Genomic DNA, 55,410 nt, shown 5'->3' with positions numbered 1-55,410 from the left:
ACTTCAGCCTCCTCCTCGATCAGAGGCTCCCCATGCCGAGCGAAATAGCCGGGCTTCTGCTCGTACACCACGGCATTCGCTGCTCCCGCCGCAATCCGTTGGGGGAATCCATCGAACAGCCCACCGGCCCGGCTCATGTCAGTGGTTGCAAGCAACAGGCAGACCAGGCACAACGCCAGCAAACCACGCGGAGCACTTGGCGCGGCTGAAGGGGTCCGCATGACGGGGCCATCGATACACGCACAGGCTCACGCACAGGCAGGCCCAGGCGTTGAGATCTGAACCTACGACGTTCTGGGCCAGCCACTCTGACCTCCAAAGCAGGAATCGACGCTGACCAGGAGCAGCCCAGCCAGCAAGGCGTCACCTGAAGAAGCATGAAGTTTTCCTGGGCTCGTTACGTCAGATCAAGACCTTTCAAGCCGGCGTGAATCTCACGAGCGAATCGATGGAGAATGGCCGCCATCGCCACCCTGCGATCGACCTCCAACATGCGTTCAAGCTGATAGACCTCAGGAGATTTTTCCATGGTTCAGGTTCGATACGGTGGCAGGAATGGTGGGTCCCATGAACTGGCCATCAGCGACAATCACCTCGTCGTCCGCACCCTGAGTCGCCAGGCGGTGATGCCGGCTCGGCCGTTCGAGGTGTCGCACGTCAGTGCCGAGACCCACCGGATTCTTGACCAGTTCGAGACCCTCAGCCGCTTCCGCGAGGCGGGGGTGGAGCTGTTGAGCACCAGAACCCCCCAGGCCGATGGGGCCCTGCGCGACTCCGCCCGCAGTCTGCTCAAGGCGGAACCAGCGGTGGACTTCGCCGGCCGCGTTCTGGTGGATGGCACCGGCCGGCCCGTGGTCTACACGGAGAATCTGTTCGTCAAGTTTGAGGATGACGCGGAGGCCGAAACCTGTGAGGCGCTGTTGCAGCGCCACGGCCTCAGCCTCAAACGCACCCTCAGCTATGCCCGCAACGCCTATTTCGTGGCCGCTCCCGACAACAGCGGGCTCGGCGTTTTCGAGATCGCCGAAACCCTGCTGGGGGAAGCGAGCGTGGCGCTCTGCCACCCCGAGCTGGTGAGCCCCAGCCGGCAGCGCCGGCAGGCCTTCCCGTCCGAGTGGCATCTCAAGGCCACCGCTGTCAACGGCCGGCTCGTCGACGCCCACGCCGAGGTGGAGGCGGCCTGGTCCCTCAGCGACGGCACCGGGGCGATCATCGCGGTGGTGGATGACGGCTTCGACATCGACCATGAGGAATTCCGCTCCTCCGGCAAGGTGGTTGCCCCGCGGGATGTGACCCGCCAGAGCGGCGATCCCCGGCCCGGCCGCGGCGACGATCACGGCACGGCCTGTGCGGGGGTGGCCTGCGCCAACGGCCAGTTCGGTGCCACGGGCGTGGCCCCCGGCGCCCGGCTGATCCCGATCCGGCTGGCCTCCGGCCTGGGCTCCCAGGCGGAAGCCGAGGCCTTCGTGTGGGCGGCCCGCAACGGCGCCGATGTGATCTCCTGCAGCTGGGGTCCACCGGATGGGGCCTGGTGGGACCCGAACGATCCCGCCCACCGCCAGGTGGTGCCGCTGCCGGATTCCACCCGACTGGCGATCGACTTCGCCACCACCCAGGGCCGCAGCGGCAAGGGCTGCGTGGTGCTGTTCGCGGCGGGCAACGGCAACGAGAGCGTCGACAACGATGGCTATGCCAGCTACGCCCGGGTGATCGCCGTGGCGGCCTGCAACGACCTCTCCAAACGCAGCGCCTACAGCGACTACGGCAAGGCCGTGTGGTGCAGCTTTCCCAGCAGCGACGGCCGGCCCTCCCTCACCCCCGGCATCTGGACCACCGACCGCTCCGGCGGGCTGGGCTACAACCAGGGCAGCCCCCAGAAGGGCGACCCAGCGGGCCATTACACCAACTCCTTCGGCGGCACCTCCAGCGCTTGCCCCGGCGTGGCCGGGGTGGTGGCCCTAGTGCTGGCGCGAAATCCGGCCCTGCGCTGGGACGAGGTGCGGGAGATCCTGCGGCGGGCCTGCGTGCGGATCGACACTGCCGGCGGCAACTACGACGCCAGCGGGCGCAGCCCCTTCTACGGCTACGGGCGGGTCAGCGCCCGCAAGGCGGTGGAGCTGGCCCGCCCACCCCAGCCGGCGGCGGCCCTGGTGTTCCAGGCCGTGCAGGACGTGCCCATCAACGACTTCCAGACCGCCACCCTGACCCTGCCGGTGGCCGCCCCGGGCCCGCTGCAGTCGATCCGGGTGGCGGTGGATCTCGACCACACCTTCATCGGCGATCTGGTGGTGCGGCTGCTGCCGCCCGCCGCCATGGGGGCCGCTCCGCTGCTGCTCCACGATCGCGCCGGCGGCGGCACCGACAATCTCAAGGTCACCTACGACGCCGTGAACGCGCCAGGCCTGGCGAACTTGAAGGGCAGCGATCCCAGCGGCACCTGGACCCTGGAGGTGTCCGACACGGCCCGGGCCGATCGGGGCACCCTGCGCAGCCTGCGGCTGGAGGTGACGTTCTGAGGGCAGCAGCCTGGGTGAAACAACAGCCAGAGAAAAGGAGGCAGGAGGCTAAGGGTCAAGAAGCAGGTCCCGAGGGAGGCAACAGACGCGGAAACCGACGCGGCTGCTGGCGCCGTCGGGGTGGGCATCGCCGCGGCTGGCCGAGCGGCAGAATGCGGAGAGGAAGTCCCACGAACCGCCGCGCAGCACGCGTTCAGGTTCTTCGGCGGTCTGCTTCATCCAGGCAGAGCCATCCGTGGGGGCTTTTTCATCACCCTCCGCATAGCTATCGTGCCAATGATCCAGGCACCATTCCCACACGTTACCGTGCATGTCGTGCAGGCCCCAGGGATTCGCCGGATAACTGGCCACCCACTTGGGTTCGCTTCTTGTTGATCCCGTGGGGCCTTCGGCATAGGTCGTTGAGGCGTCGTAACTGGCAAGCTTCGGGCTGATCGTTGCCCCGAAATGAAAAGGAGTGGTGGAGCCAGCGCGGCAGGCGTATTCCCAATGAGCTTCGCTGGGCAGGGTGTACTTCCGCATCGTTCGCCTTCCCAGGCGACTGCAGAACTCCATGGAGTCGTGCCAGCTCACGTTCTGCACGGGCCAATCATCCCCTTTGAAGTGGGAAGGATCCGGCTTCAGGTCCCGCTCCCAGGGAGGTTCTCCCTCCAGCGACTGCCAACCCGCCACCGCCCGCCACTGGGCCTGTGTGATCGGCGTACGCCCCAGAAAGAAGCCCTGCAACTGCAACAGATGCGGAGGCCCTTCCGATTCCTCGCGATCAGGTTCCCCCGGCGGAGATCCCATCCAGAAACGCCCGGGCGGGATCCAGACCATCTCGAGCTCAAGAGCCTCCCCCAGCGGCTCGCGGAACAACTGGCACTGGCCGCGACGTCGGATCAGGAACCTCTGGCGCGGTGGGCTGCTGCTGGCCATGGGGAGCCACAAGGTGCGCTCCAGCATCGCGCTGGAACAAGCCCAGCGCACTTAACGTCAAAACACCCCTGCCGGGGACGTCGATGACCCTCACCCTGCCCACCGACCTGCGACTCACCCCCGAGCAGTTCGCGGCCGTATGCGCCGCCAATCCGGAAACGGTGCTGGAGCTCGATGCCGATGGCAGCCTGATCACGATGACTCCCACCGGCGGCGACACCAGCGCCCGCAATGGCAGCCTCACCTCCCTGTTGTGGCTGGCCGTACGCCGCAGCGGACTCCCCCTGAAGGTGTTCGACAGCTCCGGCGGCTTCCTGCTGCCCGATGGTTCGGTGCGCAGCCCCGATGCCAGCCTGGTGCGGCTCGATCGCTGGCAAGCCTTGAGCGAGGAGCAGCGACGCGGCTTTCCGCCCCTGTGCCCCGATCTTGTGGTGGAACTGGCCAGCCCCAGCGACCGGGCGGCCGACCTGCGCCGCCGCATGGCGGCCTACCAGGCCAATGGCGCCAGCCTGGGCTGGCTTCTCTTTCCCGACGAGCAGGCCGTGGAGGAGTGGGGACCGGCCGGCAACGGCCGCAGGATCGAGGCGGCGGAGCGGCTCGACGCCGGCACCGTGTACCCCGGGCTGGAACTCGCGCTGGCAGAGATCTGGGCGGGATGAGGGAAGGGTGGGCGAGCCTGCGGCTTGAACCGCGGCTCCGCCCACCGGGCACTGTGCGGATCAGCCAAGGCGTGAGCCGGGGCGATCACCGGAGCGGGTCTGGACCCCTCGTGTGCTCCCGGCCGATTGCCATCGGCCGGCTCTGGCGGTGAAGGGTGCTGGGGGAGGCAACAGACGCGGAAGCCGACGTTGTTGTTGGCGTTGTAGGGGTGGTTGTTGTTGCGGTAGGCCGAGCGGCAGTTCCTGGGGTTGTTGTTCCACGAACCGCCGCGCAGCAGCTGGTCGACCTGCCCGGATTCAGGGTAGGCCCGCCGCGAAGGGCAGATCACGGAACAATCGCCGCCGCAGCCTCCAGGTGGTGCCATGGGCCAGGTGGGCGTTCCAGCTGATCACCCGGATCCGGGCCACCTCGGGGCTGCAGTGTCCCGCCGCGACGTCCCGGGCGAGGGCCTTGAGCCGGCGTCGGCCCTTGAGCAGGTTGTGGTTGCGCACCCGCACCCGCTGCGGCAGCACGTGAAAGCCCACGAAGCTGGCGCCGTGTCGTGTGCAGCGGAGCTGGCTCTTGATCGGATGGAGCCGCAGGCGCAGCTCCGCCAGCTCCGCGCCGATCACCTCGCGGGCCTGGCGGAGCGGTTCGGGGGCATCAGCGAAGAGGGCGAAATCATCCACGTAGCGCAGATAGGCAGCGATGCCGGGCAAAGCGGCGATGGTGTGATCGAAGCGAGCGAGGTGGAGGTTGGCGAGGAACTGGCTGGTGAGGTTGCCGATCGGCAGGCCGCGTGGGCGCTCCAGCGGGGTGAGCAGGGTGTCGCCGGGGAAGCCGTCGATGGCAGGGCCGAGGTTGGCGCCGTTGGCGAGGAGGCGATCAAGCAGCCAGAGAGTGCCGGGGCAGGCGATGCGCTCCGCCAGTTGGGCGCGCAGGATCGTGAGATCGACGCTGGGGAAATAGAGCCGCAGATCGGCCTGAAACACCCACTTGTGGCGCCGGCATTCCCGCACGAAGCGACGCAGGGCTCGGTGGCTGCCGTAGCCCCTGCGGTTGGCATAGCTGGTGGGAAGGAAGGCACGCTCCAGCGGCGGCCCGATCGCGGCGCAGAGGGCATGGTGCACCACGCGATCGCGGTAGGGGGCGGCGGAGATCAGGCGCCGCTTGGGCTCGAAGATCTCGAACTGGCGATAGGAGCCTGGGCTGTAGGTGAAGCTCCGCAGTTCCTGCTGCAGCGTGAAGAGATTCTCCTCCAGACGGGCGTTGAAGCTGAGCACCGCAGGGCGGTAGCGTTTGCCTTTCTGGGCCCTCCGAGAAGCGCCATGGAGGCTGGCGAAGCTGGTGATGGCGGAATAAAGATCGGCGAGAGGAGCTGGCCTCACAGCGCCTGCCGCTGCTGCGACAACCAGCCGCTGTGCTGGCGGCCGATGGCGGCGATCAGCCGGCTGGCGTGCTCGTAGCGGGGAAGGTCGATCAGGTGGAAATCATGCAGCAGCCGGGTCTGCAGCTGGAGCAGATTGATGCGGGCGCCGAGGGGTTCGAGAATCGGCAGCTTGGCGCGGGCATAGCGGGCCGCCACCAGCGCTTCCATCAGATCGTAGAGCGTTGAAACGAGGCGATCACCAAGGCCAAACTTGTGCTGGCGCGGCAGACGCTGCAGCAGCGGTACATACCAACGGATCAGATCGAGACAGGCCTCGAGGATGGGGAGTTCGGCAGAGTTTGGGGTGGGTGCAGACAAGGAGAGAATCCTCAAAAAATCGCAGGCGCCTGCGGCGCCCACCTAAAACAGCCAGCAGCCAGGGTGAAGCAACAGCCAGGGAAAAGGGACCAAGGGTCTAAGGGTCAAGAAGCAGGTCCTGGGGGAGGCAACAGACGCGGAAGCCGACGTTGCCGTCGGCGAAGCAGGGGTGGAGGTCGTCGCGGTAGGCCGAGCGGCAGATCCTGGGGAGGTCGTTCCACGAACCGCCGCGCAGCAGCCTGTTTTCACCTTCTTCGGCGGTTTGCTTGATCCAGGCAGAGCCATCCGTGGGGGCCTTCTCATCCCCCTCCACATAACTTCCGTGCCAATGATCCAGGCACCATTCCCACACGTTGCCGTGCATGTCCTGCAGGCCCCAGGCATTGGAGGGGAAGCTGCCCACATCACTCGTGTGTTGGCGGTACTCACCCGTCGGCCCCCCCGCGTAGCTGGTGGAGGCGTCGTAGTTGGCCACCTTGGGGCTGATCGTGGCACCGAAGTGGAACGGCGTGGTGCTGCCCGCCCGGCAGGCGTATTCCCACTGGGCTTCGCTGGGCAGGGTGTAGCTCTTGCCCGTGCGCTTGCTCAGACGGCGGCAGAACTCCTTCGCGTCGTGCCAGCTCACGTTCACCACTGGCCGTTCGTCGCCGCGAAAACGGGGATCGACATCCGTTCCAAGGGGATCCTGCTTCAGCGCCAGCTCCCAGGGCGGTTCCCCCTCTCCCGGTTGCCAGTTCGCCACCGCCCGCCACTGGGCCTGGGTGATCGGGGTGCGGGCCAGGAAGAACTCCGCCAGGGTCACTGGGTGCTGGGGGCCTTCATCGTCGAAGCGCCCGGGTTCCTCGGTGGAGGAGCCCATCAGGAAGCTGCCGGCGGGGATGCGCAGCATCGTGAGGGCCGGGGGGGCCACCGAGGTGGTGGGCGGCCCGGGGTCGAGGGGTTCGTGGTAGCCCCAGGTGGAGTCCTTCAAAGAGGCCACCGTCCAGGAGGACACCTCCAGCACCGAGCGTGATACGGCCTCAAGGGTTTCTTCTGCAGTGATGACCGGCAGGGAGGCAGGGGTTGGTGGTGCCTGCTTCAGGTGCTGCTCCCAGGCCTCGCAATCGGCCGGGGTGGCGATCTCCCGTTCCGCCTGGGTACAGGCGACGGTGGGTTCCATGCCAATCCACACCAGCCCTTCGGCCCGGCGACGGCGACCCAGGCCCACCTCGACGCTGGTGCCTGGATTCCTATACATCATAAGGCTGCCGGGTATCGCCTCCCAGTGGCGCTCCCGAAGCTGCAGATCGAGGGTGTCGTGCCTCCCGTCGCCATGGAAATGGGCGCCGTTGTTATAAGCGAAACTGCAGAGGGCCGCCTTCTGCTTGTCGTTCATCTCCGACCAGAAGGGAATGGTCGCCTTCAGGTCTTTCCAGAATCGCTCACGGAAGTTGAAGTAGTAGAGAGCGTCCGCCTGCTCCTGGCTGATCACATCCCCCAGACGGATGGGGGAGCCGTCCTCGTAGAAGGTGCTGCCCCAGCCGATCGTGATCGGCTCCGCCCTCGTTGCAGGGTCCGGATAGGCCTGGAGCCGGCAGCCTTCGTAGTTCTGGATGAGGGCGGCCGCCTCAGAGGGAAGCTGGTCGGCATCAGTTTCCCTGTCTGGTGCGGCAGGGCCCTCGGAGGAAGAAGTGGCATCCAGCTCGATCGAGGCCGTAGTAAAGGCGATCGAGAAAAGCTCGATCTCTTCGAATTGCGCCCATTCAAACCGCCGCACTTCAGGCTCGGGGATCCGCAGCAGTTGGACGGTTTCGAAAGTCATTGATTCAAAAGGGAACTGGTCCTGCGGCCAGATATTGATAGGGCGTTTGGTCGCACCTCGGCGCAGTTGCTCGGCGAAGCTCCGATAATCACCCCCGAGCCCTTCGACAATCTCGGCGGCAACCCGAGCGAAGCTTTCCATCCCCTCCAACCCTTCGGGAGAGGGCTGGTTGGGATCGGTCAGAAAAGCGCGGAAACTGCCCTTGGGCATGAACCGATTCCAGCGCTCCTCCACCATCCGCGAGACGGCATTGAACACCGTGACCGCATCAATGCTTTCCACTCCGGCCACCAGCTCACGGCGAACTTCCGGGGCCATGGTGAATTGCCATTGCTCCGGCAATGGTGCTTTCGCAGCCGTCCCGGCCTGCTCCGGCACCAACTGCACCACACCACTGAGCAGCACTTCGGCCGTCGCCAGGGGTGTGCGGTCGCCTGCCAGCAAGGCCTGCCTCACCAGCCGCATCACCGGCAGGGTGAACACCGGGGATGCGGCCATCAGACCCAGCAGTCGTTGGGCCTTTGGGGAGGCGAGTTCCTTGAATCGGTGCAGGTGCTCCAATTCGGCGGATTCCGTTGCGGCTGCCTCTGCTACCAACTCTTCAGCATCAGTGGAAGACACCGACCCCTCCTGTGCGGCGGGCTCCTGGCTAAGGACATCCACCAAAGGCAGGCGGAATCCGGCACAGATCCCACGAGGCATGCCCATCACCAAGGCACTCCACTGGGTAAGGCCGGAGGGATCACAGCTCACCACCGGCACGACCGGAGGCACAGCAGCGTGACGACCTGGGTAGGGCTCAAAGGGCTCCGACCAGCTCGGGGGTTCTTCCGTCCAGTTTTGACGTTCTGCCCTGTAGCGCTGGTTGGGCCCTGCCTCCACGCGATTGGCCAGCACAAGCGGATCCCCAAGACCCAGAGCCGTGCGCTCCCACATCCAGCCGGGCAAAACCTGCAGCACCGCCAGCGGCTGATCCCTGCTCCATCCGGCCAGCAGAGCCGCCATCCGCCCGGACCACCAATGGTCGCCACAGCAATCACTGAGCAACAGCAGGAGCCGGCGCCCTTCTGGATCGCTTTGGCATAGCCGTCCCACTTGAGGCATGGTCCCGTTGGATTCCGGCAAGGCAACCAACTTCATGTCGCGGAACACAGCGCAGCTGCTCAGCGTCCGGGTGAGATCGGCCACCAAACGGTCCCACAAACGCATCGAAGCGCCGCTGTCCACCACCAGCACCAGTTCGAAACGGGGCTCCGGGAGCGGCTGAAACACCGGCCGCAGCCACCCTCCCTCCCCCTGAGGACCGAACGAACGAACAAAGGCTTCCACCGTGGCGGCTTCATCCAGCTGGCGGCGGTGCGCAGATCCCACCCGCCCCTGCAACGGGGCCAGCGATCGAAGCAGGCCAAGGGAGTCGCCGATGAGGGGGGGATCCTCCAGCCACACAGCCAGAACCTCGGCCCGGTCCTCCTCACGGGGCAGTGCCCGTTCCGGCAGAAGTGCCGCCGTGGAGGGAGCCGGCTCGCTTGGGGATGCTCCGTTGGTGGATCCCTCCTGAACTGAACCGGAATCCGCTGGCTCATCTCCCTTGGTGTCAACGGTCTCCTTGCCGGTTTCGTTGACCTTGGAGACCTTCGTTTCCTGCTCTTGCTTTGTTGAATCGGAGGTGAGTTGTTCCGCGGTGTGCGATCGCTCAGCCCCTGGAGGCATCTGCCGAACCAGCCAAAGCAGCTCGGCCAGCTCCCTGGCATCGAGCCGCTCCGGCACCGACGCCGCCAGACATGGCAACAGCTCGCTCAGCAGGCTGAGTTCAGAAGGTGACCCACCCTGCGCCGCAACCGGTGAGGGTTCCACTTACCCTGCCTCGCTGAGCCGCCGTTTGAGGATTTCCTTCAGCTGCTTCTCCAGTGCCTCGCCAAGCTGCCGGGAGTCCGTCTGCGTCAGCAGATACAACGCATTGAGCAGCTGATCAGTGGCCCGGTCGGGATTGTTGCCGCCAACAAGAAACTCGCCGATCCATTGCTCAAGTTGTTCGTCCTGCTTGAGATCACCCCAGAAGGCCGGATCGGCATCACGGAAGTGAGCTTTCACCAGGGCCAGCAGGCTGCTCTGCGTCGGCCTCGGCATGTCGATGCGAAGGCAACGGCGGTGAAAGGCCGGTGGGAAATCACGCTCCCGGTTGCTTGTCATCACCACAATCGGAAATTCAAAGCACTGCACGGTGCCGTTGTGAATCGGCACTCTGCGATCGTCACAGGTGCCAACCTCCACGACGGGTTGGGGATCACGCCGAAGCTCCTCGATGGCGAATTCACCTTCTTCAAAGAGATGTAGCAACTCATTAGGGAGTTGTAGATCAGCTTTGTCGATCTCATCGATGAGCAGAACTCTCGGCCAACGCGAGGGGAGAAACGCAGTTCCCACTGGGCCGAGGGTGATGTAGTGGCCAATCGATATCGGCTCATCGGCCTGGGTGCGTGGCCGCGATCCGGCCTTGGCAATCTGGGTTGCATTCAATCTGCCCAAAGCATCATATCCGTACAGGCCATCTTCACGTAGGCGGCTGCGGGGGGTGATCGGCCATTTCAACACCGGCCCGAGGCCCAGCTGCCAGGCGATGGCATAAGCAAGGCTGGTTTTTCCTGTTCCTGGGTCACCGGAGATCAGGAGCGGCCGCCGAAGATGGATGGCCGCATTCACGGCCAGCCGGATCTTTTCTCCCGCACTAACGCCTCCCTCGGGAATGGTCTCCTCCGGCAGCCGGAAAACGGCACCTCGAATCTGATCTCTGTTGATCATGGCCTGAGCTCCGGTGCTGGCACCATCGGTATCAGGGGTTGCTGTGTCATCCACATTCCTTGATTTCAGAATCTCTTGCCATTCCGTCTCATCCTGATCAACCGGAAGGATTCTCTCCAGTTGTTTGCTCGAGAGAAACCGACGCCAAGGAGGTGGAGGTGGCCAAAGCGGGCGGCGTGTTGGCGCTGTCAGAAAATCGGGATCGTCAAAAGATCCTGTCTCCTGGAAAAGCTGGAACGGAGCCAGAGTGACTTCAGGAGGTGTGGTGGATTGGTTCATTGGGAATCAGGCAGAGGGTCCGATGCGGAGCTGCAATCGGTCCATTGGGCGGCTTTGAACGTCCGGGATCTTGCGGGGCCAGCGATCCGGACAATCGACCAAAAGCATCGCATCGTCGACCCAGCTCTCACCTCGGCCAAACAAACTGCGTCGCCGAGTGGCCAAAGACAGGGAACTCCATTCTCGAGCATCGATCGGATAGCGGGTGATGGGCGGATTCTCCTGACCAGAGACCGCATCAGAAACGGAGTCTCCCAGCTTCGGAGGAGCTAATCCCTCAAGATCCAAGAGCTTAAGGGAGTTTCGGAACCTGTCCTTGAGGCCAGCACTGCAGGCATGCCAGAGTAGGAGAAGCGGCAATGGCGCCTCCAGGATCGCCGTGATCAGGCTGCCTGCCTCTATCGAATCGGCAGGAAGATCTGCAAGACACAGCAGACAGCTATCGGCATCCATGTCTTTCAATCTGGCTTTGAACTGTAGACGAGCCTGGTGCTGATCCGTTGATCCATTCGGCAGTGGCCAGCGCAAGCAGGCACGCAGTCCCTGAGAATGGCGGGAAGAATTGTGCCATCGATTCCGCAACTTATTGTGAAAAATCCTTGGACCCAGTGCCCGCGTGAGCGTTCGCACTACATATGGCTGATCAGCAATCGAAGCAACTCCGCGGCGAAACGCGCCAATGGAATCATTGCCGCTGAGAGAATGGGCCAGCATCTCCGCCGAGAGAAAAATCTCAATCACAACATCCTCAATCTGATCAGCCTGATCAGGCAAGAGGGAATCCTGAGCCTGCTGGCTCCACTCTTCCAAGTACTGAGGCAAACTCCCGATCTCCACTCCAGAAGCCGGATCGAACTCCACATTCACTGGCTCAAAAAGGCCTTCAGCATTCGCCGCCATGGCTTCCGGAATCAGGTCGAACATCACACCCCTTTCCTTTACCTGTATCATCAGGAAGAGATCCTTGCCGGCCAAGGTCCCCTGGGCGATGCTATTGGTGGCTTTCTTTGGTGAAAGATAAAAAGTCTGAGGATCGCGGGATAGACTCAACCCGAGGTGCCGGTTGATAGCCGCTAGGACCTCTCCAATCAAATTGTCTCGCTTGTGGACCAAACCGGGAGTTCCCCCAAGACTCTTCACCTGTTTTTTGAACTCAATGAGGCGCTCCTTAACCTCTGAATCCTGCAACGCTGGATCATTGAGCCCCACTGTCGGATAACAAAGGAAAAAAGCAAAGATTGGCTTTTTCTGTTGTGCAGCCCACCAGAATTCATGGTGGGTGATTGAACGCATTTCTCCGTCCATCCCCTCAACAACCTCCCCATAGCGCGAGCCGACCAGAAGAATGTAAGCGTCGCATCGATCAATATCGTCCAAACACATCTGAAGGGGGCGATCCGGGCTAGCCAATAGGCTCTGAACATCAATCTGCCCAAATTTACCAAGATACTCAGCCAACAGCTCGCGCTCACGGCTGAGATCAAGGAACGTACTGGAGAGATAAAAGCTAGTGGCTTGCATCGAAATCAGCTTGTCATGGCCACGTGAAAACAATGCCACACATCCTTCAAAGCGGGTCTAGCCCTTGCGAGCAGAAGCATCCTTTCAACGATCTTATTGATGCCACAAGAAGTGGTCGAGTGGAGACCATCAAGCTTGATGGCTCCAATAAATTGGAGGGAAGCACGCCCTGAAGCTTGGGGGAAGGAGGACAAAGTGTTCATACAGGAGGCGTCGAGCCAGATCCGTGGCCGGAGGCCAGCACCGCGATCATGAGCAAGAAGTACAGCAGCCCGAAAAGCCGAGGCACCCAGTTTTCGATGTGAGTGAGGGGAAGATACTTTCTTGGATTCTTTCCTTCGCCCAAGGCGATCCATTCGGCATGGTAGGGGGCGACAGGCAGTAGTTTCTCCAGCGCTAGAATCACCTCGTACTTGCCTGTATTTAGCTGACGATAGCTATTCACGATCCGCCACCACACATAGCAGAGAATCAGCAAAGCCACGATGGGCAAAGCCCCTGTCCATCCAACACCCAGGAGCTTTTCCTTAACAAGGGTAGCGAACACAGTCAGCAGCCCAGTATTGATGCCAAGAAAAAAGGTGTTGGCCTGCATCCGCCGAGCACTGACCCGATCAGCCATCTCCACCGCCAACTTGTACTGCTCGAACAGATGCTGCGCATACATTTCACCGTACTCTTCCGGGCTGCGCTGCAACAGGGCCAGGCGGGGGATAGGGGGCTCCTCTGCTGGGACCAGGCCACCGGTAGTACGTTCCTGCATCGCCGGGTCGCCGCACGCCAAAGACCACATCCCAGAAACTAGCCAATCCCCTCCGCTATGGCTGCTGCTGCATGAATACTCAGTGGTAGTCCTCTGGACCGTGCCAGGCGTCCTGCTCGTGACTGAGCAGCATCTCTCCGCCGGGGTTGAGGAAGAAGGGCACTTCGCTCTGGCAGCGACTGGCCTCGAGCCTCACAAGCCCGCGGCCATAATCCGTGCCCTCGAAGCCGACATCGGTGGGCCTGCCCAGGAGTTCCGCCGCAAAGATCAGGTGATGCACCTGGCCGGGCTGGCAATCCAGTGGAGGGGTGAGGTGTCCGTCGAGGCCCAAGGGGCGCTCCTCGCCGTCGATCGACAGCCGCTGGCTATGGACCCCGTAGGCGGTGGGGGTGAGCCCATGGAAATAGCGCACCTCCAGACGCTCCAGACGTTGCATCTGCTCTGAGGCCAAGGAGAAGTCCAGCCGCAGTCCGAAAAGGCCGCTCCCGCCCCGTTTGAGCTGGGCCTTGCCCGTGATCACGTTGCGGCCCCTGCCATTGAGTGGTTGCAACGTGAGGGGAATCTGTGGCTCCTCAGGCTCCTCCATGGGCTGCGCACGCTGCGGCGGCAGGCAACACACGCGAAAGCCATTCTGGTTCCAGGCGTTTCCAGGATGACCACCGTTGCTGCGGAAGGCGAAAGAGCACTGGCCAGCTGGACTTGCCCAGCTGCCGCCACGCATCACATGGCGGGTTCCGTGGGGCGAATCGATGCCGAATGGATCCAGCCAGGGTTCTCCCTCCACAAGCGCTGAGCTCAGCTCCTCCCGCCAGTGATCGGAGCACCATTCCCATACCAGGCCATGCACGTCGTGCAGGCCCCAGGCATTGGCTGGGTAGCGGGCCACCGCCCCAGGTCCGTCGCTGGGCGATCCGCCATGGGCGGCGAGGTCCTTCGGCAACTCCTCCCCGTAGCAGAACGAGGTGACGCTTCCTGCCCGGGAGGCGTATTCCCAGCGCGCCTCACTTGGCAAGCCGTAGCGGCGTCCCGTTTTTGATGCTAGCCGAAGGCAGAACTCCCTGGCATCGAACCAGCTGACGCTCGCCATCGGCCAATTCAAGAAGTCATCACCTTTGCTGCCGGAAGCTACTTCACGGCCAGTTCGCAAGGAAGCGGGCTCGGGGTCCAGCTCATGTTCCTGCTTGGGCCATGCCGCTACCACCCGCCACTGGGCCTGCGTGACCGGGGTCTGCCCGATCAGGAACTCACCAATACTCAGCTGCTGGCCTCCAGGCCCCCCCAGCAGAAAACTCCCCGCCGGGATCCGCATCAGGGTCAGCGCCAGCCCACTCACCTGTTCCACATAGGCCTGGTGGCGGCTTCGCCAACGCAACACCCGCCAGGGCTGGGCAGCGGCTGGCGCTTTGGAGCCGGTTCCTGGATCAGCCATGGGGTGAGACGCCGGACCAGACGATGGTGTGATCCAAGTCTGGGGCGTTGCGAATCCCCGTGCTCAATGGGAAGGGCCTGACAGTGCCCGGCAGTCAGGGCCGTTCCATCCTGCCCGGTCCTCCCCGCCTGGGACCGTTCGGTTGTCGAGGGCCACGACCAGGTGATGCTTCCGCAGCAGCTGGCTGAGTATCCCGTAGCTCACGGGGATGAGGCCATCGAAGTGACGCCACTCCACCTGTGCGAGCCCCTGCATGGCCTCGGACCAGACCGCATCAAATGATGCTTGAAAGAATGCAGCGAAGGCCTGATATCCCTGCTCTCCCATGCGCACCACCGTCACCCTCGATGACGACCTCCTTCGCCAGGCACAGGAACTCTCCGGAGTGAGCGAGCGCAGCCAGTTGCTGCGGCATGCCTTGGTGGCCCTGGTGGAACGGGAGAGCGCCCGACGGCTCGTGGCCCTCGGAGCCAGCGAGTCCCAGCTGCAGGCCATCCCCCGCCGCCACCCGCCGGCGCCGTGATCCTTGTCGACACCTCCGTCTGGGTGGATCACCGGATCGAAGCGCAGGCCCTGATGGGGCGTGGTCTCGGCTACCTGGACGCCCACCTGCTGGCCTCGACCCTGATCGGCCGGGCCCGGCTCTGGACGCGGGACCGGCGGTCGCGGCAGGTGGCCACCGACCTGGCGGTGGCATGCCGCTGGACCTGAGCTCAGAACTTCCCCGTCAGCGCCCGTGTGGTGCGCACCAGCCCGGCGGTGGTCTGGGGCAGGTAGGGGCCCTTGAGCATCTGGCCGCCGATGCGCAGGCTGAGGCCGGCCAGCACCAGGTCGATGGCGGCCACGGCCGCCGCGGCCTGCAGCCAGCTCAAGGCGAAAGCGTCCCGGAGCCACAGCAGCAGCACCAGCTCGGCCGCCACCAGCGCCAGGGTCATCAGGGTGAGGCCCATGCCCAGCATCACCCCACCGCCCACCAGGCGCCGCTTTTCCTTATCCGCCTCCTGCAGGGCGATGCGCACATGCAGGTCCATCACCGAGCTGATCAGCGCCGTGACGCGGGCGAAGTTCTGGCCGCTCATGCCGACCGCCGACCCGAGGACAGCAGCAGCCCCACCACCAGCCCCACGCCGGCGGCGATGCCGAGGGCCATCAGGGGCCGCTCCCGCACCGGCTTCTCGATCCGGGGCCGCAGGGTGCTGTTGAGGTCATCGAGCAGGTGCTCGAGCTGATCCTCCAGGGGGCGCAGCGCGTCCACCACGTGCCCCGCCTGTTCACCGGTGACGTTGACCAGATCCAGCAGTTGCTGCTTGACGCCGGTGGCGGTGACGCCGCTCTGGCGGCTGATCACCTCCACCACGTGATCGAAGCTGCCCCGGGTGGCCTCGAGGGTGTGGCGGGCCACCTCGGGCCATTCCTTCTGGATGCTGGGCAGCAGGCTCTCGAAGCGGTCCCGGAACTGCTTCTGCAGGCGCTGGGCCTCACCTGACCCTGTGGGTTCCGGAGCCGCGATCTGAGCGGGGTCCGGGGCGGGATGGGTGGTATCGGTTTCCATGGGGGAATGTGGTGGCGAGGCCGACGTGGCTTCACCGTAGAGAGGGTGACTTGAGTTCGTCAGCAGCTCGGCTAAAGTGCCATTGCCTGATGCCTGAGCCCGTTGGTTCACATCAATCAGGTTGAGCTCACCCACTTCAAATCCTTCGGCGGGTCGATGGCCATCCCGCTGCAGGAGGGCTTCACGGTGGTCACGGGGCCGAACGGTTCGGGGAAGAGCAACATCCTCGATGCCGTGCTCTTCTGCCTGGGCCTGGCCACCAGCCGGGGCATGCGGGCCGAGCGGCTCCCCGACCTGATCAACAGCGCCATGCTGCGGGAGGGCAAGGCGGCCGAAACCAGCGTCACCGTGCGCTTCGACCTCGGCGACTGGCAGCCGGACAGCGCCGAAGACGGTCTGGACGTCCCTGAACAGGGCCCGTGGCTGCAGCGGGGCCAGAGGGAGTGGAGCGTTACCCGGCGGCTGCGGGTGGCCCCCGGCGGCACCTACAGCAGCAGTTTCAGCGCCGATGGGGTGCCCTGCAATCTGCAGCAACTGCAGACGCAGCTGCGGCGGCTGCGGGTCGATCCTGAGGGCAGCAACGTCGTCATGCAGGGCGACGTCACCCGCATCGTGTCGATGAGTGCCCGCGACAGGCGCGGCATCATCGACGAGCTGGCCGGCGTGGCCCTGTTCGACTCCCGCATCGAGCAGAGCCGGGGCAAGCTCGATGAAGTGGTCGAACGGCAGGAGCGCTGCCGCATCGTCGAGCAGGAACTGCTGGCGGCACGGCAGAAGCTCGAACGCGACTGCGCCAAGGCGCGCACTTACCAGGAGCTGCGCGAACGGCTGCACCAGGGACGCCTGCAGGAGCAGGTGCTGGCCTGGGAGGAGGCACGCGCCCACGGCCTGGCCCTGGCCGGCCGCCTCGAAAGCCTCGACCGCCAGCAGGAGCAGGAGCGGGAGGCGATCGTCGCCGTCGAAGCCGAGGTGGTCGCCGCCGCCGCCGCCCTCGAGAAGCTGCAGGCCGAAGTGAAGACCCTGGGCGAAGACCAGCTGCTGGCGGTGCAGGCCGAACTGGCCGGTCTCGAGACCAGCGGCCGCGAACTGGCCCGCCAGGCGGAACGGCATGGGCACCAGGCCGAGGACCTGCAGCGCCGTCGCCAGGAGCTGCAGCAGAACCAGGCCGCGTTGCGCCAGCAGCGCCAGGCCCTCGACGGCCAGGCTGACGACGGCGCCAGCGACCGTGCCGAAGCCCTTTGCCGCGAGGCCGAGGCGGCGGTGGAGCTGTCCCGCCGGCGGCTCGGGGAAGTGGCCGGGCGCTCCGGCAGCTGGCTGGAGGAGCAGCAGGGCCGCAGCCGCCGGCGCCAGGAGCTGCAGGAGCAGCTGGCGCCCCTGCTGGCCGAACGGCAGCAGCTGGAGGAACGGCTGCGGCAGGCCGGCGAGCGGCTGCAGGAACTCGGCGGCGAGGAGCAGCAGGAGGACGCGGCCCAGGCGGAGGGCTCCGCCGCCCTGGCGGCCCTGGCGGAGCAGGAACGCACCCTGCTGGCCGGCCTGGGGGATCGCCAGCGGCAGGCCCAGGAGCTGGCCGAGGCCCTGGCGCTGCAACAGCGCACCCGGGCGCGGCTGGAGCAGGAACAGACCGGCCTGGAACGGGAGATCGCCCGCCTCGACAGCCGCCGCGAAACCCTGCAGGAGAGCCGCGGCACCGGCGCCCTGCGCCTGTTGCTGGAAGCGGGGCTGGAGGGGATCCACGGCTCGGTCGCCCAGCTGGGCGAGGTGGAGGAGCGGCTGCGGGTGGCCCTGGAGGTGGCGGCGGGCGGGCGGCTGGCCCAGGTGGTGGTGGAGGACGACCGCATCGCCGCCCGGGCGATCGAGCTGCTCAAGAGCCGCCGCGCCGGACGGCTCACCTTCCTGCCCCTCAACCGCATCCGGGGCGGCAGTGGTGGCGCCAGCGGTGGCTCGGGGGGGGCCGCCCTGCAACGGGGCAACCCGGGCGCTTCGGCCGGGGCCGGCGGGCTGGTGGGGCGGGCGGTGGAGCTGATCCGCCACGAGCCCGTCTATGCCGATGTCTTCCGCTACGTCTTTGGCGACACCCTGGTGTTCGCCACCCTCTCCGACGCCCGCCGGGAGCTGGGCCGCTGCCGCGCCGTGACCCTGGAAGGCGAACTGCTGGAGAAGAGCGGCGCCATGACCGGCGGCAGCCTGCAGCAGCGCTCCGGCCAGCTGGGCTTCGGCCGCAGCAGCGAGGGCGACGAGGCCGAGCCCCTGCGGCAACGGCTGCTGGAGCTGGGGGAGAGCCTGCTGGCCTGCCGCCGCCGCGAAGCCGAGCTGGGCCGGAGCCTGGAGGAGGCCCGCCCGGTCCTGTTGGAACTGCAGCAGCGCCAGGCCGCCCTGCAGGCTGAACGCAACGCCGCCGAGCGCACCCTGGTCCCGCAACAACAGCGCCGCGACCAGGTGAGCAGCCGGCTGCAGCAGCTGCAGGAGACGATTCAGGCCGATGGCCGCCGGATGCAGACCCTCGATCAGACCTTGCCCCCCCTGCGCCAGGCCCTGGCGGAGCTGGAGGAGGCCGAGCGTCTCGCCAGGGGCAACGACGACAGTGCCCGCTGGCAGGGGCTGCAGAGCGAGCTGGAGCGGGCCGACCTGGCCCTGGTGGAGGCCCGGCGCCAGCGGGATGGCCTGGAGGCGGAGCGGCGGGAGCGGGCCCTGGGCGCCGAGCGGCTGGGCAGCCAGCTGGAGGCCCTGGCCGGGGAGGAACGGCGGTTGGTGGAGGCGGTGCAGGCCCTGGTGGGGGAACGCCAGCTCTGGAAGGAGCGGCAACAGGCAGAGCAGGAGCGCCGCAGCGGGCTGGAGCGGCAGCAGAGCGAGCTGCAGACCCGCTTCGGCGAACGGCGCCGCGCCCGGGATGGGGCCGAAGCCCACCTGGCCGGCCAGCGCCAGGCCCTGCAACAGCGCCAGTGGGAGCTGCAGCGGCGCCAGGAGGAGCGGCTGGCCCTGGCAGAGGAGCAGCGCAGCCACGGCCTGCGGCTGGCCCAGATGGAACGGGAGCTGCCCGAGCCCCGGCCCGCGCTGAGCGAGGAGGTGCGCGATGGCGGCCTGGAGGCGCTGCAGCAGAGCCTGCGCCAGCTGCAGCAGCGCATGGAGGCCCTCGAGCCGGTCAACATGCTCGCCCTCGAGGAGCTGGAGCAGCTGGAGCAGCGGCTGGCCGACCTGGACGACCGGCTGGAGGTGCTCAGCAAGGAGCGGGAGGAACTGCTCCTGCGGATCGAAACGGTGGCCACCCTGCGCCAGGAGGCCTTCATGGAGGCCTTCCGGGCCGTGGACGGCCATTTCCAGACGATCTTCGCCGGCCTCTCCGACGGCGAGGGGCACCTGCAGCTGGAGAACCCCGAGCAGCCCCTCGAGGGCGGCCTGACCCTGGTGGCCCACCCCAAGGGCAAGGCGGTGCGGCGGCTGGCCTCGATGTCGGGTGGTGAGAAATCCCTGACCGCCCTGAGCTTCCTGTTCGCCCTGCAGCGCTTCCGCCCGTCCCCCTTCTATGCGCTCGACGAGGTGGACAGCTTCCTCGATGGGGTGAACGTGGAGCGCCTGGCGGCCCTGATCGCCGCCCAGGCCGACCAGGCCCAGTTCATGGTGGTGAGTCACCGCCGGCCGATGATCGCCGCGGCCACCCGCACCATCGGCGTCACCCAGGCCCGCGGCTCCCATACCCAGGTGGTCGGTTTGCCGCCGGCGGCCTGAGCCGACCGCGTGGGCCACAATGGGCCGACCAGGCTGTTCCAGGCCGTGAAGTCGCTCCCGTTCCCCCTGCCGTCCAGCCCCGATCTCCGGATTTGACCTCCCCGATTCCCCCCTCCACCGAGCCCACCGCCAGCAGCGACCGCCTCTGGTTGCGATCCGAACTGATGGGTACCCAGGTGATCACCCGGGACACCGGCCGGCGGCTGGGCGTCGTCGGTGAGGTGGTGGTCGACATCGACCGGCGCGAGGTGGTGGCCCTGGGCCTGCGCGACAACCCCCTCACCCGTTTCCTGCCAGGCCTGCCCCGCTGGATGCCCCTGGACCGCATCCGCCAGGTGGGGGACGTGATTCTGGTGGATTCGGTCGATTCCCTGGCCGAAAGCTTCAATCCCGAGCGTTACAGCAAGGTCATCAACTGCCAGGTGATCACCGAATCGGGCGAGCAGCTCGGCCGGGTGCTCGGTTTCAGCTTCGACATCGAAACCGGTGAGCTCACCACCCTGGTGATCGGGGCCCTCGGCGTCCCCCTGCTGGGGGAAGGGGTGCTGAGCACCTGGGAGATGCCGGTGGGGGAGGTCGTCAGCAGCGGCCCGGACCGGATCATCGTCTACGAGGGGGCCGAGGAGAAGCTCAAGCAGCTGGGCACCGGCCTGCTGGAGAAGCTCGGCATCGGCGGCGCCAGCTGGGAGCAGGAGGAGCGGGATCGCTTCCGCTCCGGGGCCGTTCCCGCCGAGAACCAGCTGCCCGCCGGCCAACCCACCGCCCAGGAGCAGCGGCGCATCCAGCCGGCCGCCAGCCGCAGCTTCCAGCCCAGCGAGGAGCTGGAGTACGTGGAGTTGGAGGAACGGCGCGAGCGGGAGCCCCTGCGCCAGCGCCGCTACCTCGATGACGACCTGCCCGAGCCGCGCCAGCGCCCCGAACCCCGTCCCGCACCGGTTGACCCCTACGGCCAGGAGAGTGGGCGCAACCCGGCCCGGTATGACAACCGTTACGACGAGGAGCGCTACGACCGGGAGCGCTATCGGGAGGAGCCCCCGGTCGAACGGCAACCGCTGCGGGCGGAACGTCCCCAGGCTCCGGCCCCCCGGCCGAAGGAGCCGGTGGATGTGGAGCCGGAAATCCTCGACGATCCCTGGTGAGCCCCTGAGCTCACCGGTGGGCGGCCTCAGCCCTCCGTGAAGCTCAGCGACGCCGAATTGACGCAGTAGCGCTGGCCGCTGGGGGCAGGGCCGTCGTTGAAGACATGGCCGAGGTGGGCGTCACAGCTGGCGCAGCGGATCTCGGTGCGCTCCATGCCGTGGGTGCGGTCGGTGTGGGTGGTGATCGCCCCGGCGTCCACGCCCGACCAGAAGCTGGGCCAGCCGGTGCCGGAATCGAACTTGGTGGCGGAGCTGAACAGCTCGCTGCCGCAGCAGACGCAGTGGTACATCCCGGTGGCCTTGTTGTTCCAGTAGGCACCGGTGAAGGCCCGTTCCGTGCCCCCCTCGCGGGCCACCCGGTATTGCTCGGGCGTCAGCCGGGCCCGCAGGTCAGCCTCGTCGACGCTCTGGAGGGGGGTGGATTCGCTCTGCGGCATGGCCTGGAACCCCGCTTGGGGGCGATGGTGGAGCAAATCCTATCCAGATCGCAGCGGCCGTCCGGACGGCTCCGGTGGCGGCAGCAGACCCCGCACCATCGCCGCCACAGCCGCGACGGCCCCCGGTGCCCCCCGCAGGCTGCGCAGGTCGGCGGCCATGGCCGCCAGCCGGTCTGGATGCTCCAGCCAGTCGGCCGCCTCGGCGGCGATCTGGGCCGGTTCGATCGGCCCGACCCGCTCCGGCACCACGGCACGGCCGGCGGAGATGTTGGGCCAGGCCAGGAATCCCCGGTGGCGCATGCGCCAGGCGGTGAGGGCCACCCCCACCAGCCGCCGCAGCAGGGGCAGCCGGGCCACCAGCCCCAGCCAGCCGTCCCAGGCCTGCATCACCGCCAGATGCTGGGTGGGCACCAGCACGATCATCGGCACCGCCAGGGCCCCCAGCTCAGCGGTGTTGGCCCCCACCGTGGTGAGCGCCAGGGCGCACTGGCTTAGGGCGGCATGGGCGGGATGCTGCTCCAGCAGCAGGATGCGGGTGCCGGCCGCCGTCACCAGCTCATCCCCCTGGCGATGGGGCTCGCCGGCCCCCTGGCGCCGGTTGAGCGGATTGGACGGCCCGCCATAGGCCAGCAGCTCCCGCACCGAGGTGGTGGGAGCCACCGGCAGCAGGAAGCGGCAACCGGGCCGCAGGGCCGCCAACCGGTCGGCGGTCTCGAGCAGGAAGGGCACCCCCACCAGCAACTTGGCCCGCTTCGAGCCCGGCAGCAGGGCCACCCAGTCCCCCGCCGGCAGGGGGGCGTCCTGGCGGGCCAGGGCCGAAAGATCGGCCATCAGGTCCCCCACCACCGTGGCCCGCTGGCGCCAGCGGGGCGCCAGGCGGCCGGCGGCGGCGGGCCCCATCACGGCGATGCGGTCGTTCCAGCGGGGCCAGCGGGCCACCCACTCGGCATAGGTGAGGTGGCGGTAGCCCAGCCGGGCCGAAAGCAGCACGGTCCAGAACTGATCACCACCGAGAAACACCACCACCCCCCGCTTGGGCCAGGGGCCGTGGCGACGGGGCCGCAGCAGCAGCCACCAGAAGCGGGTGGCCGGCAGCACCCGCTCGAACAGACCCCAGCCCTCGGCCACCCGCTGCTCGGCGCCGGTGGCGTTGGGGCAGGGCACGAGCACCAGCCGCAGGCTGCAGCTGGCGGTGGGATCGCGGGGCCGAAGGGGCTCCAGGCCATGGAGCTGCTCGGCCAGGGGCCGCACCCAGGTGCTCAGTTCCCCCGGGCCGTTGCTGACCAGCACGATCGCTGTGCCTGCGGCTGGAGCGGAGACCGGCGACGGCTGGGTCAAGAGAACCGCAGGTTCCGGGGGACGGGAGCGGGAAAAGAAAAATGCGGATGGCGAGACTTGAACTCGCAAGGCCGAAGCCACACGCCCCTCAAACGTGCGTGTCTACCAATTCCACCACATCCGCGTGGCTGGCGCAGGCCGAAGCACCGCACCGGTTGAGCAATATACCCATGGGCTCCCCCCAGCCCCGAGGGCCCGTGTCGCCGGGGGCCGCCGGTGAGCACTGATACAGTCCGCCCCGGCATGGCCGCACCCCCGCCAGCCCTTATCGCCCGGACCTGCACGGATGCCCATCGGCAAACTGCTGATCGCCAACCGAGGCGAAATCGCCCTCCGCATCCTGCGCAGCTGCCGGGAGCTCGGCATCGCCACGGTGGCCGTCTACAGCACCGTGGATAAAAACGCCCTGCACGTGCAGCTGGCGGATGAGGCGGTCTGCGTGGGGGAAGCCCCCAGCAGCCGCAGCTACCTCAACGTTCCCAACATCCTGGCGGCCGCCACCTCCCGCGGCGCCGACGCCATCCATCCCGGCTACGGCTTCCTGGCGGAAAACGCCGACTTCGCCGAGAAGTGCCTCGACCACGGGCTGATCTTCGTGGGGCCCTCGCCGGCCGCGATCCTGGCCATGGGCGACAAGTCGACGGCCAAGATCACCATGCAACGGGTGGGTGTGCCCACCATCCCCGGCAGTGAAGGGCTGCTGGAGGATCCCAGCGAAGCGGCCGCCCTCGCCGAGACGATGGGCTACCCCGTGATGATCAAGGCCACCGCCGGCGGTGGCGGCCGGGGCATGCGCCTGGTGCCTGCGGCCGATCAGCTGGAAAGCCTGTTCAGAGCCGCCCAGGGGGAGGCGGAGGCCGCCTTCGGCAACCCGGGGCTCTACATGGAGAAGTTCATCGACCGGCCCCGGCACGTGGAGGTGCAGGTGTTGGCCGACCGCCACGGCAACGTGGTGCACCTGGGCGAACGGGACTGCTCAATCCAGCGCCGCCACCAGAAGCTCCTGGAGGAGGCCCCCAGCCCGGGCCTGGATCCGGAGCTGCGACGCCGCATGGGCGAGGCGGCGGTGGCGGCGGCCCGCAGCATCGATTACGAGGGCGCCGGCACGGTGGAGTTCCTGGTGGACAGGAGCGGCGCGTTCTACTTCATGGAAATGAACACCCGCATCCAGGTGGAGCATCCCGTCACCGAGATGGTGACGGGCATCGATCTGATCGCCGAGCAGCTGCGCATCGCCGGCGGCGAGCCGATCTCCGTGCGCCAGGACCAGATCCAGGTGCGCGGCCATGCCATCGAGTGCCGCATCAACGCCGAGGACCCCAGCCACAACTTCCGGCCGGCTCCCGGCAAGATCACCGGCTGGCTTCCCCCGGGAGGCCCTGGGGTGCGCATCGACAGCCACGTCTACACGGGCTACGAAATTCCCCCCTTCTACGACTCCCTGATCGGCAAGCTGATCGTCTGGGGGGTCGACCGCGACCACGCCATCCGCCGCATGCGACGGGCCCTGTCGGAATGCGCCGTCACGGGCATTCCCACCACGATCGAGTTCCACCTGGCCCTGCTGGATCGCCAGGAGTTCCAGCGCGGTGAGGTGTGGACCAAATTCGTCGAGGAGGAGATGCTCAACCGGTGAGCTGGCTGCGCAGCAGGGCCAGGGTGAGCAGACCCTGCTGACCCACCAGCAGTTCCCGCAGCAGGCTGATCAAGCCCACCCAGACCACCGGCGTCACATCCACCCCGCCGATGGGCTGGATCAGGCGACGGGTGAGGGCCAGCAGGGGCTCGGTGGGCGCCCCCACCAGCCGCATCACCCCCTTGGTGAGGTCCACACCCGGGTACCAGGTGAGGACGATCCGGAACAGGAACAGCAGGGTCCAGCCCGCCAGGGCCAACCCCAGGGCCAGGTGCAGCAGGGGCAGGGGCGCCAGTGCGGGAAGGGCCAGGGCCGTCACAAAGCTCTAAGCGTCTGAACCCCGATCGTAGGAAGCCGCCGCCACTGCTTAGGATCCCCCGAGCTGTCCAGAGCGAACCCCTGCCATGACCCCTTCCCTCGCCAACTTCCTCAGCAGCCTCGGCTGGGGCGCTGTGATTGTGGTGATCCCCATCGCCATCGCCCTGGTGCTGATCAGCCAGAACGACCAGCTCGACCGGCGTCTCTGAGCTGCCACTTCTCAGCTGTCACTGACGGCGCAGGTACGGTCCTTAGAGTAGGGGCCATCGCCCGGGTGAACCGCCGTGGTCAACGCCAGCCTCAACTGGGCCAGCATCGTCGGCATCGTCCTGGCGGTCGGCGGAGCCTTCCTCTACTTCATGAGGAGCTTCAAGCCGGCCCTGGCCCGGGACTACGACGTCTTTTTCGCCGCCATCGGGTTGCTCTGTGGCGGCATTCTTTTCTTTCAGGGCTGGCGCCTCGACCCGATCCTGCAGTTCGGTCAGTTTCTGCTCGCTGGCACCACCGTTTTCTTCGCCTATGAGAGCGTTCGCCTGCGTGGGGTGACCACGGAGCAGGCGCGTCGCTCCTCCTACTTCGACGACGAGGAGCCCGCCGCCCCGTTCCGGCCGCGGGGTGGCCTCGGCGGTGGTCGCAGCTACGACGACGAGCCGGACCGCTTCGATGAGCCGGAGCCCCTGCGGCGCCGCATCCCCTCCCGCGACGAAGCCGAGGACGACTTCTACCGGCCGCGCCGTCCCAGCCGCGCCGCCATCCCGGAGCGCGCCGCCAGCCGCCGGGAGGAGCCCGACGCCTGGGACAACCCCCGCGCCGAGCGTGCCTCCAGCCGTCCGGAACGCGATCCCATCGACGACCGCCAGGACCGAACCGCAGGCCGCTATGCCGCCGGTGGCTCCGGTCGCTCCCAGGCTGCCGATTTCGGCGCCCGCAGGCGCGATCGGGACAGCGCCCCGGAACCCCGCCGCGGCTCCCGCCCGGTGGCCGCCGCCGACACCGCTTCCCGCTCCGGACGCCGGGGCTCCACGCCTCCTGGGCCTGCCAGCCCAGCCGCCCGGGAGCCTGGCCGCCCGGGGGCACCCCAGGGCACGCCCATGGGCACATCGATTCGCGGCGCGGTTCCCGACGACGTCAGTGATGCCGACTTCTCCCCCATGGCCGGCGGCCGGCCCCGTCCAACCAGCCAAAGCGCCCGGCCACCGGCGGGAGACCCCCCAGCCGGCCCTCCCGCCGGCAGCCGGGACAACAACTCCCGCTTCGACGACTGAGCCGCTGAACCCCCGGCCCCTTCAGCGACCGCGGCGCGGCCCCACCCTGCTGGTTCTGGGGCTAGTGGCCCTGATGCTCTCCGGCTGCGGCAGCTGGAGCTGGGGCCGGCGCAGCGCCGGTCCGGTGGGCTGGGGCGGAGCCGACCGCCAGGATCCAGCCCTGAGTGGCAACGGCCGGGTGCTGGCCAGTGTGGTGCGCCGCGACGGCCGCGACACGGTGCTGCTGCAGGAGCAGCCCTCCGGCACGGTGCTGCCCCTGCGCCACCTGCAGCGGCTGCAACCACACAGGTCGCCCTCCCTGAGCTGGAACGGCCGCTATCTGGCCCTGCTGGTGCAGCAGGGCCCGGAGCGCCGGGTGCTGATCGAGGATCGGGCCAGTGGACGGTTGCACCGTCTGCCCCTGCCCGGCGGCCTGGTGCCGGAAAGCCTGAGCCTGGCCGCCGATGGCCGGCGCATCGCCATCGCCACCGAGGGGGACGGCCGCTCCCGGGTGCAGCTGTACGACCTCACCGCCCTGCTGGAGCCCGACCTCCCCGCCGGCCTGCCGGTGCGCGGGGCTCCGGCGGCCACCCCATGACACACGGCCACGGCAGGCTGGGTCGGATGGTGGCGCTGGCGGGCGCGCTGCCGCTGCTGCTGACGGGCTGCCTGGCGCCCCTGCCCCAGCCCCTGGTGGGCCTCAACCAGCGCCTCGAGGCGGCCGGCCCCGCCCGGGCCCCCTCCCTCTCCGGCGACTGGCTGGCCCTGATCGTCAGCAGGGGCGGCCGCGACCGGGTGGAGCTGGTGGACCTGCAGCGCCAGCAGCCGGTGCCCCTGCCGGGCCTGGAGCGCCCCGACGCCCAGCCCCTGAGCGTGGCGGTGGATGGCCGTGGCGAGCGGCTGGCCCTGGTGCGCCAGCTGGAGGGCCGCACCGAGCTGGTGCTCTACCGCCGCAACCTGATGGCCCTGCAGCCGGTGCCGCTGCAGCCCCCCGGCGTGCCGCGCCGGGTATCCCTGCGGGCCGACGGCCGGGAGCTGGCGGTGGAGGTGAGCCGCCAGGGCCAGTGGCAGGTGGACCTGATCGCGGTGCCCTGATCAGGGCACCAGGCCCGCCCAGTGCAGGAAGGTGTCGTGGCTGAGGGCCTCGACCAGCAGCACGGCGACGAAGCCGAGCATGGCGAAACGGCCGTTGACCCGCTCGGCGTAGCCGCTCCAGCCGAAGGCCGGCACCTCGGAGGTGGTGGCGCTGGTGGCCGGGGGTGTGGCGGCCGCCGGTGGGGCGTCGGCTGAGGGGGTGGCGGAAGGGTCGCTCATCGGATCAGTCCTGGCGGCCAAAGGTATAGCCGGCGGCCGGAAGCAGGCGCCAGCCGCCGTTGCCATCGAGCTCCAGCACCGTGTCGTGGTAGGCGGTGAGGGTGGGGCGGTGGCCGACGCTGACGAAGGCCATCTCCCGCTCCACCAGCAGTTCGTAGAGGGCCTTCTCCGTGGCCACGTCGAGGGCACTGGTGGCCTCATCGAGCACCACGAACCGGGGCGAGTTGAGCAGCAGGCGGGCGAAGGCCAGGCGCTGCTGCTCGCCGAGGGAGAGCAGGCGGGGCCAGTCCTGCTTGATGTCGAGGTCGGGGTAGCGGTGCACCAGCTCGGGCAGACGCACCTCTTCGAGCACATGGCGCAACTGCTCGTCGCTGAAGCGGTCGGTGGGCTGGGGGTAGCAGAGCTGCTCCCGCAGGCTGCCCAGCAGCATGTAGGGCTTCTGGGGGATGAACATCAGCTCCCCCACCGGCGGCCGCTGCACGTTGCCGGCGGCCGGCGGCCAGAGGCCGCTCACCAGCCGCAGGAAGGAGGTCTTGCCGCAGCCCGACGGGCCCACCACCAGCAGTCGCTGGTTGGCGGTCACCTCCAGGCTGAGGTCGCGCACCAGCAGGCGGTTGGTGCGGGGCGGCACCAGGTTCACGTTGCTGACCAGGATCGATTCGGGGCGCACGGCGCCGGCCCCGGCACCCATGGCGCCCCCGGCGGAGGCCTGCTCGGCGGCCACGAATTCGGCCATCTCGGCGCTGATCGATTCCACCTTGCCCTGGAAGCCCTCGAGGCGGCTGATGGAGGCGGAGAAGGCCGCCAGCCGGTCGATGTTGTTGACGATGTAGCTGACCGAGAACAGCACCTGGGAGAAGGCAATGCTGGCCTGGCCAAAAACACCGAAGTCGACCTGCTTGGCGAAGTAGATCGGCGCGATCACCAACCAGGGCAGGAAGCGGGAAAAGTAGTCGTAGGAGCGCTGGATGACGCTGATCAACGCTTCCCAGATGATCAGCCGGTTGTAGTTGACGATCACCCCGTCAAGGCGCCGTTCGCCCTCCTTCTGCTCCTGACGCTCGCCCCGATAGAACGCGATCGATTCGGCGTTGTCACGGATGTGAACCAGGCCGTAGCGGAAATCGGCCTCCAGTTTCAGCTGCTGATAGTTCAGATTCACCAGCTTGCGGCTGGCGAACACGATCAGGGCCGTGCCGCCCACCGAATAGCCGAGCAGCCACAGGGCCAGGGTCTGGTTGATGCTCCACAGAACGATGATGAAGCTGAAGAAGGTGAGCAGGGCGGAGATGATCTCCACCGTCACGCTCAGGCTGGTGGCGGTGAAACTGGCCGCATCCTGGGAGATCCGCTGGTCCGGGTTATCAATCTCCTCAACGGATTCATCGTTGGGGTTGAGAACGTAGTAGGCCCGGTTGGTGAGATAGCGGCCCAGCATGCGGCCACTGAGCCACTCCCGCCACAGCAGACCCAGCTTGGGAATCAGGTAGCTCTGGATGGCGCGGATCGGCAGGGCCAGCACCAGGCAGAAGGCGTAGATCGCCACGATCTTCCAGAACTCTTCCGCCTTGTACGCCACCAGGGCGTTCTCGATGTTCCGGGCGATGAAGCTGATGCCGACGTTGATGCCGTTGATCACCAGGATCAGCAGGGCAATGATGCCGAGCAGCAGCCAGGGCAGCCAGCGCCCCTGGCGCAGCTTGGCCCGCAGGCTGATGAAGGCGCCCAGGCCGGCGGCGAACAGCACCATGATCACGAGGCCGATCGGCCCTTTCCAGACCGCCGCCACCTGCTCGGGAACCCCGGGCAGGAAGCGGTTGCGCAGCTCGGGGATCCAGGCACCGGCCGCCGCCACCACGCCGGTGAGCAGCAGCAGGGTGAAGCCCACCACCACCGCCAGCAGGGCCACCACCAGGAGCAGGAACTGGCCGCTGCCACCGCCACCTTCGTCGAGGGGCAGGAAGTAGGGCTGGGCCAGGCGCTGCAGCTTGCCCAGCTGCTCGCGAAGGGCCTTCAGGGGGGTCATGGGAGCGGGCGGATCGCGCCATTCTCTCCGCCGGCCCGACCCTGCCGGGGCGACGGTGTGCAGCCGGTCATCAGCCCGGCGGCCAGGCCAGCGGGCGGCCGCCGATCACATGCAGGTGCAGGTGGAACACGGTCTGGCCGGCCTCGGCACCGCTGTTGATCACCGTGCGCCAGCTGTCGAGTCCCTCCAGCCGGGCCACCTTGGCGGCCACCAGCAGCAGATGGCCCAACAGGGCCTGGTGCGCGTCCGTGGCTTCCCCCAGCTGGGCGATCGGCTCGCGGGGAATCACCAGCACGTGCACCGGCGCCTGGGGATTCACATCCCGGAAGGCCAGGCAGAGGTCGTCGGCATAGACCTCCTGGCAGGGAATCTCGCCGCGCAGGATGCGGCCGAAGATGGTGTCGCTGCTGGCCATGGGACGCCGGGGAGTGGTCGGGAGGTGGCACTGAACGGGCAGTGGCCTGCGAAGGGATGTTGGCACGGTGCAGCAGCGGGGCCCTGCGGGGCGTGGAGGCCCTGCCGGTGACGGTGGAGGTGGACATCGCCCCGGGGTTGCCGGGGCTGCGGGTGGTGGGCCTGGCGGATGCGGCGGCCCAGGAGTCCCGGGAGCGGGTGCGGGGGGCGCTGCGCAACGGCGGCCTGCGGGTGCCCCTCACCCGGGTGGTGGTGAACCTGGCCCCCGCCGACCTGCCCAAGGCCGGTCCCGGCTTCGATCTGCCCATCGCCCTGGGGCTGCTGGTGGCCAGCCAGCAGCTGGCCGCCGCCGAGGTGGAGGGGATCTGGAGCGCGGGAGAACTGGGCCTCGATGGCCGGTTGCGGCCGATCCGGGGGGTGCTGGCCCTGGCCCTGGCGGCCCGCCGGCACGGGGCCCGGGCCCTGGTGGTGCCGGCGGCCAACGCCACCGAGGCCGCCCTGGTGGAGGGGCTGCCCGTCTGGGGGGCGGAGCACCTGGTGGAGGTGGTGGCCCTGTTGCGGGATCCGGGGCGTGCGGCGGCACCCGCGGCAGCGGTTCCGCCGGAGCCGACGCTGGCCGCTCCCGACCTGGCCGAGGTGCGGGGCCAGGCCCATGGCCGGCGGGCCCTGGAGATCGCTGCGGCCGGCGGCCACCACCTGCTGCTGGTGGGGGCGCCCGGCAGCGGCAAGACGATGCTGGCCCGGCGGCTGCCGGCGTTGCTGCCGCCCCTGGGGCACCAGGAGGCCCTGGAGGTCACCCAGCTGCACTCCCTGGCCGGGCTGCTGGGGGAGGGAGCCGGCCTGCGGCGGCAGCGCCCCTTCCGCAGCCCCCACCACGGCTGCTCCGCCACCGCCCTGGTCGGTGGCGGCGCCGTGCCCCGCCCCGGGGAGCTGAGCCTGGCCCACCACGGCGTGCTGTTTCTCGATGAGCTGGCGGAGTTCCGCCGTGAGGTGCTCGACCAGCTGCGCCAGCCCCTGGAGGAGGGGGAGCTGTGGATCAGCCGGGCCCAGCAGCGCTGCCACTTCCCCTGCCGGGTGCTCCTGGTGGCGGCCACCAACCCCTGCCCCTGCGGCTGGCATGGCGATCCCAGCCAGAGCTGCCGCTGCGGTGAAGCCCAGCGGCGGCGCCACTGGGGACGGCTCTCAGGGCCGCTGCTCGACCGGATCGACCTGCAGGTGGTGATGCGGCGCCCCGAGGCCCACGACCTGGGCGGGGCCTACCGGGAGCCAAGGCAGCAGCTGGCCCCTGCCGGTGAACCCAGCGTGGTGGTGGCGCAACGGGTGGCGGGGGCCCGGGGGCGGATGGGCCAGCGCAATCCGGCAGGGGCCGCCAACGGCCAGCTGGAGGGTCCGGCCCTGGCCGCGATCGTGAATCCCGAGCCGGACGCCCTGGCCCTGTGGGAGCGGGCCATCAGCCAGAGACGCCTCTCCGCCAGGGGGGCGGAACGGGTGCTGCGGGTGGCCCGCACGATCGCCGATCTGGCCGGCGAAGAGCGTGTGGCCAGCGGCGCGATCGCCGAGGCCCTCAGCTACCGCTCCTTCGACCAGGCGGCCTGAGCCAACGCTGGAATCAGCGGCGGCGGTGCCGGGAGGGTTCGCCACTGAAAGGCTGCACTCCGATCGCCGGCGGACGGTGCTGGGCTTCTTCTCCCGGGTTGCCCCAGGCGTGGTTGATGGTCTCGGCCAACCAATGGCTGAGCCGCTGCAGAAGCGAGGCAAACCTTGGCTGGCCTGCCGTTGAGGCATCCGGATGGACCATGGACCCTGGGGCGATGGCCCCTCCAGCCTGATCACGGGCCGGGAGCCAGGCAACAGGTAGAAGCACCTGAAGGGCCGAAGCCTGAACAGGGCTCAGCGGCGACGGCGGCGCTGCTGGGCCTTGCGCTTGTACTTCTCGGTGGGGGTTTCGTGGTGGCGCAGCCGCTTCAGATCGGCAAAGATGCCCGCCTTGGACACCTGGCGCTTGAAGCGGCGCAGGGCCGATTCGATGCCTTCGTTTTCGCCGACGGTGACCTGGGTCATGAAGTACTGCTGAGACGTGCGCAGCGTTGCACCCTAGCAAGCGGGGCATCGCCCCCCACCTCAGAGCTTGGTGGCGGGGGGAACGGCCGGCGGGGCCAGGGGCTGCCTGTCCGTCGCAGGCCCCGCCTCCCTGTCGGGCACCGCTGCAGTGGGCGGCTTGGCGGGCTCCACCGTGGCGGGCTGGGCGGCGGTGGCCGCCGTTCCCGGCCAGCTGTCGGAATAGACGTACAGGTGGCCGAGGTTGCGACCGCCGAACTGACGCCGCATCAGCCGCCAGCTCGGCTCCAGGTGGAGCTTGAGGAAGCCGGGCGCACTGCCCCGGGTGCGGGCCACCACCATCTCAGGGCCAGCCCCGGCCTTGGTGGGGAAGGCCAGCAGCAGCATGTCGCCGCCGCTGCGGGTGACCATCAGCCGGTAGGAGGTGGCCAGGTCCTGGCCGCCCACCCGCACCGAGTAGCCGTTGGCGTCGATGTAGCGGTTGCAGATGCCGGTGAAATCGAAGGTGGCCAGCAGGGGGTTCACCGGGGATGGCAGGCCCTCGCTCACCTCGAAACAGGGGCGCACCGGCTTGAGCTGCTCGTAGATGTTGAGCTGGGCCTTCTCGCCCTTGCTGCCGATGGGGGCCGCCACCAGCAGGAAGCTCTGCTGGTCCACCTCGGCGGCGGCGAACAGGGCGGAGGCGCGGACCGGAGCGGGGGCTGCAGTGGCCAGGGTTGTCGCCAGCACCGCCAGGGCCGCCAGGCCTGCGCGGGGGTGCACGGGAAGGGTCACGGCGTTGATCGAAGCGGCCTGAATCGTATGAACGGTAACGACCGGAAACCAGCCCATAGGCACAATCGGACGGCCGGTTGTCAGGCCGGCCGAGGCGGCGCAGCGGGGGCGCAGCGCGCTGGGAGGGGCTCAGGCGGGCTTGTTGATGCGGATCGCCACCAGCAGGGCCAGCACGGTGCCCGGCAGGCTGCCGGCCAGGATCCAGCGGGTGGCCTGGACGCCGAGGTCAGGGTCGCCGTAGGAGAGCTCGAAGATCGATCCGGTGGCGGCGATGCCAAGCAGGCAGGCCAGGGCCAGGAAGAGGCCGGCCAGGGGTTTCATCGGCATGGGGATCAGCGGATCGACTGGACGTCGGAACGGTGGAAGCCCTGCTGCTGCAGGCCGTCATTGAGGCTGAGCTCGTCGGTGACCCGATCGACGAACAGCACGCCGTTGAGATGGTCCATCTCGTGCTGGATGCAGCGGGCCAGCAGGCCATCGGCCTTGAGGCGGCGGGGGCGGCCCGTCTCGTCGCGGTAGGTCACCTCCACCACGGACGGGCGCACCACATCCAGATAGACGCCGGGAATGCTGAGACAACCCTCCTCGTAGGTGTTGAAGGAGGCGCCGGCGGCGGTGATCTCGGGGTTGATCAGCACCAGCGGCGGGGTGGCCGCCTCCTCCAGATCCAGATCGATCACCAGCAGCTGGCGATGCACGCCCACCTGGGGGGCCGCCAGGCCGATCCCCTTGGCGGTGTACATGCTGCGCAGCATGTCGCGGGCCAGATCGCGGACGGAGGCATCCACCTTGCTGATCCGGCGGGCCGGGGCCCGCAGCTCCTTCGAGCCCAGCTTGTGGATCTCCAGGGGTGGCCGCTCCACCGGCACCTTCGGCACCAGCACGGAGTTGCCGCCCTGTTCGGCCGACCGTGCCATCTGGGCGAAGCTGCGGGCCAAGACGTCACCTGAAACGATGGACGGATTCTAGAAGCAGCCTGCGGAGGACTCGGTGGGGGCTCAGCCATGGCGGGACACGGAGCCATTGCCCGCCGCGGTGGCGGTGGGCCGGGCGACCAGCGTCGCCGAGCCCCGGCTGGACGGGGGACGCCTGTTCTGGCTGGAGCAGCGCCCCGACGAGCGGGGACGCACCACCCTGATGGCGCAGCGCCCAGGCGCTGGGGCCGTGGAGCTCACACCGGGGCCATGGAACCTGCGCACCCGCGTGCATGAGTACGGCGGCAGCCCCTATGCGGTGGCAGGCGATCAGCTGGTGTTCGTCGACGACGGCGACCGCTGCCTCTGGCAGCTCGACCTGGCCGGCCCCGAAGCAGCCATGGCAGCCAGGACACCCACGGCCGACGGCGCGCCCCGGCGGCTCACGGCCCCGCCCGACCCTTCGCTGCCGCGGGCCTTCGCCGATGGCCTGATCGACCGGCGCCGCGGCCGCTGGATCGGCGTGATGGAGCAGGACGGCGTCGACCGGCTGGTGGCTGTGCCCCTGGCGGGGGGCGAACCGGTGCTGCTGCACCAGCCGGCCGACTTCTGCGGCTACGCGGTGCTGGCCCCAGGCGGCGGCCACCTGGCCTGGGTCACCTGGCAGCAGCCGTTCATGCCCTGGGAGCGCAGCCAGCTCTGGCTCGCCGCCTTCGACGCGGCCGGGCAGCTGCAGCAGGCCCGGCCCATCGCCGGCTCAGGGCCGGGGGATCCCCAGGGGATCTCGGTGTTCCAGCCCCTCTGGCTCGATGACGGCTCCCTGGTGGTGGCCAACGACCGCAGCGGCTGGTGGAACCTGGAACGGCTGGCCGACGTGGCCGCCCTGGGGGCGGACACCCCGCCCCGCTGGCAGCCGCTCTGCCCGATGGAGGCGGAGTTCGGCGGGCCTCAATGGGTGTATGGCCTGCGCACCCTGGCCTGGGACGGCACGCAGTTGCTGGCGGCGGTCTGCCGCCAGGGGCGCTGGGAGCTGGGCCGGCTGGGGGCCGAGGGCGGCCGCTTCGAGCCGATCCCCCTGCCGTTCGATGAGCTGGCGTCCCTGACGGCGGAAGCGGGCCGGCTGGTGGCGGTGGCCGGGGCGCCCGGGATCGGCCCGGGGCTGCTGGAGCTGGACACGGCCAGCGGCACCTGGCAGCACACGCCGGCCGCACCACCGCCCCTGGCAGCCGAGGCGATCAGCCGGCCGGAACCGCTCTGGTTCGACGGCCACGGTGGAGCGCCCACCCACGCCTGGTACTACCCGCCCCGGGACGGCAGCCGCGCCGAGGCCCCCCTGCTGGTGAAGGGCCACAGCGGCCCCACCGCCATGGCCGGCACCGGGCTGAATCTCGCCATTCAGTTCTGGACCAGCCGCGGCTGGGGCGTGGTGGATGTGAACTACGGCGGCTCCACCGGCTTCGGGCGGGCCTACCGGCAGCGGCTCGACGGCCAGTGGGGCGTGGTGGATGTGGCCGACTGCGCCGCCGCCGCCCGGGCCCTGGTGGCGGCGGGCAGGGCCGACCCGGCCCGGGTGGCCTTTGAGGGCGGCAGCGCCGGCGGCTTCACCGTACTGGCGGCCCTGTGCTTCACCGACGTGTTCAAAGCCGGCGCCGTCCGCTACCCGGTGACGGATCCGGAGGCCCTGCTCGCGGTGGATCACCGCTTCGAGGCCCGCTACACCGAAACCCTGATCGGCCCCTGGCCCGAGGCGCGGGCCCTGTACGAGGAACGCGCGCCCCTGCGGCATGCGGAGCGAATCACGGTGCCGGTGGTGTTCTTCCATGGCCTGGACGACCGGGTGGTGCCGGCGCGGCAGAGTGAGCGCATGGTGGAAGCCCTGCGCCGAGGCGGACTGAAGACGGAATTGCACCTGTTCACTGGTGAGGGCCACGGCTTCCGCGACAGCGGCGTGCGCACCACGGTGCTCGACGCCACCGAAGCCTTCTTCCGCCGCCAGTTCCACCTGTGATCGCCGTGCTGGTGACTGGGGTGCTGGAGGGCGTGGAGTGGCTGGCCCTGGCCATGGCCGCCCTGACCGTGCTGCTGCTGATCGGCAGCAGCCTGGGTGGGCTGTTGGGCATGAAGCGCTGGGGCCTGCCGGAGGCCCTGCTGGCGGGCGGTCTGGGGCTGCTGGTGGCCCCGGCCGGGCTGGTGCCCCTGCTGCCCCAGCGGGTGATCGACCTGTGGGACCAGCTGCCCCTGCCCCTGCTGACCCTGGTGTTCGCCACCCTGCTGCTGGGTAAGCCGCTGCCGAAGCTGGGGGGCCTGTGGCGCCCCCTCTCGGCCCAGGTGCTGCTGGCGCTCACCCTGGCCTTCGGCCAGTTCCTGGTGGGGGGACTGGCGGTGCTGCTGGTGCTGCAGCCCTGGCTGGGGGTGAGCCCGGTGATGGCCTGCCTGATCGAGGTGGCCTACGAGGGCGGCCATGGTTCGGCCGCCGCCATGGGGCCCACCTACGAGCGGCTGGGGCTGGAGGGGGCCCAGGCCCTGGGGCTGGCGATGGCCACCGTGGGGCTGCTGGTGTCGACGGTGGTGGGCGGCCTGCTGGTGGTGCTGGGGCGGGCCCGGCGCTGGCTGAAGTTCCCCGAGGCCCTGCTGATCGAGGAAGCGGTGGCGATCCTGGAGGAGGGGACGCCGCCGCTGCAGGCGGTGCCGATGGGTCTGCCCCTGGAGGCGGGCACCGTGGAGGTGCCGGCACTGTGGCGTCAGCTGGCCGACTGGGCCGTGAACCTGGGGCTGGCGGGGGTGGCGGTGCTGTTCGGCTGCGGGGCGCTGGCGGTGCTGCGCTTGGTCGCCGACGCCAGCGGCGGGGTGTTCGCCCTGGTGATCGACGCCCTGCCCGTCTTCCCCCTGGCCCTGGTGGGCTCGCTGCTGGTGCGCCTGATCCTGGAGAAGAGTGGCCAGACCCAGTGGGTCTCGACGGCCATCCAGGGCCAGACCGGCACCCTCTCGGCCGATCTGCTGATCACCGCCGCCACCGCCTGCCTGGACCTGAGCCTGCTGGCCCACGACTGGATCCCCCTGACGGTGCTGGCCCTGGCGGGTCTGCTGTGGAACCTGGCGGTGATCCTGCTGCTGGCCCCGCGGATCCTGCCGCCCGACTGGTTCGAGCGGGCGATCATCGAATTCGGCCAGGCCACGGGGGTGGCGGCGAGCGGCCTGCTGCTGCTGCGCATGGCCGACCCGGGCGACCGCAGCCAGGCGGTGACGGCATTCTCGATCAAGCAGCTGCTGCTCCAGCCCCTGCTGGCGGGGGGGGTGATCACCGTGGTGGCGCCCCTGGTGGTGGACGGCTGGGGCCTGCCGGCCTGGACCGGCCTCTGCCTGGCCCTGGTGGTGCTCTGGAGCGGCCTGGGCCTGTGGCTGGCGGCGCGGGCGAAGGCGGGCTGAATCCTGGAGCGGCAGGCCAGAGAGATCCGCCGCGATCCTTTCCATCGATCGGATCCGCGAGCAGCTCTATGGCGATGCCGCCATCCAGGGCCCCCGGCGGGAGGTGGATTCCGCCCTGCAGGCGCGCCTCCGCCGGTGCGTGGCCGATGGGGTGCCGGTGATCCTTGACGCCACCCATGCCAGACGGGCCAGGATCAACCCCCGCTGAGCAGGTCCAGGCCTGCTCAGCGGGGGTTGATCTCCGGAGCCCCAGGGTCGCAGCAGCGGCTCATCCAATCTGGACGGCAACTGAATCCCACCCAGCCGCCCCTTTATTCCAATCTGGACGCTAGCCTGATCCCATCTGGCCGAAACATCAGCCATGGCGATCGGACCCCTGCTGGAGCGGCGCCTCACTCCCCTGCTGCAGGAGGCCCTGGCCGATACACCGGTCGTGCTGCTCAATGGTCCACGCCAGGCCGGCAAGACCACCCTGGCCCGCTCGCTCACGGCCAACGGCTTCCACTACCTCAGCCTCGACGACGCGGCCACCCTGCTCTCCGCCCGGGAGGATCCCACCGGCTTCGTGCGCAGCCTCGATCGGGCCGTGATCGATGAGGTGCAACGGGCGCCCGAGCTGCTGCTGGCGATCAAGCGGGCCGTGGACAGCGACCGCAGGCCCGGCCGCTTCCTGCTCACCGGTTCGGCCGATCTGCGCACCCTTCCCGCCGTGGCTGACTCCCTGGCGGGACGGATGGAGGTGCTCACCCTGCTGCCCCTGGCCGGCTGCGAACTGGAGGGAAGCCCTGGCCGGTGGCTTGAGCTGGTCTTTGCCGGTGAAATCCCCAAGCTCAGGGCCCCTGATCCTGCTGCCGGCAGCGCCGCTGCGCTGATGGAACGGGTGTTGCGCGGGGGCTACCCGGAGGCTGTCGCCCGAGGCACGGCCCGGCGGCGCGAGGCCTGGCTGCGCCAGTACACCAACGCCCTGCTGAGCCGCGATGTCCGCGACATCGCCAGCATCGAGAAGCTGGAGCAGCTGCCCCGCCTCTTGCGCGCCCTGGCCCAGGTGTCTGGCCAGCTCACCAATGTGAACCAGCTGGCCGGCCAGGTGGGGCTCGACCACAAGACGGCCGCGAAATACATCGGAGTGTTCGAGCAGTTGTTTCTGCTCCGCCGCATACAGCCCTGGTGGAGCAACCGGCTGGCCCGGATCGTGAAGGCCCCGAAGCTCCAGTTTCTTGATTCCGGCCTGCTTGCCAGCTTGCTCGGTTGCACCACCGCCAGCCTGGAGCGCGACCGCACCCGTTTCGGACCACTGCTGGAGAGTTATGTGGTGAGCGAACTGATCAAGCTCTCCAGCTGGAGCGCGGATGATCTGCAGGTGCTTGGCTATCGCGACAAGGACCAGCGGGAGGTGGATGTGGTGATCGAAAACGCAGCAGATGAGGTGGTTGGCGTAGAGGTGAAAGCGAAGGCCACGGTGCAACGAAACGACTTCTCAGGCTTGCGGCGGCTGGCGGACCTGGCCGGGGAGAACTTCATGGGCGGCTTCCTGCTCTACGACGGTTGCGACACCCTGCCGATGGGTCAACGGCTCTGGGCAGTACCACTGTCCACTCTGTGGCAGCTGTAGGAGGGGGCAGCTCAGGCACACTTGTCGTGCTGAAGCGCCACCCGGCGGTGCGGGCGAGCATTGTCCTTCAGCATCTGCACTGCGCTCAAATCCTGCAGGGGTCCCTGATCTTCTGCCGTCCCATGCACGCTCTGGATTCCACCATGAGCGTCAACTGCCTGCCGGCTGGAGTTCACTGGCAAGCTGGAGAGAGGCCTTGGCCACAGGAGCTGCTGCGGAATTCGTGGCAATGAAGAACTGGCGCACCTCATGCCTGGTTGGCGGTGAACGGAGAACGGTGATCAATGGTCTCAATGATATCGGTGCTGCTTTCCACAAGCTCAATCCTTGGTATGTGGGTGATTTGCAGGCTCGTTTCCAGATCAAGGCACTGAATGGGGCGATTCGAATTCCGGTCAGGCAGAAGACAATCCGTCATTGGTGGTTCAGCCATCCGCCTACGTTGATGGGTGTGAGCAACTGCGAAGTGACGGCGTAGACCTTGCCGGGCCGCGGTGGCCGGGCCCTGCCCCAACGATCCCTGTGCTCCCCCACCCCTCCATGGCGCCGTGGTCCTGGTGCTCTTGCTGCTCAGTGGCTTGATCACCCTGGTGGGTACAGGCCCATCCCTCCATCGGTGCAGCCCCAGGCGTGCTCAACCCGCCCAGATTTCACCCAGTTCCAGCTCCACGCCAGGAAACTCGGCGCCGCCACTGAGCCGTTGGGCCTGCGGCTGAGGCTGCTGGCGGAAGACCACCACACGGTGGTCCATCTGGGCAGTTCCGCTGGCAGGTGCTCGGTCGCGTCCGGGGGCAAGGGAGGGGAGGGGATCAATGCCTCCTCAGGACGACGCCCGTCTGGTGCGGCTGGGGGCCCAGCGGCCCAGGTGCGACGGCCCGAGATGGGGCTGGTACTGGCGGACTTCGCCGTGAAGGTCCCCAGCAGCGCCGCAGAACCTCCACTGCCCTGCCCCCGTGATCAGCTCCTGGAGGCGCTGCCGCGTCTGCGGCAGGAGCTGGAAGCGGCATGCAGCGCCTGAGAAAACGCTCAGCCGTCCGGAGAGCCCCGGGGCGTGAGCTCAGCGCGACTCATCACAACGCTGGACCCTGGAGACTGAGGAAGAAACTTGACAAGCCACCCCCCCCCTTAGAGGTTAGTGAGAATTTCTGTGTTTTATAGATGGGTTCCCCATCCTTTCCCGCCACCACGGCATCCACCCCGGTGGCGGCGAAGCGTTCCCCGGCCATGGCCACTCTGGCCGGAACCACGATCGCCGGCCTCTGCTGCCTCGGGGCCGCCCTGCCGGCCAAGGCGGCGGTAGTAGCGAATTATGAGTTCCAGAACACGCTCTCCAGCACAATCCTCACAGCCCCCGATTTGGTTCCCTTCGTTCTGGGCACCTACGCCCCCGCCGTCATCGGAGGCACCCCCACCACTGTCTACAACTTCGGGCAAAATGAGGGCCTGTCGCTGGACACCACGGGCCTGATCAGCGACAACTACACGATCGCGGCTCTGTTCAGCTTCAATAACATCTCAAACTACAGAAAGATCCTCGACTTCAAGAACCTCACCAAAGACAGAGGGCTCTATACATTTGAAGGCCAGCTCAATTTTTTCGATGCAGCCATAGGTGGCCCCGCGGTGGGTCCCGGAACCTTCCTTGAAGCCGTGCTCACCAGAGACAGCTCCACCAAACTTGTCAGCGCCTATTTCGACGGAAACCTGGTGTTTTCGTTCACCGATTCCTCTTCTGATGGCGTCATATCGGTGGACAACCTGCTGAACATCTTTCAAGACGATGCCGATGTCGGAGGTGAAAGTTCCTCAGGATCTGTGGCGGGCATCCGAATCTTCGACAACGTGCTCACGGACGCCGAGGTCGCCGACCTCGACCTGATCACCCCCTCGGTGCCCCCAACATCACAGGTTCCCGGCCCCCTGCCGCTGCTGGGGGTCGGTGCCGCCTTCGGCTGGAGCCGGCGCCTGCGAAGCCGCCTCCGGCGCTCCACGCCCACCGTCTGATCGCGGTTCCCGGGCGCACGCAGCCCTCCGGCAGCAGGAAGCCTGTAGGGCTGTCGAACACCTTCAGGGGCAGGCCGCTCTGGCGCACCGCCAGCCAGAGCGGCCTGCAAGCGTCTGGTTGCGGGCTCCTGTGCCTCCTGCGGTTGGGGTCGTCTCGATCAGCTGGCCATCGCCGTCAAGATCCAGCACCGCCTCCGTGTTGGTGGCCCAGCAAGCTGCCGGCGGCCTGCTCCACAAAGCCCTCTCCCAGTTACCTTTCGATCGCTACCCAGCGATCATCACGCAGCTGCACGATGGCATCCACTGCAATGCCGTCCTGGTCGTGGTCGTGGTAGGGAAGCGACGCCCCATTGAGGGGTTGGCTCAGCACACGCAGATGCCAGATCCACAGGGAGACGGCCCATGACCGGGAGTGGTCCCCTCGATCACAACTGCCATGGTCGGAAGACCCGTTACCTCACCATCGCCGCCACGTTGCCGCCATCCACCGTGAGCACGGCGCCGGTGGTGCGCTCCATCCGGGCCAGGGCCACGAAGGCATCGGCCACATCGCTGGCGCGCACCTCGGCGCCCAGCAGGTTGCCGGCCATGTAGAGCTCCTCGCTCATGCCCCGGGCGGCGGAGCGCTCCTTGATCATCGTGTCGTCGAGCAGGCCCGAGCGAATGCGGTCGGCGTTGATGGCATTCACCCGCACGCCGGCCTCGCCTTCCTCCAGGGCGTACTGGCGCACCAGGGCCAGCAGGGCCGCCTTGCTGATGCCGTAGGCGCCGAAGTTGGGACCCGGATTGAGCGCCTGCTTGCTGACGTTGAACAGCAGCTGGCCGCCCAGGCCCTGGGCGCGGAACACGGCCAGCGCCGCCTGGGCGACGCTCTGGTGGGCGAAGAAGTTGAGCTCGAAGCTGGCCCGCAGGTCGGCGTCGGCCAGGGTGGCCATCGGGCCGGTCCAGGCGGCGCCGGCATTGCTCACCACGATGTCGAGGCCGCCGAAGTGGGCCGCCACCGCGGCGATGGCGGCCTGCACCGCCGCCGGGTCGGTGACGTCACAGGCCGCGGCGAGGGCCCGCTTGCCACAGGCGGCGGCCACCACCGCCGCGGCCTCCTGCTCCAGATCGAGCACCGCCACGTCAGCCCCGGCGGCGGCGAAGGCCCGGGCGATGGCGGCACCGATGGCGCCGGCGCCGCCGGTGACCAGCACCACCTGGCGGGCCAGGGGCTTCTCGGCCGCCTTGCCGAGCTTGGCCTGCTCCAGGCTCCAGTACTCCATGGCGAAGGTGTCGGCCTCGCCCACCGGCGCGAAACGGCCGATGGCCTCGGCCGCCAGCAGGGTCTGGGCCCAGGCGCCTGCGATGTCGGCCACGGTGGCCGCCTCGGCGGCCGACTTGCCGATCCCCACCAGCCCCAGGCCGGGGATCGCCGCCACCCGCGGCAGGGGATCGAGCGCCTTTTTGACGCCCCCGGCGGCGGCGTTCTGGCGCTGGAAATAGGCGCGGTAGTCGGCCCCGTAGGCCTCCAGGGCCTGCTCCAACGCCTTGCCCCAGGCGGCCAGGGCGTGGCCGTCGCCGCCGGGCGGCAGGGGCGGCAGCACCAGGGGCCGGGCCTTGGTGCGGATGACGTGGTCGGGGGTGGCGACGCCCCGACCGGCCCAGTCGCCCAATCGGGCGTCGTCGCTGATGGCGCGTGCCAGGGGGGTGTCGCGCAGCGCCAGGATCCAGTGGGGACGGACGCCGGCGGCGACGGCGGCCCGGCCCAGGGCGCCCCGCAACAACGGCAGCACCGCCGCCGCAGGGGCGGGGCGCTCCGGCACGGCCACCGCATGGAGCGAGCGCTCGCCCCGGGCCAGGCGCTCCTCGGCCCGCCGCACCAGGTCGATCATCCGGTCGTAGCTCTGCTCGGCCGTCGCTCCGAAGGAGAACAGGCCGTGCTGCAGCAGCACCATGCCCTCCGGTTCGCTGCCGCCGGCCGCCGCGGCCTCGTAGGCCAGGGCCGCCGCCTTGGCCAGGGCGAAGCCGGGCATCACGTAGGGCACCAGGGCCACCCGATCGCCGTAGACCTCGCGGCAGACCTCGGCCGCATCGGGCTGGTCGGCCAGGGCCAGCAGGGCGATCGAGTGGGTGTGGTCGACGAAGGTGTGGGGCAGGAAGGCGTGGAGCAGCGCCTCCACCGAGGGGTTGGGGGCGGCCGGATCGATCAGGTTCTGGCGCTGGGCCGCCACCATCGCCTCGTCGCTGAGGGACTCCAGGACCCGCAGGGCCTGCAGGGGCTCCAGCCGCACCGCCGGATGGCCCGGCGGCTCGATCGTGGCCAGGTCCCAGCCCGATCCCTTGACGCACAGCACCCGGATCGGCTCGCCCAGCAGCCCGTGCACGGTGGTCTTCACCGAGGTGTTGCCGCCGCCGTGCAGCACCAGCTCGGGGTCGGCCCCCAGCAGCCGGGCCGAGTAGGTGCGCAGGGCCAGGTCTTCGCCCACACCTTGAGCGCCGTAGCGGGCGATCGCCTCGCGGGCGGCGGCATCCGACCAGCGATGTTGCACGGCCATGGGGCGAAACGGGGACTCTGGGGGGAGACTACGGGGAGCGATCCACCAGGGGCTGCCCGTGTCCATCCGCTGCCGCCGCGAGGTCTTGAAGCCGTTGGCAAGCGGCGTGTTGCTGCCCCTGCTGCTGGCGGTGGGGGCCCCCGCCCTTGCCGAGCGGCCGGTCCCGCCCCAGATCCCGCGCGACGGCTGGAAGGACTGCGAGTACAACGACAAACCCCTGGCCTGCGTCGATGAACAACTTCCCGGCGGCCTGAAGATCCGCTGGAAGGACGGCCAGTCGATGACCTACCGGGCGGTGTCCGGCAAGGGCAAGGACGCCAGCGGCAGCGACCTGCTGCGCGATCGGCTGGGGGGACTCTGGCGCCGGGAGCTGTTCGTCCAGGGCAACATCACCCTCACCAACGACGCCAACGGCAACCGGATCTTCGTGCCGCTGCGCTTCCCCTGCAAACCGCCCCTGAAGGGAGAAGTGGGCTACTGCCGCTACTGAACCCTCCCGCCATGCGAGCGATTCTCGCCACCCCGGCCCTGGTCGACACGGAGCTGCCGGAGCCCGTCCCCGGCCCCCACGACCTGCTGGTGCGGGTCGAGGCGGTGGCGCTGAACCCGATCGACACCAAGCTGCGGGCCGCCGTGGGCGCGGGGGATCCGCCCCGTCAGCTGGGCTGGGACGGCGCCGGGGTGGTGGCGGCGACCGGGGAGCGGGTGGGCCGCTTCCGGGTGGGGGATGCGGTGATGTTCGCCGGCGATGCGGGACGGGCCGGCTGCAACGCCGAAGCCGTGCTGGTGGACGAACGCCTGGTGGGCCGCAAACCGGCGCGGCTCTCCTGGGCCGAGGCGGCCAGCGTGCCGCTGACGGGGCTGACGGCCTGGGAGGCCCTGTTCGAGCGCCTCGACCTTGATCCAACCGGTGGCACTGGGCGGGGCCGCAGCCTGCTGATCCTCGGCGGCGCCGGCGGGGTGGGCTCGATCGCCATCCAGCTGGCCCGCCGGGCCGGGGCGGTGGTGATCGCCAGCGCGTCGCGGCCGGAGAGTGCCGCCTGGGTGCGGCAGCTGGGGGCCGATCACGTGGTCGACCACCACCAGCCCCTGGCCCCCCAGCTGGCCGCCCTGGGCTTCGAGGCAGTGGATCGGATCGCCAACTTCAGCGACACCGACGCCTACTGGGAGGTGATGGCCGAGCTCATCGCGCCGCTGGGGTCGATCGTGGCGATCGTGGGCAACCGCCGCCCCCTCGACCTCAATCGGCTCAAGGCCAAGAGCGTGCGCTTCGCCTGGGAGTTCATGTTCAGCCGCTCCCAGTTCCAGACCGCCGACATGGGACGGCAGGGGGAGATCCTGGATCGCCTCGCCGAACTCCTCGAGGCCGGCGAGCTGCGCCCCACCCTGGGCCGCACCCTGAGCCCCATCAACGCCGCCAACCTGGAGGTCGCCCACACCCAGCTCGCCTCAGGGAGCACGATCGGCAAGATCGCGCTGGTGGGCTGGGACTAGGCCAGTCGCGCCACCAGCACCCGGTGGCGGGGATCGCAGGCCTCCCGGCGCACCTCGCGAAAGCCGGCCTGCTCCAGGGCCCTGGGCAGATCGAGGCTGAAGTAGTCCTCCAGGTAGGGCTCGGTGCTCTTGAGCAGGGTGGCGATCGGCGCCGGCAGCCGGCGGATCACGGCCGAATCCGGGTCCTGGTCCACCAGGGCCACCACCCCGCCGGGCCGCAACAGCCGGGCCGCCTCCCGCAGCACCGCCCGGGTGGCGCCGGCGGGCAGCTCGTGGCAGACGAACTGGAGGGTGATCAGATCAACGCTGGCCGCCGGCAGGCCGGTGGCCTCGGCGGCGGCGTGGTGCCAGCGGCGGATCCGCCCTCCGGGATCGCGGACCCTGGCCACCGCCAGCATCTGGGGGGAGAGGTCGAGGCCCTCGACGGTGACGCCTGTGCCCTCGCGCCGCTCCAGCCAGTCCTTGAGGGCCAGGGTGCTGACGCCCACAGAGCAGCCGATGTCGAGGGCGTTGCGCACCGGGCCTGCCAGCAAAGGTTGCCCTCCTGGTAGGCGTGGAAGCGGGCCCGGTAGTAGGGCGGAATCGCGGTGCCCGCATCGGTGCTGCTGGCCAGCAGCGGCTCGGCCTGGCGCACGAGCTCCTCGCGCCGGGCCCGCCAGGCGATGCCGCGCCGCTCGGCGGTGCGGATGATCAGCTGGCGGGCCTGCAGGAACAACAGCCGCCGCAGGGGCTCGACGGCCAGCAGCCGGTCAATCAACCAGCCCAAGGGATGGCGCGAGGCCACCCAGTTGGGGGGCGGGGCCGGAGCGACGGGCTGGGCCTGGGCCATGGGGGCGGAGCAGCGGCGGCGCTAGGGACTGCATTCTCGCCTCAGATGATGGGTTGTCGGCCCGCGATGGGCCCCCGAATGGGGCCAATCAGATGGCTAAGGAGGAGAACTTGCTACCGCCCGCAAGCGATCAATGACGTGTACATCCAGCCCCTCGTTCCTGGCCCAGGTGGCCATGTCGTCCCAGTCCACAGGATGGCTGCGGCACACCAGAACCGCCTGATCCCAGCACTGGCGATCATTCCAGTGCAGATAGGCAGCCAACCTGTCGATCACGCAAAGGCTTGGGGTGATGATTCGCAGGAATCCAAACGGTGTCTCCAGCATGGGAATCGCACGGTGATCCATCACTCTGGAGCCAAAACCAAGCGGCCCAGCTGGAAACTCCACGAGCCACTTGGTGCGGGGATGCGCAAAGAGCCGCCTGGATGCACTCTGGACGAAACCGAGCGGAGACATGACCCCTCGAAGCATCCCGGCATCGGCTGACGTCACGAAGTCCAGATCATGGCTCACATAGTGATTCTCGCTGTAAATCGAAACCGCACTTCCTCCCGACAAGGTTGCAATGATCCCAGCCGCCTCAAGAGCCGAACTGATGATCACCGCCAACTCCTCAAGGGTCGTCGCCTGATCAATCTCAGCCATGACTGACCAAGAGCTTGCCAGTCAGCCTGGGACGTTGCCGCTGCCGAAAGAATTGCTGCACTTGATCATCAGGCAGAAGCTTGAGCTCTGCTTCCAGGAACTGCCTGAGATTGCGAACAGATGGGTTGCGCTCACTGAAGGAAAATAGTCTGATGTTTCCCACCAACCGACTCACCAGTACACCGTCTTCCTCCAGTCGCTTCAATTGTCGCTGGGTCATGTTCAGCCCAAAGCCAAAGGTTTTGGCCATGCGTAAGGCATGGCCTTCTCCATAGCACTGCAGGAACAGCAGCACGCAGGCCGCCGTCCGATTGCCAAAGATCGCCTCAAGGACAGGGTTCATCGCCGAAGCCTTAACGACCCCAGAAGGGTGTTTCCCAACTCACATATTAAGTCACTCTACCCCGCAAGGGGGTGAAATGGACCTGCTCTGCATCGCCAGGCGCTTGCCAGCAGATGTCTGCCCCTGGTCGGCAACGCCTGAGGCGATCCTCACCTCAGGCGGCCGGGCGCAGCCACAGCGAGGCGGCGAAGCCCGCCAAGGCCACCGCCAGCCAGATCCAGCCGTGCAGGCTGAAGCTCATCACCCCGCCCAGGAAGGCGTTGACGTTGCACCCCGACGCCAACAGCCCGCCGTAGCCCATCAGCAGGCCGCCGAAGCCGCGCCTGGCCAGTTCCGGCATGGGCTGGGGCCCCACGCCCCGCCAGCGGAAGCGGCCCTGGCCGATGGCGGTGGCGACGGCGCCATAGAGCAGGCCTAGATCGACGAGCACGGCGTCGTTGAACAGCCAGGCCGCCGGCCCCGCCAGCAGGGCCTGGCCCCGGGGACTCGACCAGAACAGGCTGCTGCCGGGATCCCAGCCCAGGGCCTGGGCGGCGTGGGCGCCACTGAGGGCCAGACCCCAGAGCACCCTCCAGGGCTCGGCCGTCACCAGCAGCAGGCCTGTGGCCAGCAGGGCGACGGCGATGGCACCGCCGTAAAGCCCGTAAAGCCGGCGGCTGGGGCCCCGCCAGGGGAGCTGGCCGCTCCAGCGCGCCAGCAGCACGGTGATCAGGGCGATGAAGGCGAGCTGCAGGGTCAGGGCGCCAGGGAGGCCGAACAGCTCAAGGCCGACCGGGGAGGGCAGGCGCGGCAGGGGCAGGGCCGCCAGCTGCGGAGCATGGAGGGTGCCGAGGAAGGCGCCCACGATCAGGCCGATGAGGGCGGCCAGCACGCCGCCCCCGCCGCGGGAGGTGGCCGCCAGGGTCCCGCAGCCGCAGGCCCGGGCCCGCTCCATGCCGATGCCGAACAGGAAGGCACCGGCCAGGAAGGGCAGGGAGAGGGGGGTGGCCAGCAGCTTCGGCCGCAGGCCGGTGAGGGGCTCAAGGGCGAGCACCAGAGCCATGGCGATCACGAGCAGCGCCACCAGCAGCAGCTGGGCGAAGACCGGGTGGGGATCCCGCCGCTCAATCAGCCGGCGATAGCCGGAGGCGAAACCGAAGCCGGAGCGGACCAGGGCATGGCCGAGGCCGCAGCCCAGCCCCCAGACCAGGGCCGAGGCGGGCTGCCGGGCCCCCAGGGCCACCCCGATGGCGACGGCGGGGGCCACGGCGAGTACGGCAGTTGGGAAACGCCTCAACGCTTCTTCGCTTTGGCGGAGGAGGGGGCCTCACTGCCGGTGTCACAGGCCAGGGCGGCGGCCGGGACGAGCAGCAGCAGCAGCAGGCTGGTGAGCGCCCAGAAGCGGAGGCGGAAAACGGGCATGACGGCGGCGGGGGGGAAGGGGACGCTGGGGGGGGTCAGCGGCTGCTCACCTGCTGGGCCGGGCTGCCTTCGGGCCCCACGGAAATCGGCAGCTTGGAGGCGCTGTATTCGGTCCAGGAGCCTTCATAGATCCGCACCTTGGGGTACTTGAGCAGATGCTTCAAGGTGAGGAACTGGAGGCTGGCTTCCCTGCCGGTGCTGCAGGAGACGATCACCTCCTTGTCGGGAGTGATGCCGCGGCTCACCAGGAGCGCCCGGATCTCGTCGAGGGACTTCAGCTTGTGGGCATTCTTCTTCGCCTCGTCAGCGTTGTTGGCTTCGGTGAACGCCTGCCAGGGGATGTTCTTCGCTCCTGGGATATGGCCGTTGCGGATGAAGGTCTGGTCGGTGCCCTCGAACTGGGCCTTGGGACGCGGGTCGATGATCACCACCTTGCTGCGGCCGATCAGGGGCTGCAACTCATTGAGGGTGATGGCCAGGCCCTTGACCGTGGTAGGCCGGAAGCTGCCGGCCTGGAAGGTGGGGAACGCCTTGGTGGTGCTCTGGCCGGCCGCCTTGAAGCCGCTGAGGCCGCCATCGACGATCGCGACCTGACGCACGCCGCTCTTCTCAAGGATGTAGGAGACCAGGGCGGTGCCGAGAACGTCGTTGCCGTCGGAATAGACGAGCACCGAATCCCGGTTGGAGATGCCCGCCTGGCTCAGCAGGCTGGCGAGTTTGTCGGAACTCCAGATCTGGAAGGGCAGGCGGCCGTTGGGACCACGGAAGGCCTGCTCGGAGAGATGCACCGCGCCGGGTACGTGGCCGCCGATGTAGGAGAGCGGCGGCACCGGGCGCACATCAAGCACCTTCCAGCGGCCCGAGCTGGCGGCGGCGGCGGCCTGCTCAGGGGAGAGCACCTGGAAATTGGTGCCCCCCGCGGCCAGGGTGGTGACACCGGCGCTGGCCAGGGCAGGAGCGGCGGCAAGGGCCCGGGTGATCGGCGCGTTGCCGAGGGCGATGGCGGTGGCGACTCCGGCCGCGACCGAGAGCAGCAGGCGCCGGGTGGGGCGGGAGGTCTGCGGGAACATTAAACGCAAAGGCGACCGATATACCGATGTTTAACGGATGGCCCCTCTGGGTCCCTGTGTGTTCAACCACGTCGAGGTGTGTCCCGACGAATCTGGGTAACGTCCCAGCGACCCCGCGAACAAGCCATGGATTGGCCCCGCCTGCTGGCCCTCTCCACCTCCCTGCTGGTGGGAGCCGGCGCCCTGGTCGGCGGAGCCGCCCTGGCCACCCCGGCCGGATCCCTGCTCAAGGGCCTGTCATTGCCGCTGCCCAAGCCGGCCGCCCTGGCGCTGCAGGCCACCGCCATCGGCCCCAACCAGCTCAACCTCAACGTCCGCTTCGAACGGCTCTGAGGGGTCACGGAGCAGGCAGGGACAGCCACGACAGGCCTTTGAACCGGCCGAAGTCCTGATCGAAGCTCACCAGCCGCCAGCCTCCGGCGATGGCCAGGGCGGCCAGATGCACGTCGGTGCAGAGCCGGGGCGGCCATGGATCCTGGCTGAGCAGATGGCGGAACACGGGCCAGCTGGCGGCGGCCTCGTCCATCAGCCTCACCCCTGGCTGCTGCAAGAAGGCCGCCTGAACGGCGCTGGCCTCAGCCAGGCTGAGGGCCGCCTCTCCCATCACGCGCGGCTGGCTGAGCAGGCGCACCAGACCCAGGGCGGTCACGGTGGAGAACAGCACGGTGTCAGCGGCCTCCCCCTCCCAGTAGCGACAAGCGGCGTCGTGGTGACTATGGCCACGCCAGGCAAGCGCCAGCCAGAGGTTCAGATCGGGGAGATCCGCCGGCGCCTGCAGGGGAGTCATTCCTCCTCCAGCAGGGCGAACAGGCCGGCGTTCGAGAGCTGATCCGGCGTCAGGGGCAGGTCGGCCTCGATCCGGGGGAGGTCGGCGGCCCGGCGGGCCCGGGTGTCGCGGCCGTGGCCCGGGTCCACCAGCCCCTGTTCCACGAAGGAGCGCAGCAGCTGCTTCAGCGTGGTGCCCTCCAGCGCCGCCCTGGCTTTGAGGCGGGCGAACAGGGGATCGGGCAGCTCCAGGGTGGTGCGCACGGCCAGGCAGGCGAAGATGCGCATTTTAGTGCGCATTCGCCATGACCCCCCATGGCCTCTCTCAGGTGCTCTCCACCCCCAGCAGCGGCTCACCCAGCTGCAGGCATGAACAACCTGGGGGAAAGCACCATGTCCCAGCAAACCCACCAGATCACTGAGCCGGGGGCGATAACGGCTGGCCTCCATACCCGCCGGTAACGTCGGACAGGTGCGCCTGGAGCAGCAGGGACACACCAACCGGCTCAGCAGGTGCTTGATCACCAGCGGGGTGATCGGCGCAATGTCGATCACCTTGTGCCAGCAGGGCGCTGGATCCTCACCCTGCTGCAATCTGCCGCAGCGGAGGCATGCGTTGGGGTGGTGCTCCACCACCTGGTCCACCCGCTCGATCGGCAGCAGCTCTGGCCGGATCCGGCCTGGCCCGGCTGGCCACCCCGCTTGCGGCTACAAACCTTGGGCCGTTAGGTCGGCTCGAACCCAGTGCCGTCGCTGGAGGGAGGCTTGGAGGAGTGGCGAGAGCTGCAGCCAATCCGGTCCCGCAGGCTGGCCAGTTCAGCGGCCAGGGCAGTGAACTGGACGCAAAGCTCCTCGTTCTGCTGCGTGAGTGACTGAATCATCTGCCGCAGAGCAAGGATGAGCGTTCTGTTGCTGGCAGGCATGAGCGGCCAGTTCGCCTCTGAAATCCCGGGCTGGGATGTGCTCATCACAGGCGGTCACTGCCTGAGATGTAACAGGGATATAAACCGCAGCCAAAGGCTTGGCAGGGCAATGGTCGCCACTAGCATTCCCGGTCGCCCAACGTACACTCAACTAGTAAGCATTCTCAAACACAAAAGCATGTAAATAATTGCAAATTTGGCGCAGGGCATTGAGATGGCTCTGGCTTGTCGGCTAGGGTGTGCGTCTGATATTTCGAAACAGGACAGTTCATTATGGCTATATTCGATCCTCTTTCGCGCTACCGGGCCGAGAGCGCCGCCTACCAGTCGATTGACCTGGTGGCGGGCACAGCCGGCGTGGTGAGCGTCACTGGTCTGAGCAGCGTGGATGACGCCTCCGTGGCCATTGACCTGGGCAGCAATGTCTTCCGATTCTACGGAGCCAGCTTCTCCGGCAACAACAAGCTGTACATCAGCAGCAACGGCCTGATCAGCTTCGGAGGGGCAGACAATAACTCAGATAACAACGATTTAAGTTATGGTTATTACGGCTATTACATCACCCCGCTGTGGGATAACTGGGTCACCAACCGCAACACCAGTCCCAACGATCTGGTGCTCTATCAGTTCCGGGATCTCAACACCGACGGTGTGGCCGATCAGTTGGTGATCGAATGGAACAACGTCTATCACGCGGATGTTCCTGAAAGCGACGGTGCCACTTTCCAGGCGATTCTTTCGCTGAACAACGGTATCGGCAACGGCGACATTGTGTTCAACTACGTCGACCTCGCTGTGGATGGCGGCAGCGGCGACAGCAATTACAATGACGGTGGCAGTGCCAGCATCGGCATCTCCTCCGGCCAGCCCGGCACCCAAGGCACCCAGCTGCTGGTGGGCGTGAACGGCGAGGCCGACCTGCCGGTGAGCAGCGGCACGGCGATCCGCATCACCACGGTGCCGAATCCGATCAGTCCTAACCCGACACTTATCAAGGACATCAACACAACCAGGATCGGCTCCGCTCCTTCCCAGCTGACTGTGTTCAATGGTGCTCTCTACTTCGTGGCGGACAATGGCTACAGCGGCAGCGAACTGAATAAAGTCGATGCAGCGGGCAACATCAGCCTAGTGAAGGATATTTACGTTGGTCCAAATGGCTCTCAGCTATTGGGCCCCACCGTGGTGGGCAGCAGTCTCTTTTTCCAAGCCTATGACCCTATCAATGGCTATGGCCTCTGGAGAAGCGATGGGAGCGAAACGGGTACCACCCTTGTGAAAGGAGGCCTGGAAGGATATGCGTATAACGATGCCTCCACCGTGGCGGCCAGCGGCGGTAAGTTCTTCTTCAGGGCCTATGACGGCGCCAATGGGATCGAACTCTGGGTGAGTGATGGGACCGAACTTGGAACCATCCGCATCAGCAACATCGAAGCAGGCGCAGGAAATAGCAACCCCGCCAATCTCACCGATGTCAACGGCACCCTGTTTTTCGCTGCCACCACCAGCGCTGGTGGCACAGAGCTTTACAAGAGCAATGGCACCTTGGCCAGCACCGCTCTGGTCAGGGCCATCGCCAGCGGCGCGGCCAGCTCAGATCCTCAGGAATTGATCAATTTCAACGGCGCACTCTATTTCACCGCCAATGATGGGGCGAGTGGCCGCGAACTCTGGAAAAGTGGCGGCACCAGTACCACCACGGCTGTGCTTCGAAACATCAACACCAATGCTGGAGCCGGCAGCGATCCACTCAATCTCACTATCCTTAACAACACGCTGTACTTCTTCGCCAACAGCAGCACGGGCTATCAGCTCTGGAAAAGCGATGGCACCCTTGCAAACACGGTGCGCGTCAGTACGGCGATCTTCAATAAAGATTACTACACCAATTATAGCTTCAATCTGTTCAACCTCGACGGTACGCTCTATTTCACCAGTCAGGGCGCAGTCAACACCGAACTATGGAAAAGCAACGGCACCACTGTAACCAAGGTTGCCGATCTGCCAAGCTACTACAGTTTCGCTTCTGATTTTACCAACGTTGGCGGTGTTCTCTACTTTAGTCTCAGTGATGGGGGCGTCTCCACAGGTAAAGAGCTCTGGAAAAGCAATGGTACTGCCGAAGGCACAGTGCTGGTTCGTGACATTGTTTCGGGACCTCCTGACTCAAACCCGCGCGAGCTCACGGCGTTCAACAATCAACTCTATTTTGTGGCAGCCAGTGTTAACTCCTACAGCCTTGATGAGCTTTGGAGCAGTAACGGAACCTCTGGCGGAACCCAATCGCTGGAGGTAAATCCTGCCACGCAAGGGGCCAGTATCTCCGATCCTTTGCTGTTCAACGGCAAGCTCTACTTCGCCGCCAATGATGGCGTGGTGGGCAAGGAACTCTGGACCAGCGATGGCACTGCGGCGGGTACCCAGTTGGTCAAAGATGTGCGCGAGGGCATTAACGGCGACATCCGAGCGCTCACCGCGATGGGGAGCAATCTCTATTTCTTCGCCTACGATGATCTCAATGGTTACGGTCTCTGGAAGAGTGATGGCAGTGGCGCTGGCACCAGCCTGGTCAGTGCGGTGGATGGCTGGTCGTACAACAACAGCCCGCTCGTCAATGCGGGAAACCGTATCTATTTTGTAGACAGTGGCCTGGCTGGTGTGGAGCTATGGAGCAGCGATGGCACGACAGCTGGCACCGCCATCGTGAAGGACATCAATCCAGGCAGCGCAGATTCATACATTCTTCTCTTTGATCAGGCTGCATTGGGCAACACCTTCTTCTTCATCGCCTACAACCCCACGGCTGGCCGTGAACTCTGGAAAACGGATGGTACCAGCGCCGGCACAATGCTTGTGCGCAACATCAACCCTGGCGCTGGTGATTCCGATCCAGACGATCTGGTTGTCTTTAATGGCAGCCTCTACTTCGATGCCTACGACCCAACCTATGGTCGAGAGCTCTGGAAAACCGATGGCATCACCACCACCCGTGTCAAGAACATTGCGGCGGGTGCCACTGGTTCCGACCCACAGAACTACGTAGTTTTTCAGGGGAATCTTTTCTTCTCGGCATACGATCCAACCAACGGCTGGGAGCTCTGGAAAACCGACGGCACCACTGCCGGCACGGTGCGCGTAAGCGACCTCCCCTCTGGGTCGCCCTTGTCGCAGTCCACGGTGGTGAACAACACCCTGTTCTTCACCCGCAATGGCTATGAACTCTGGAAAACCGACGGCACTAGCGCCGGCACCATGCAGATGAGCGGTGCCCCCGGGGCCAGCCTTGGCAACACCGCTGATCTCAAGGAGCTCACCAATGTCAATGGTGTGCTCTATTTCGCTGCCACTGACCCCACCTACGGCCGTGAGCTCTGGCGCAGCGATGGCACAGCCGAAGGCACCTACAGAGTCACCGATCTCAATGCCAAGGTACCCCTGGGTTCGGGTCTGGGTAACTCCAATCCTCGCAACCTGATCTACGACGCCAGCCGCAACAAGTTATTCTTCACCGCCAGCAACTGGCAGAGCGGAGGTGAATATTATGGCGAGAATGAGCTGTTCAGCCTTGACATCAACGAGCGCCCCACCGACCTCAGCCTCAGTGCCACCAGCCTTAATGAAAATGGGGCTGCCGCCACGGTTGTGGGGAACTTCAGCAGCGTCGATCCGGACACGGGCAACACCTTCACCTACAGCCTCGTTCCTGGCAGCGGAGCCACCGACAACGGCGCTTTCACGATCGTTGGCAACCAGCTGCAGATCAACGCCAGCCCCGATTTCGAAACCAAAAACAGCTACAGCATCCGGGTGCGCAGCACCGACCAGGGCGGCTTGAGCTTCGAGAAGGCCCTTACGGTCACGGTGAACAATGTCAACGAGGCGCCCACCGATCTCGCCCTGAGCGGCAGCGGCACAGTGAACGAAAACGCTGGCCCGGCCCTGGTGCTCGGCAGCCTCAGCAGCATCGATCCCGACAGCCCCACCACCCCCCAGAGCTTCAGCTACAGCCTGGTGAGCGGTACGGGCGACAGCGACAACGCCGCCTTCTCGGTGGTCGCCAACCAGTTGCTGCTCAACGCCCCCGCTGATTTCGAAACCAAGAGCAGCTACAGCCTGCGGCTGCGCAGCACCGATCAGGGCGGCCTGTTCACCGAGAAGGTGCTCACGATTGCCGTCAACAACCTCAACGATGCCCCCACCGATCTGGGCTTGAGTCCCAGCAGCGTCAATGAGAACGTGGCGGCCAACAGCGTGATCGGCAGCTTCAGCAGCACTGACCAGGATGCCGGCAACACCTTCACCTACAGCCTGGTGGCCGGAACCGGCGCTACCGATAACGGCGCCTTCAACATCCTGGGCACTCAGCTGCGCATCACCGCTAGTCCCAATTTCGAGGCCAAGAACAGCTACAGCATCCGGGTGCGCAGCACCGATCAGAGCGGTGCCTTTGTGGAGAAGGTGCTGCCGATCTCCATTCTCAATGTGAATGAATCGCCCACCAACATCAGCCTCAGTGCCAGCAGTATTTCTGAGAATGTGGCCGCTGGCAGCCTGGTTGGCACCTTGGCCAGTACCGATCCCGATAGCCCGCTCACACCCCAGAGCTTCGGCTATCGCCTCGTCGCCGGCACCGGCGACACCGACAATGCCGCCTTCGAGATCCAGGAAAACGAGCTGCGGCTCCGCTCCGTTCCCGATTTCGAGCTCAAGTCGTCCTACACCATCCGTGTGCAGACCCGCGACCAGGGCAACCGCACCTTTGCCAAGGTGTTCACGATCACGGTGACCAACCAGGCCGAGGCCCCCACCGATCTGGCCCTGAGCGCCAGCAGTGTGAATGAAAACGTGGCCGCCGGCACCGTGGTGGGGAACTTCAGCAGCGTCGATCCGGACACGGGCAACACCTTCACCTACAGCCTGGTGGCCGGCACTGGAGCCACCGACAACGGCGCTTTCACGATCGTTGGCAACCAGCTGCAGATCAACGCCAGCCCCGATTTCGAAACCAAAAACAGCTACAGCATCCGGGTGCGCAGCACCGACCAGGGCGGCTTGAGCT

Annotated in this window: 54 protein-coding genes, 1 tRNA gene and 2 pseudogenes (1 of these 57 only partly in view); 22 read left to right on the top strand and 35 right to left on the bottom strand. The window is 67.5% G+C overall.

What is annotated here, in order from left to right:
* Both KBZ12_RS13050 and KBZ12_RS13045 read right to left on the bottom strand, forming a co-directional pair.
* Positions 1–137 carry the start of a hypothetical protein gene (locus KBZ12_RS13050; protein WP_254958413.1) on the bottom strand. The gene continues 355 nt to the left of window position 1, outside the view, so 137 of the gene's 492 nt are visible here — the first part of the coding sequence; the start codon lies at positions 135–137; its stop codon lies beyond the left edge, outside the window.
* A 260-nt stretch (positions 138–397) separates the two neighbouring features.
* A complete protein-coding gene (locus KBZ12_RS13045; protein ID WP_254958412.1) occupies positions 398–529 on the bottom strand; it encodes a hypothetical protein in 132 nt (43 codons plus the stop codon).
* Between KBZ12_RS13045 and KBZ12_RS13040 the strand changes: the two genes are divergently transcribed.
* The gene (locus KBZ12_RS13040; protein ID WP_254958411.1) at positions 528–2,516 is read left to right on the top strand and encodes a S8 family serine peptidase; all 1,989 of its coding nucleotides are present in this window, start codon (positions 528–530) and stop codon (positions 2,514–2,516) included. The genes KBZ12_RS13045 and KBZ12_RS13040 overlap by 2 nt on opposite strands.
* Before the next feature lie 48 nt (positions 2,517–2,564).
* Here KBZ12_RS13040 and KBZ12_RS13035 read toward each other — a convergent pair whose 3' ends face one another.
* Positions 2,565–3,434: a formylglycine-generating enzyme family protein gene (locus tag KBZ12_RS13035; protein WP_254958409.1), complete on the bottom strand. Its 870-nt coding sequence runs from the start codon at positions 3,432–3,434 to the stop codon at positions 2,565–2,567.
* Between the two features lie 83 nt (positions 3,435–3,517).
* Between KBZ12_RS13035 and KBZ12_RS13030 the strand changes: the two genes are divergently transcribed.
* Entirely contained in the window at positions 3,518–4,093 is a 576-nt protein-coding gene (locus KBZ12_RS13030; RefSeq protein ID WP_254958408.1) for a Uma2 family endonuclease, read from the top strand.
* A 185-nt stretch (positions 4,094–4,278) separates the two neighbouring features.
* Here the strand turns inward: KBZ12_RS13030 and KBZ12_RS18705 are convergent.
* From KBZ12_RS18705 to KBZ12_RS12995, 8 genes and pseudogenes are all read right to left on the bottom strand, one after another.
* Positions 4,279–4,458, bottom strand: a pseudogene (locus KBZ12_RS18705) (hypothetical protein); the annotation flags it as partial.
* Complete coding sequence (locus KBZ12_RS13025) at positions 4,391–5,461, bottom strand: RNA-directed DNA polymerase (RefSeq protein ID WP_254958407.1); 1,071 nt, start codon at positions 5,459–5,461, stop codon at positions 4,391–4,393. The gene KBZ12_RS13025 and the pseudogene KBZ12_RS18705, both read right to left, overlap by 68 nt.
* On the bottom strand, positions 5,458–5,820 hold the full coding sequence (gene avd, locus KBZ12_RS13020) for a diversity-generating retroelement protein Avd (RefSeq protein ID WP_254958406.1): 363 nt from the start codon (positions 5,818–5,820) through the stop codon (positions 5,458–5,460). The genes KBZ12_RS13025 and avd overlap by 4 nt, the downstream gene beginning before the upstream one ends.
* Positions 5,821–5,917: 97 nt before the next feature.
* Positions 5,918–9,409 (bottom strand): SAV_2336 N-terminal domain-related protein, encoded by a 3,492-nt coding sequence (locus KBZ12_RS13015; protein ID WP_254958405.1) that lies wholly within the window; start codon positions 9,407–9,409, stop codon positions 5,918–5,920.
* A 66-nt stretch (positions 9,410–9,475) separates the two neighbouring features.
* On the bottom strand, positions 9,476–10,699 hold the full coding sequence (locus KBZ12_RS13010; protein ID WP_254958401.1) for a MoxR family ATPase: 1,224 nt from the start codon (positions 10,697–10,699) through the stop codon (positions 9,476–9,478).
* A gap of 6 nt (positions 10,700–10,705) precedes the next feature.
* Positions 10,706–12,259: a DUF4062 domain-containing protein gene (locus KBZ12_RS13005; protein WP_254958400.1), complete on the bottom strand. Its 1,554-nt coding sequence runs from the start codon at positions 12,257–12,259 to the stop codon at positions 10,706–10,708.
* Between the two features lie 160 nt (positions 12,260–12,419).
* The gene (locus KBZ12_RS13000) at positions 12,420–12,917 is read right to left on the bottom strand and encodes a hypothetical protein (protein ID WP_254958399.1); all 498 of its coding nucleotides are present in this window, start codon (positions 12,915–12,917) and stop codon (positions 12,420–12,422) included.
* A gap of 145 nt (positions 12,918–13,062) precedes the next feature.
* On the bottom strand, positions 13,063–14,292 hold the full coding sequence (locus KBZ12_RS12995) for a formylglycine-generating enzyme family protein (RefSeq protein WP_254958436.1): 1,230 nt from the start codon (positions 14,290–14,292) through the stop codon (positions 13,063–13,065).
* Positions 14,293–14,737: 445 nt separating this feature from the next.
* Between KBZ12_RS12995 and KBZ12_RS12990 the strand changes: the two genes are divergently transcribed.
* A complete protein-coding gene (locus KBZ12_RS12990; RefSeq protein WP_254958398.1) occupies positions 14,738–14,935 on the top strand; it encodes a type II toxin-antitoxin system VapB family antitoxin in 198 nt (65 codons plus the stop codon).
* Positions 14,932–15,123 (top strand): hypothetical protein, encoded by a 192-nt coding sequence (locus KBZ12_RS12985; RefSeq protein WP_254958397.1) that lies wholly within the window; start codon positions 14,932–14,934, stop codon positions 15,121–15,123. The genes KBZ12_RS12990 and KBZ12_RS12985 overlap by 4 nt, the downstream gene beginning before the upstream one ends.
* Positions 15,124–15,125: 2 nt before the next feature.
* On the opposite strand, the gene KBZ12_RS12980 is transcribed toward KBZ12_RS12985, so the two are convergent.
* Both KBZ12_RS12980 and KBZ12_RS12975 read right to left on the bottom strand, forming a co-directional pair.
* Positions 15,126–15,491 carry a phage holin family protein gene (locus KBZ12_RS12980; protein WP_254958396.1) on the bottom strand — a complete coding sequence of 122 codons (366 nt, stop codon included), beginning with the start codon at positions 15,489–15,491 and terminating at the stop codon, positions 15,126–15,128.
* Positions 15,488–15,964 (bottom strand): glycine zipper domain-containing protein, encoded by a 477-nt coding sequence (locus tag KBZ12_RS12975; protein WP_254958395.1) that lies wholly within the window; start codon positions 15,962–15,964, stop codon positions 15,488–15,490. The genes KBZ12_RS12980 and KBZ12_RS12975 overlap by 4 nt, the downstream gene beginning before the upstream one ends.
* A gap of 102 nt (positions 15,965–16,066) precedes the next feature.
* Here KBZ12_RS12975 and smc point away from each other — a divergent pair, with 102 nt between their 5' ends.
* Both smc and KBZ12_RS12965 read left to right on the top strand, forming a co-directional pair.
* Positions 16,067–19,687, top strand: coding sequence for a chromosome segregation protein SMC (gene smc, locus KBZ12_RS12970; protein ID WP_254958394.1), 3,621 nt, complete (start codon positions 16,067–16,069; stop codon positions 19,685–19,687).
* Between the two features lie 92 nt (positions 19,688–19,779).
* Complete coding sequence (locus KBZ12_RS12965) at positions 19,780–20,826, top strand: PRC-barrel domain-containing protein (protein WP_254958393.1); 1,047 nt, start codon at positions 19,780–19,782, stop codon at positions 20,824–20,826.
* Positions 20,827–20,852: 26 nt separating this feature from the next.
* Here KBZ12_RS12965 and msrB read toward each other — a convergent pair whose 3' ends face one another.
* From msrB to KBZ12_RS12950, 3 genes are all read right to left on the bottom strand, one after another.
* Entirely contained in the window at positions 20,853–21,263 is a 411-nt protein-coding gene (gene msrB / locus KBZ12_RS12960; RefSeq protein ID WP_254958392.1) for a peptide-methionine (R)-S-oxide reductase MsrB, read from the bottom strand.
* A gap of 39 nt (positions 21,264–21,302) precedes the next feature.
* On the bottom strand, positions 21,303–22,601 hold the full coding sequence (locus KBZ12_RS12955) for a glycosyl transferase (protein ID WP_254958391.1): 1,299 nt from the start codon (positions 22,599–22,601) through the stop codon (positions 21,303–21,305).
* A 42-nt stretch (positions 22,602–22,643) separates the two neighbouring features.
* Positions 22,644–22,725, bottom strand: a tRNA-Leu gene (locus KBZ12_RS12950).
* A 162-nt stretch (positions 22,726–22,887) separates the two neighbouring features.
* Between KBZ12_RS12950 and accC the strand changes: the two genes are divergently transcribed.
* Positions 22,888–24,237, top strand: a complete 1,350-nt coding sequence (gene accC, locus KBZ12_RS12945) for an acetyl-CoA carboxylase biotin carboxylase subunit (protein ID WP_254958390.1) — start codon at positions 22,888–22,890, stop codon at positions 24,235–24,237.
* On the opposite strand, the gene KBZ12_RS12940 is transcribed toward accC, so the two are convergent.
* A complete protein-coding gene (locus KBZ12_RS12940; RefSeq protein WP_254958389.1) occupies positions 24,227–24,556 on the bottom strand; it encodes a YggT family protein in 330 nt (109 codons plus the stop codon). The genes accC and KBZ12_RS12940 overlap by 11 nt on opposite strands.
* Positions 24,557–24,641: 85 nt before the next feature.
* Here KBZ12_RS12940 and psbX point away from each other — a divergent pair, with 85 nt between their 5' ends.
* The 4 genes from psbX to KBZ12_RS12920 all read left to right on the top strand — a co-directional run bounded on the left by psbX (position 24,642) and on the right by KBZ12_RS12920 (position 26,894).
* Positions 24,642–24,764: a photosystem II reaction center X protein gene (gene psbX, locus KBZ12_RS12935; RefSeq protein WP_216909263.1), complete on the top strand. Its 123-nt coding sequence runs from the start codon at positions 24,642–24,644 to the stop codon at positions 24,762–24,764.
* A 75-nt stretch (positions 24,765–24,839) separates the two neighbouring features.
* The gene (locus tag KBZ12_RS12930) at positions 24,840–25,820 is read left to right on the top strand and encodes a Ycf66 family protein (RefSeq protein ID WP_254958387.1); all 981 of its coding nucleotides are present in this window, start codon (positions 24,840–24,842) and stop codon (positions 25,818–25,820) included.
* 73 nt (positions 25,821–25,893) lie between these two features.
* A complete protein-coding gene (locus KBZ12_RS12925; protein ID WP_315859313.1) occupies positions 25,894–26,397 on the top strand; it encodes a Tol biopolymer transporter periplasmic protein in 504 nt (167 codons plus the stop codon).
* On the top strand, positions 26,394–26,894 hold the full coding sequence (locus KBZ12_RS12920; protein WP_254958386.1) for a hypothetical protein: 501 nt from the start codon (positions 26,394–26,396) through the stop codon (positions 26,892–26,894). Before KBZ12_RS12925 ends, KBZ12_RS12920 begins: the two co-directional genes overlap by 4 nt.
* Here the strand turns inward: KBZ12_RS12920 and KBZ12_RS12915 are convergent, their stop codons facing one another.
* From KBZ12_RS12915 to KBZ12_RS12905, 3 genes are all read right to left on the bottom strand, one after another.
* Positions 26,895–27,113 (bottom strand): chlorophyll a/b-binding protein, encoded by a 219-nt coding sequence (locus KBZ12_RS12915; RefSeq protein ID WP_254958385.1) that lies wholly within the window; start codon positions 27,111–27,113, stop codon positions 26,895–26,897.
* Between the two features lie 4 nt (positions 27,114–27,117).
* A complete protein-coding gene (locus tag KBZ12_RS12910) occupies positions 27,118–29,139 on the bottom strand; it encodes an ABC transporter ATP-binding protein/permease (RefSeq protein ID WP_254958384.1) in 2,022 nt (673 codons plus the stop codon).
* A 70-nt stretch (positions 29,140–29,209) separates the two neighbouring features.
* Positions 29,210–29,554 (bottom strand): histidine triad nucleotide-binding protein, encoded by a 345-nt coding sequence (locus tag KBZ12_RS12905; RefSeq protein ID WP_254958383.1) that lies wholly within the window; start codon positions 29,552–29,554, stop codon positions 29,210–29,212.
* A gap of 56 nt (positions 29,555–29,610) precedes the next feature.
* On the opposite strand from KBZ12_RS12905, the gene KBZ12_RS12900 reads away from it, so the two are divergent.
* Positions 29,611–31,149, top strand: a complete 1,539-nt coding sequence (locus KBZ12_RS12900; protein ID WP_254958382.1) for a YifB family Mg chelatase-like AAA ATPase — start codon at positions 29,611–29,613, stop codon at positions 31,147–31,149.
* 13 nt (positions 31,150–31,162) lie between these two features.
* Here KBZ12_RS12900 and KBZ12_RS12895 read toward each other — a convergent pair whose 3' ends face one another.
* From KBZ12_RS12895 to def, 5 genes are all read right to left on the bottom strand, one after another.
* Positions 31,163–31,351 (bottom strand): hypothetical protein, encoded by a 189-nt coding sequence (locus KBZ12_RS12895; protein ID WP_254958381.1) that lies wholly within the window; start codon positions 31,349–31,351, stop codon positions 31,163–31,165.
* A gap of 92 nt (positions 31,352–31,443) precedes the next feature.
* The gene (gene rpsU / locus KBZ12_RS12890) at positions 31,444–31,614 is read right to left on the bottom strand and encodes a 30S ribosomal protein S21 (RefSeq protein ID WP_006172073.1); all 171 of its coding nucleotides are present in this window, start codon (positions 31,612–31,614) and stop codon (positions 31,444–31,446) included.
* Positions 31,615–31,674: 60 nt separating this feature from the next.
* Positions 31,675–32,385: a DUF3747 domain-containing protein gene (locus KBZ12_RS12885; RefSeq protein ID WP_315859312.1), complete on the bottom strand. Its 711-nt coding sequence runs from the start codon at positions 32,383–32,385 to the stop codon at positions 31,675–31,677.
* Positions 32,386–32,514: 129 nt separating this feature from the next.
* Positions 32,515–32,712: a hypothetical protein gene (locus KBZ12_RS12880; RefSeq protein WP_254958380.1), complete on the bottom strand. Its 198-nt coding sequence runs from the start codon at positions 32,710–32,712 to the stop codon at positions 32,515–32,517.
* A gap of 5 nt (positions 32,713–32,717) precedes the next feature.
* Complete coding sequence (gene def, locus KBZ12_RS12875; protein WP_254958379.1) at positions 32,718–33,323, bottom strand: peptide deformylase; 606 nt, start codon at positions 33,321–33,323, stop codon at positions 32,718–32,720.
* Positions 33,324–33,375: 52 nt separating this feature from the next.
* Between def and KBZ12_RS12870 the strand changes: the two genes are divergently transcribed.
* The 6 genes from KBZ12_RS12870 to KBZ12_RS12845 all read left to right on the top strand — a co-directional run bounded on the left by KBZ12_RS12870 (position 33,376) and on the right by KBZ12_RS12845 (position 40,341).
* The gene (locus KBZ12_RS12870) at positions 33,376–35,307 is read left to right on the top strand and encodes a prolyl oligopeptidase family serine peptidase (RefSeq protein WP_254958378.1); all 1,932 of its coding nucleotides are present in this window, start codon (positions 33,376–33,378) and stop codon (positions 35,305–35,307) included.
* Positions 35,304–36,725, top strand: a complete 1,422-nt coding sequence (locus tag KBZ12_RS12865; RefSeq protein ID WP_254958377.1) for a sodium/glutamate symporter — start codon at positions 35,304–35,306, stop codon at positions 36,723–36,725. Before KBZ12_RS12870 ends, KBZ12_RS12865 begins: the two co-directional genes overlap by 4 nt.
* Before the next feature lie 361 nt (positions 36,726–37,086).
* Complete coding sequence (locus KBZ12_RS12860; RefSeq protein ID WP_254958374.1) at positions 37,087–38,337, top strand: ATP-binding protein; 1,251 nt, start codon at positions 37,087–37,089, stop codon at positions 38,335–38,337.
* 196 nt (positions 38,338–38,533) lie between these two features.
* The gene (locus KBZ12_RS12855) at positions 38,534–38,815 is read left to right on the top strand and encodes a hypothetical protein (RefSeq protein WP_254958373.1); all 282 of its coding nucleotides are present in this window, start codon (positions 38,534–38,536) and stop codon (positions 38,813–38,815) included.
* A 387-nt stretch (positions 38,816–39,202) separates the two neighbouring features.
* Entirely contained in the window at positions 39,203–39,355 is a 153-nt protein-coding gene (locus KBZ12_RS12850; protein WP_254958372.1) for a hypothetical protein, read from the top strand.
* A 140-nt stretch (positions 39,356–39,495) separates the two neighbouring features.
* Positions 39,496–40,341: a LamG domain-containing protein gene (locus KBZ12_RS12845; protein ID WP_254958371.1), complete on the top strand. Its 846-nt coding sequence runs from the start codon at positions 39,496–39,498 to the stop codon at positions 40,339–40,341.
* 452 nt (positions 40,342–40,793) lie between these two features.
* Here KBZ12_RS12845 and KBZ12_RS12840 read toward each other — a convergent pair whose 3' ends face one another.
* Entirely contained in the window at positions 40,794–42,878 is a 2,085-nt protein-coding gene (locus tag KBZ12_RS12840) for a bifunctional aldolase/short-chain dehydrogenase (RefSeq protein ID WP_254958368.1), read from the bottom strand.
* A gap of 85 nt (positions 42,879–42,963) precedes the next feature.
* Here KBZ12_RS12840 and KBZ12_RS12835 point away from each other — a divergent pair, with 85 nt between their 5' ends.
* Together KBZ12_RS12835 and KBZ12_RS12830 are read left to right on the top strand one after the other, a co-directional pair.
* Positions 42,964–43,368, top strand: coding sequence for a hypothetical protein (locus KBZ12_RS12835; protein WP_254958366.1), 405 nt, complete (start codon positions 42,964–42,966; stop codon positions 43,366–43,368).
* 11 nt (positions 43,369–43,379) lie between these two features.
* Positions 43,380–44,372: a zinc-binding alcohol dehydrogenase family protein gene (locus KBZ12_RS12830; RefSeq protein ID WP_254958364.1), complete on the top strand. Its 993-nt coding sequence runs from the start codon at positions 43,380–43,382 to the stop codon at positions 44,370–44,372.
* Here KBZ12_RS12830 and KBZ12_RS12825 read toward each other — a convergent pair.
* The 6 genes and pseudogenes from KBZ12_RS12825 to KBZ12_RS12800 all read right to left on the bottom strand — a co-directional run bounded on the left by KBZ12_RS12825 (position 44,369) and on the right by KBZ12_RS12800 (position 48,663).
* Positions 44,369–45,201 (bottom strand): annotated as a pseudogene (locus KBZ12_RS12825) (class I SAM-dependent methyltransferase). The gene KBZ12_RS12830 and the pseudogene KBZ12_RS12825 overlap by 4 nt on opposite strands.
* A gap of 96 nt (positions 45,202–45,297) precedes the next feature.
* Entirely contained in the window at positions 45,298–45,849 is a 552-nt protein-coding gene (locus KBZ12_RS12820) for a hypothetical protein (protein WP_254958363.1), read from the bottom strand.
* Positions 45,842–46,192, bottom strand: a complete 351-nt coding sequence (locus tag KBZ12_RS12815) for a hypothetical protein (protein ID WP_254952962.1) — start codon at positions 46,190–46,192, stop codon at positions 45,842–45,844. Before KBZ12_RS12815 ends, KBZ12_RS12820 begins: the two co-directional genes overlap by 8 nt.
* 154 nt (positions 46,193–46,346) lie before the next feature.
* A complete protein-coding gene (locus tag KBZ12_RS12810; protein WP_254958362.1) occupies positions 46,347–47,438 on the bottom strand; it encodes a YeeE/YedE thiosulfate transporter family protein in 1,092 nt (363 codons plus the stop codon).
* 26 nt (positions 47,439–47,464) lie between these two features.
* Positions 47,465–47,593, bottom strand: coding sequence for a hypothetical protein (locus KBZ12_RS12805; protein WP_254958361.1), 129 nt, complete (start codon positions 47,591–47,593; stop codon positions 47,465–47,467).
* 35 nt (positions 47,594–47,628) lie between these two features.
* Positions 47,629–48,663, bottom strand: coding sequence for a sulfurtransferase (locus tag KBZ12_RS12800; RefSeq protein WP_254958360.1), 1,035 nt, complete (start codon positions 48,661–48,663; stop codon positions 47,629–47,631).
* Between the two features lie 126 nt (positions 48,664–48,789).
* Between KBZ12_RS12800 and KBZ12_RS12795 the strand changes: the two genes are divergently transcribed.
* Positions 48,790–48,996: a hypothetical protein gene (locus KBZ12_RS12795; RefSeq protein ID WP_254958359.1), complete on the top strand. Its 207-nt coding sequence runs from the start codon at positions 48,790–48,792 to the stop codon at positions 48,994–48,996.
* Positions 48,997–49,000: 4 nt separating this feature from the next.
* On the opposite strand, the gene KBZ12_RS12790 is transcribed toward KBZ12_RS12795, so the two are convergent.
* The 3 genes from KBZ12_RS12790 to KBZ12_RS18700 form a co-directional block, all read right to left on the bottom strand.
* Positions 49,001–49,450, bottom strand: a complete 450-nt coding sequence (locus KBZ12_RS12790; protein ID WP_315859311.1) for a TA system VapC family ribonuclease toxin — start codon at positions 49,448–49,450, stop codon at positions 49,001–49,003.
* Complete coding sequence (locus KBZ12_RS12785; RefSeq protein ID WP_254952956.1) at positions 49,447–49,716, bottom strand: hypothetical protein; 270 nt, start codon at positions 49,714–49,716, stop codon at positions 49,447–49,449. Before KBZ12_RS12785 ends, KBZ12_RS12790 begins: the two co-directional genes overlap by 4 nt.
* A gap of 437 nt (positions 49,717–50,153) precedes the next feature.
* The gene (locus tag KBZ12_RS18700) at positions 50,154–50,309 is read right to left on the bottom strand and encodes a DUF6444 domain-containing protein (protein WP_396101205.1); all 156 of its coding nucleotides are present in this window, start codon (positions 50,307–50,309) and stop codon (positions 50,154–50,156) included.
* A 315-nt stretch (positions 50,310–50,624) separates the two neighbouring features.
* Between KBZ12_RS18700 and KBZ12_RS12780 the strand changes: the two genes are divergently transcribed.
* The coding region (locus tag KBZ12_RS12780) for an ELWxxDGT repeat protein (RefSeq protein ID WP_254958358.1) at positions 50,625–55,410 on the top strand (4,786 nt) is incomplete at its 3' end.

The organism is Cyanobium sp. Cruz CV13-4-11 (genome assembly GCF_024346055.1).
Lineage (GTDB): Bacteria > Cyanobacteriota > Cyanobacteriia > PCC-6307 > Cyanobiaceae > Cyanobium.
Note: the sequence above shows the minus strand (reverse complement) of the source record. Positions and strands in the feature narration are given on the sequence as shown.

Coding starts and splice junctions, on each gene's coding strand:
- KBZ12_RS13040 (WP_254958411.1), top strand. CDS start 528: ATGGTTCAGGTTCGATACGGTGGCAGGAATGGTGGGTCCCATGAACTG.
- KBZ12_RS13045 (WP_254958412.1), bottom strand. CDS start 529: ATGGAAAAATCTCCTGAGGTCTATCAGCTTGAACGCATGTTGGAGGTC.
- KBZ12_RS13035 (WP_254958409.1), bottom strand. CDS start 3,434: ATGGCCAGCAGCAGCCCACCGCGCCAGAGGTTCCTGATCCGACGTCGC.
- KBZ12_RS13030 (WP_254958408.1), top strand. CDS start 3,518: ATGACCCTCACCCTGCCCACCGACCTGCGACTCACCCCCGAGCAGTTC.
- KBZ12_RS13010 (WP_254958401.1), bottom strand. CDS start 10,699: ATGAACCAATCCACCACACCTCCTGAAGTCACTCTGGCTCCGTTCCAG.
- KBZ12_RS12995 (WP_254958436.1), bottom strand. CDS start 14,292: ATGCGGATCCCGGCGGGGAGTTTTCTGCTGGGGGGGCCTGGAGGCCAG.
- KBZ12_RS12990 (WP_254958398.1), top strand. CDS start 14,738: ATGCGCACCACCGTCACCCTCGATGACGACCTCCTTCGCCAGGCACAG.
- KBZ12_RS12980 (WP_254958396.1), bottom strand. CDS start 15,491: ATGAGCGGCCAGAACTTCGCCCGCGTCACGGCGCTGATCAGCTCGGTG.
- KBZ12_RS12975 (WP_254958395.1), bottom strand. CDS start 15,964: ATGGAAACCGATACCACCCATCCCGCCCCGGACCCCGCTCAGATCGCG.
- msrB (WP_254958392.1), bottom strand. CDS start 21,263: ATGCCGCAGAGCGAATCCACCCCCCTCCAGAGCGTCGACGAGGCTGAC.
- accC (WP_254958390.1), top strand. CDS start 22,888: ATGCCCATCGGCAAACTGCTGATCGCCAACCGAGGCGAAATCGCCCTC.
- psbX (WP_216909263.1), top strand. CDS start 24,642: ATGACCCCTTCCCTCGCCAACTTCCTCAGCAGCCTCGGCTGGGGCGCT.
- KBZ12_RS12925 (WP_315859313.1), top strand. CDS start 25,894: ATGCTCTCCGGCTGCGGCAGCTGGAGCTGGGGCCGGCGCAGCGCCGGT.
- KBZ12_RS12920 (WP_254958386.1), top strand. CDS start 26,394: ATGACACACGGCCACGGCAGGCTGGGTCGGATGGTGGCGCTGGCGGGC.
- KBZ12_RS12915 (WP_254958385.1), bottom strand. CDS start 27,113: ATGAGCGACCCTTCCGCCACCCCCTCAGCCGACGCCCCACCGGCGGCC.
- KBZ12_RS12910 (WP_254958384.1), bottom strand. CDS start 29,139: ATGACCCCCCTGAAGGCCCTTCGCGAGCAGCTGGGCAAGCTGCAGCGC.
- KBZ12_RS12905 (WP_254958383.1), bottom strand. CDS start 29,554: ATGGCCAGCAGCGACACCATCTTCGGCCGCATCCTGCGCGGCGAGATT.
- KBZ12_RS12900 (WP_254958382.1), top strand. CDS start 29,611: ATGTTGGCACGGTGCAGCAGCGGGGCCCTGCGGGGCGTGGAGGCCCTG.
- KBZ12_RS12895 (WP_254958381.1), bottom strand. CDS start 31,351: ATGGTCCATCCGGATGCCTCAACGGCAGGCCAGCCAAGGTTTGCCTCG.
- rpsU (WP_006172073.1), bottom strand. CDS start 31,614: ATGACCCAGGTCACCGTCGGCGAAAACGAAGGCATCGAATCGGCCCTG.
- KBZ12_RS12880 (WP_254958380.1), bottom strand. CDS start 32,712: ATGCCGATGAAACCCCTGGCCGGCCTCTTCCTGGCCCTGGCCTGCCTG.
- KBZ12_RS12860 (WP_254958374.1), top strand. CDS start 37,087: ATGGCGATCGGACCCCTGCTGGAGCGGCGCCTCACTCCCCTGCTGCAG.
- KBZ12_RS12845 (WP_254958371.1), top strand. CDS start 39,496: ATGGGTTCCCCATCCTTTCCCGCCACCACGGCATCCACCCCGGTGGCG.
- KBZ12_RS12840 (WP_254958368.1), bottom strand. CDS start 42,878: ATGGCCGTGCAACATCGCTGGTCGGATGCCGCCGCCCGCGAGGCGATC.
- KBZ12_RS12830 (WP_254958364.1), top strand. CDS start 43,380: ATGCGAGCGATTCTCGCCACCCCGGCCCTGGTCGACACGGAGCTGCCG.
- KBZ12_RS12820 (WP_254958363.1), bottom strand. CDS start 45,849: ATGGCTGAGATTGATCAGGCGACGACCCTTGAGGAGTTGGCGGTGATC.
- KBZ12_RS12815 (WP_254952962.1), bottom strand. CDS start 46,192: ATGAACCCTGTCCTTGAGGCGATCTTTGGCAATCGGACGGCGGCCTGC.
- KBZ12_RS12805 (WP_254958361.1), bottom strand. CDS start 47,593: ATGCCCGTTTTCCGCCTCCGCTTCTGGGCGCTCACCAGCCTGCTGCTG.
- KBZ12_RS12800 (WP_254958360.1), bottom strand. CDS start 48,663: ATGTTCCCGCAGACCTCCCGCCCCACCCGGCGCCTGCTGCTCTCGGTC.
- KBZ12_RS12795 (WP_254958359.1), top strand. CDS start 48,790: ATGGATTGGCCCCGCCTGCTGGCCCTCTCCACCTCCCTGCTGGTGGGA.
- KBZ12_RS12790 (WP_315859311.1), bottom strand. CDS start 49,450: ATGACTCCCCTGCAGGCGCCGGCGGATCTCCCCGATCTGAACCTCTGG.
- KBZ12_RS12785 (WP_254952956.1), bottom strand. CDS start 49,716: ATGCGCATCTTCGCCTGCCTGGCCGTGCGCACCACCCTGGAGCTGCCC.
- KBZ12_RS18700 (WP_396101205.1), bottom strand. CDS start 50,309: ATGATTCAGTCACTCACGCAGCAGAACGAGGAGCTTTGCGTCCAGTTC.